The 57671-nt window shown below is 34.3% G+C and carries 46 protein-coding genes and 1 pseudogene (2 of these 47 cut by a window edge); 10 read left to right on the top strand and 37 right to left on the bottom strand.

Features of this window, described 5'->3' with window-relative positions:
• From map to COI44_RS14480, 3 genes are all read right to left on the bottom strand, one after another.
• Positions 1 to 152, bottom strand: partial view of a type I methionyl aminopeptidase gene (map, locus tag COI44_RS14490; protein ID WP_098428589.1) — the 5' end (the start) only. It extends 595 nt beyond the left edge of the window; the window shows 152 of its 747 coding nt (coding positions 1-152); the start codon lies at positions 150 to 152; its stop codon lies off the left edge, out of view.
• A gap of 177 nt (positions 153 to 329) precedes the next feature.
• On the bottom strand, positions 330 to 740 hold the full coding sequence (locus tag COI44_RS14485; protein WP_098428588.1) for an NUDIX hydrolase: 411 nt from the start codon (positions 738 to 740) through the stop codon (positions 330 to 332).
• 91 nt (positions 741 to 831) lie between these two features.
• Entirely contained in the window at positions 832 to 1845 is a 1014-nt protein-coding gene (locus COI44_RS14480; RefSeq protein ID WP_098428587.1) for a S66 family peptidase, read from the bottom strand.
• Positions 1846 to 2005: 160 nt separating this feature from the next.
• Here COI44_RS14480 and COI44_RS14475 point away from each other — a divergent pair, with 160 nt between their 5' ends.
• Complete coding sequence (locus COI44_RS14475; RefSeq protein ID WP_286163923.1) at positions 2006 to 2827, top strand: COG4705 family protein; 822 nt, start codon at positions 2006 to 2008, stop codon at positions 2825 to 2827.
• Between the two features lie 63 nt (positions 2828 to 2890).
• Here the strand turns inward: COI44_RS14475 and ytaF are convergent, their stop codons facing one another.
• From ytaF to COI44_RS14415, 12 genes and pseudogenes are all read right to left on the bottom strand, one after another.
• Complete coding sequence (gene ytaF / locus COI44_RS14470) at positions 2891 to 3532, bottom strand: sporulation membrane protein YtaF (RefSeq protein WP_098428586.1); 642 nt, start codon at positions 3530 to 3532, stop codon at positions 2891 to 2893.
• A 191-nt stretch (positions 3533 to 3723) separates the two neighbouring features.
• Positions 3724 to 4434, bottom strand: a complete 711-nt coding sequence (tatC, locus tag COI44_RS14465; RefSeq protein WP_254664620.1) for a twin-arginine translocase subunit TatC — start codon at positions 4432 to 4434, stop codon at positions 3724 to 3726.
• Positions 4435 to 4694: 260 nt separating this feature from the next.
• Entirely contained in the window at positions 4695 to 5525 is an 831-nt protein-coding gene (locus tag COI44_RS14460; RefSeq protein ID WP_098428585.1) for an ABC transporter ATP-binding protein, read from the bottom strand.
• A 93-nt stretch (positions 5526 to 5618) separates the two neighbouring features.
• Positions 5619 to 6532: pseudogene (locus COI44_RS14455) on the bottom strand (FecCD family ABC transporter permease).
• Between the two features lie 182 nt (positions 6533 to 6714).
• Entirely contained in the window at positions 6715 to 7776 is a 1062-nt protein-coding gene (locus COI44_RS14450; protein WP_286163933.1) for a FecCD family ABC transporter permease, read from the bottom strand.
• A 13-nt stretch (positions 7777 to 7789) separates the two neighbouring features.
• Complete coding sequence (locus COI44_RS14445) at positions 7790 to 8785, bottom strand: iron-siderophore ABC transporter substrate-binding protein (RefSeq protein ID WP_098428583.1); 996 nt, start codon at positions 8783 to 8785, stop codon at positions 7790 to 7792.
• Positions 8786 to 9199: 414 nt separating this feature from the next.
• Positions 9200 to 10279 carry a toxic anion resistance protein gene (locus COI44_RS14440; protein WP_098428582.1) on the bottom strand — a complete coding sequence of 360 codons (1080 nt, stop codon included), beginning with the start codon at positions 10277 to 10279 and terminating at the stop codon, positions 9200 to 9202.
• 13 nt (positions 10280 to 10292) lie between these two features.
• Positions 10293 to 11912 carry a YceG family protein gene (locus tag COI44_RS14435; protein WP_098428581.1) on the bottom strand — a complete coding sequence of 540 codons (1620 nt, stop codon included), beginning with the start codon at positions 11910 to 11912 and terminating at the stop codon, positions 10293 to 10295.
• A 23-nt stretch (positions 11913 to 11935) separates the two neighbouring features.
• Positions 11936 to 12142 (bottom strand): helix-turn-helix domain-containing protein, encoded by a 207-nt coding sequence (locus COI44_RS14430; protein WP_025671239.1) that lies wholly within the window; start codon positions 12140 to 12142, stop codon positions 11936 to 11938.
• Positions 12143 to 12318: 176 nt separating this feature from the next.
• The gene (locus COI44_RS14425) at positions 12319 to 12897 is read right to left on the bottom strand and encodes a TerD family protein (protein WP_098428580.1); all 579 of its coding nucleotides are present in this window, start codon (positions 12895 to 12897) and stop codon (positions 12319 to 12321) included.
• Between the two features lie 34 nt (positions 12898 to 12931).
• Entirely contained in the window at positions 12932 to 13525 is a 594-nt protein-coding gene (locus COI44_RS14420; RefSeq protein WP_098428579.1) for a TerD family protein, read from the bottom strand.
• Positions 13526 to 14205: 680 nt separating this feature from the next.
• The gene (locus COI44_RS14415) at positions 14206 to 21552 is read right to left on the bottom strand and encodes an Ig-like domain-containing protein (RefSeq protein ID WP_098428578.1); all 7347 of its coding nucleotides are present in this window, start codon (positions 21550 to 21552) and stop codon (positions 14206 to 14208) included.
• Between the two features lie 329 nt (positions 21553 to 21881).
• Here COI44_RS14415 and COI44_RS14410 point away from each other — a divergent pair, with 329 nt between their 5' ends.
• From COI44_RS14410 to COI44_RS14385, 6 genes are all read left to right on the top strand, one after another.
• Positions 21882 to 23102 carry a HupE/UreJ family protein gene (locus COI44_RS14410; protein ID WP_098428577.1) on the top strand — a complete coding sequence of 407 codons (1221 nt, stop codon included), beginning with the start codon at positions 21882 to 21884 and terminating at the stop codon, positions 23100 to 23102.
• An 18-nt stretch (positions 23103 to 23120) separates the two neighbouring features.
• Positions 23121 to 24152 carry a permease gene (locus COI44_RS14405; RefSeq protein ID WP_286163920.1) on the top strand — a complete coding sequence of 344 codons (1032 nt, stop codon included), beginning with the start codon at positions 23121 to 23123 and terminating at the stop codon, positions 24150 to 24152.
• A 15-nt stretch (positions 24153 to 24167) separates the two neighbouring features.
• A complete protein-coding gene (locus COI44_RS14400; RefSeq protein ID WP_179887131.1) occupies positions 24168 to 25100 on the top strand; it encodes a TIGR03943 family putative permease subunit in 933 nt (310 codons plus the stop codon).
• A 27-nt stretch (positions 25101 to 25127) separates the two neighbouring features.
• Entirely contained in the window at positions 25128 to 25979 is an 852-nt protein-coding gene (locus COI44_RS14395) for a hypothetical protein (protein WP_098428575.1), read from the top strand.
• A 213-nt stretch (positions 25980 to 26192) separates the two neighbouring features.
• A complete protein-coding gene (locus COI44_RS14390) occupies positions 26193 to 27833 on the top strand; it encodes a copper resistance CopC/CopD family protein (RefSeq protein ID WP_098428574.1) in 1641 nt (546 codons plus the stop codon).
• A gap of 29 nt (positions 27834 to 27862) precedes the next feature.
• Positions 27863 to 28495, top strand: coding sequence for a YcnI family copper-binding membrane protein (locus tag COI44_RS14385; RefSeq protein ID WP_098428573.1), 633 nt, complete (start codon positions 27863 to 27865; stop codon positions 28493 to 28495).
• Between the two features lie 584 nt (positions 28496 to 29079).
• Here COI44_RS14385 and COI44_RS14380 read toward each other — a convergent pair.
• From COI44_RS14380 to COI44_RS14285, 20 genes are all read right to left on the bottom strand, one after another.
• Positions 29080 to 29649 carry a manganese catalase family protein gene (locus COI44_RS14380; protein ID WP_088014459.1) on the bottom strand — a complete coding sequence of 190 codons (570 nt, stop codon included), beginning with the start codon at positions 29647 to 29649 and terminating at the stop codon, positions 29080 to 29082.
• A 15-nt stretch (positions 29650 to 29664) separates the two neighbouring features.
• On the bottom strand, positions 29665 to 29928 hold the full coding sequence (locus COI44_RS14375) for a spore coat protein CotJB (protein ID WP_025569246.1): 264 nt from the start codon (positions 29926 to 29928) through the stop codon (positions 29665 to 29667).
• Positions 29929 to 29930: 2 nt separating this feature from the next.
• Positions 29931 to 30137, bottom strand: a complete 207-nt coding sequence (locus tag COI44_RS14370; protein WP_098428670.1) for a spore coat associated protein CotJA — start codon at positions 30135 to 30137, stop codon at positions 29931 to 29933.
• Between the two features lie 109 nt (positions 30138 to 30246).
• A complete protein-coding gene (locus COI44_RS14365) occupies positions 30247 to 31728 on the bottom strand; it encodes a flavin monoamine oxidase family protein (RefSeq protein WP_098428572.1) in 1482 nt (493 codons plus the stop codon).
• Positions 31729 to 31963: 235 nt separating this feature from the next.
• Positions 31964 to 32941, bottom strand: a complete 978-nt coding sequence (locus tag COI44_RS14360; RefSeq protein WP_098428571.1) for a ring-cleaving dioxygenase — start codon at positions 32939 to 32941, stop codon at positions 31964 to 31966.
• A gap of 213 nt (positions 32942 to 33154) precedes the next feature.
• Positions 33155 to 34891, bottom strand: a complete 1737-nt coding sequence (cydC, locus tag COI44_RS14355; protein WP_098428570.1) for a thiol reductant ABC exporter subunit CydC — start codon at positions 34889 to 34891, stop codon at positions 33155 to 33157.
• A gap of 11 nt (positions 34892 to 34902) precedes the next feature.
• Positions 34903 to 36606: a thiol reductant ABC exporter subunit CydD gene (gene cydD / locus COI44_RS14350; RefSeq protein ID WP_098428569.1), complete on the bottom strand. Its 1704-nt coding sequence runs from the start codon at positions 36604 to 36606 to the stop codon at positions 34903 to 34905.
• On the bottom strand, positions 36606 to 37619 hold the full coding sequence (gene cydB, locus COI44_RS14345; RefSeq protein ID WP_098428568.1) for a cytochrome d ubiquinol oxidase subunit II: 1014 nt from the start codon (positions 37617 to 37619) through the stop codon (positions 36606 to 36608). Before cydB ends, cydD begins: the two co-directional genes overlap by 1 nt.
• On the bottom strand, positions 37616 to 39010 hold the full coding sequence (locus COI44_RS14340) for a cytochrome ubiquinol oxidase subunit I (protein ID WP_098428567.1): 1395 nt from the start codon (positions 39008 to 39010) through the stop codon (positions 37616 to 37618). The genes cydB and COI44_RS14340 overlap by 4 nt, the downstream gene beginning before the upstream one ends.
• A 371-nt stretch (positions 39011 to 39381) precedes the next feature.
• A complete protein-coding gene (locus tag COI44_RS14335) occupies positions 39382 to 39912 on the bottom strand; it encodes a chromate transporter (protein WP_069034898.1) in 531 nt (176 codons plus the stop codon).
• Positions 39909 to 40472 carry a chromate transporter gene (locus tag COI44_RS14330; protein WP_069034998.1) on the bottom strand — a complete coding sequence of 188 codons (564 nt, stop codon included), beginning with the start codon at positions 40470 to 40472 and terminating at the stop codon, positions 39909 to 39911. The genes COI44_RS14335 and COI44_RS14330 overlap by 4 nt, the downstream gene beginning before the upstream one ends.
• A 15-nt stretch (positions 40473 to 40487) precedes the next feature.
• The gene (ggt, locus tag COI44_RS14325; RefSeq protein WP_098428566.1) at positions 40488 to 42098 is read right to left on the bottom strand and encodes a gamma-glutamyltransferase; all 1611 of its coding nucleotides are present in this window, start codon (positions 42096 to 42098) and stop codon (positions 40488 to 40490) included.
• Positions 42099 to 42112: 14 nt separating this feature from the next.
• Positions 42113 to 43096: an ABC transporter ATP-binding protein gene (locus COI44_RS14320; protein ID WP_098428565.1), complete on the bottom strand. Its 984-nt coding sequence runs from the start codon at positions 43094 to 43096 to the stop codon at positions 42113 to 42115.
• Positions 43093 to 44070, bottom strand: coding sequence for an ABC transporter ATP-binding protein (locus tag COI44_RS14315; RefSeq protein ID WP_098428564.1), 978 nt, complete (start codon positions 44068 to 44070; stop codon positions 43093 to 43095). Before COI44_RS14315 ends, COI44_RS14320 begins: the two co-directional genes overlap by 4 nt.
• 8 nt (positions 44071 to 44078) lie before the next feature.
• Positions 44079 to 45599, bottom strand: a complete 1521-nt coding sequence (locus tag COI44_RS14310; RefSeq protein WP_098428563.1) for a glutathione ABC transporter substrate-binding protein — start codon at positions 45597 to 45599, stop codon at positions 44079 to 44081.
• A gap of 12 nt (positions 45600 to 45611) precedes the next feature.
• Complete coding sequence (locus tag COI44_RS14305; protein WP_286163919.1) at positions 45612 to 46517, bottom strand: ABC transporter permease; 906 nt, start codon at positions 46515 to 46517, stop codon at positions 45612 to 45614.
• Between the two features lie 23 nt (positions 46518 to 46540).
• Complete coding sequence (gene nikB, locus COI44_RS14300; protein WP_098428562.1) at positions 46541 to 47482, bottom strand: nickel ABC transporter permease; 942 nt, start codon at positions 47480 to 47482, stop codon at positions 46541 to 46543.
• A 198-nt stretch (positions 47483 to 47680) separates the two neighbouring features.
• Positions 47681 to 48130 (bottom strand): Lrp/AsnC family transcriptional regulator, encoded by a 450-nt coding sequence (locus COI44_RS14295; RefSeq protein ID WP_098428561.1) that lies wholly within the window; start codon positions 48128 to 48130, stop codon positions 47681 to 47683.
• A gap of 300 nt (positions 48131 to 48430) precedes the next feature.
• A complete protein-coding gene (locus COI44_RS14290) occupies positions 48431 to 50611 on the bottom strand; it encodes a YhgE/Pip domain-containing protein (RefSeq protein ID WP_098428560.1) in 2181 nt (726 codons plus the stop codon).
• 140 nt (positions 50612 to 50751) lie between these two features.
• Positions 50752 to 51342, bottom strand: a complete 591-nt coding sequence (locus COI44_RS14285) for a TetR/AcrR family transcriptional regulator (RefSeq protein ID WP_179887130.1) — start codon at positions 51340 to 51342, stop codon at positions 50752 to 50754.
• 288 nt (positions 51343 to 51630) lie between these two features.
• On the opposite strand from COI44_RS14285, the gene COI44_RS14280 reads away from it, so the two are divergent.
• Complete coding sequence (locus tag COI44_RS14280; protein WP_098428558.1) at positions 51631 to 53064, top strand: alanine/glycine:cation symporter family protein; 1434 nt, start codon at positions 51631 to 51633, stop codon at positions 53062 to 53064.
• A 360-nt stretch (positions 53065 to 53424) separates the two neighbouring features.
• Here the strand turns inward: COI44_RS14280 and COI44_RS14275 are convergent, their stop codons facing one another.
• Both COI44_RS14275 and COI44_RS14270 read right to left on the bottom strand, forming a co-directional pair.
• Positions 53425 to 54183 carry an SDR family oxidoreductase gene (locus COI44_RS14275; protein ID WP_098428557.1) on the bottom strand — a complete coding sequence of 253 codons (759 nt, stop codon included), beginning with the start codon at positions 54181 to 54183 and terminating at the stop codon, positions 53425 to 53427.
• A gap of 27 nt (positions 54184 to 54210) precedes the next feature.
• A complete protein-coding gene (locus tag COI44_RS14270) occupies positions 54211 to 55653 on the bottom strand; it encodes a DHA2 family efflux MFS transporter permease subunit (RefSeq protein ID WP_483295487.1) in 1443 nt (480 codons plus the stop codon).
• Positions 55654 to 55925: 272 nt separating this feature from the next.
• Here COI44_RS14270 and COI44_RS14265 point away from each other — a divergent pair, with 272 nt between their 5' ends.
• Positions 55926 to 56510 carry a TetR/AcrR family transcriptional regulator gene (locus tag COI44_RS14265; RefSeq protein ID WP_142329261.1) on the top strand — a complete coding sequence of 195 codons (585 nt, stop codon included), beginning with the start codon at positions 55926 to 55928 and terminating at the stop codon, positions 56508 to 56510.
• Positions 56511 to 56725: 215 nt separating this feature from the next.
• Positions 56726 to 57671: the 5' portion of a helix-turn-helix domain-containing protein gene (locus COI44_RS14260; protein WP_098428555.1), read on the top strand. The gene runs 275 nt beyond the window's last position; only the first 946 of its 1221 coding nucleotides appear in the window; its start codon is at positions 56726 to 56728; its stop codon lies off the right edge, out of view.

The following is a 57671-nucleotide window of genomic DNA, read 5'->3' as shown; positions in this document are numbered from 1 at the left end:
CCATGCTCCTCTAGAACTTTTCTTCCGATTTCATCTAATTCTTTTGTTGTCATTCCAACGACAGCTCTTGCCTTCATTTCTTCTCTCGCTAACGCTACGATACGACCGATCTTTCTTAAAGCTTCTAAATCTTGTTCATTATTGATAATCATTATACTGCTCCTGATTCTATTTAATAATTTGACTTTCTTATATTATGCCATAATATTACTATGTTATAGTCTTTTAAGCACTTATACAAGACAAAAAGGCAGGATTAAATGCGGAGGTATAGATAAGAACGATTTTAAAAGACTAAAGCACTTAGTGAACTCCCTTATCTAATTTACTTACCCTTGAAATGTATAAGGTACAGATGACTCTAATAATTTTTCGATTCCCGACTTATGATATGGCATTAATTGATTTGCCGTTTGGAGATTCATCCATTTAATTTGTAGGATTTCCTCTTCACGTGAAATGACTAGATCTCCACCGATTATCTTTGCACTAAATGTAATTAAAATTGCATGATGCCCTCTGTTAGGAAAAAAAGCTTCATTAATCGCGACAATATTGCCTACTTCCACATCTAATCCAGTTTCCTCAAATGCCTCACGTACTGCTGCTTGTTTTAGCGTTTCATTTTCTTCAACAGCACCACCAGGTAATGTCCATACTTCATTTTCATTTTGTACCATTAAAACACTTTTATTTACTTCATCATAGATAAGCGTATAGACTACATTGACCTTTTTCATTTTGCCACCTCTATTAGATCCTTAATATAATTTTTAAATTTTAATAAAAAAATAAGCGTTCTTCTATAAAAAACGCTTCGTACTATTTGCATTATATAAAACTCTGTACAATCTTACCTTTTCCACCCTTAACATCTACTTCTGCAAATGCTCCATTAATGAATGTAATTTGAGGTGGCACATGACCGCAATCAATATCATAAATAATTGGGATTGCTAATTCTTCATTTAACTCATTATAAACATCTTCTATTGTATAGTTATCTACAGTTTGATTTGCCGCACTACGTCCAAATAATATCCCAGCACAATTTTCAAACCATCCTGCAAGTTGCATTTGTACTAAGGATCTTCTTAAATCTGTTGTATTCAATTCACAATTCTCGAGATACCAAATGATTGGTTCCTCTTCAATGTATTTACTTCTAAATGAACGTACATCTCCATAGGGAGTTCCGACAAGATGTCTAATCACATCAATACATCCACCTAGCAGTCTTCCTTTGATTTTCTCATCATTATTCGAGATAGTTTTCCAACTTGTTTTTTCAGTCAAATGAAATACATATGATGATGGATTTTCATGCTGCCATTTTGCTTGGAACAATTCGGATGAAGTTTGAGTGATGGAGCTACCGGATTTAGTTGCTAACACCTTCTGCCACATAGCAGTTGTCTCGTCAGAGTATTCTCCTCTTAAATCGATTAAATTTGTTCCGTGTGCAGTAGCAATCCCTGTTGTTAACGTAAATGCAAATAAAATAATACTCGTATCAGAATATCCTAAAATCCATTTTTCTTTATAGCTTTCAAATGCTAATTGATCAAGAATCTCGATTGCAAGCTCTCCACCCCACGGCGGAAAAATTAAATCTATTTTCTCATCATTCATCATTCGATTTAATTCATTTGCACGTTTATTAGCATTTGCTGATTTTGCTTTATCCTGCGTCCAAACAACATCTCCACATTCCACTTTAAATCCATCTCTTTCCATGCGGTTAATGGATTGCTTCATCAATTCGTGGAACTGCTCTTTTAAGCCTGATGATGGTGCGGTCACCCCAATTTTTGCACCACTTTTTAAAACTGGATACTTAATCATTTTATCACCCATTTTCTTTTTATTGATTCTAATAGGATACGATTGGATATACAACAATAATTTCTGAATTTTAGAATTTTACTAAATTACATACGATTTTCATTTTCCTTTCATAAAACTTGTTTACATTATATTTAAATCCAGTAAGGAGGATTATGAAATGGAATCAATTGAACAAAAGCATATAAATAAAAAAATGAATCCACCAATAGAAAATATGTTAAAAAAAGTTCCAGAGGTAACAATATTTTTCTGGATTACTAAGTTATTAACAACTGGTATGGGTGAAGTGTTTTCCGATTATATCGTAAAAACTTTAACGCCAGTAATAGGTGTTGCAGTAGCATTAATCGTCCTAATTCTGTCTTTAATTTTACAATTTAAAGTTCGTAAATATGTACCTAGTATTTATTGGCTAGTTGTTGTTATGATTAGTGTATTTGGTACTGTTGCCGCAGATGTTGTACACGTTGGTCTTGGAGTTCCATATGTGATATCAACGGTATTTTTTGCCGTTTCGTTGGCAATTATTTTTATGATTTGGTATAAGATGGAGAAAACTCTCTCGATCCACAGTATATACACACGACGACGTGAAATCTTATATTGGTCAGTTGTTATGGGAACATTCGCTTTAGGAACTGCTGCTGGTGATATGACTGCATCAACAATGCATTTAGGCTATTTTTCATCTGGTATACTGTTCACAGTTTTATTAGCAATTCCGGTTATTGGAAGAAAGTTCTTCAAGCTAAATGAAATATTCTCATTTTGGTTTGCTTACATTATGACAAGACCAGTTGGAGCATCATTTTCTGATTGGAGCTCTGTATCTCAAAAGCACGGTGGACTTGGATTCGGTGGTGGGCCGGTCACACTAGTACTGTCGATTATCATCATTATTCTAGTTGGATATCTTTCTTTTTCAAAGAAGGATGTAAAAATTGAACAAGAGGATATCTCCCAATCTACAATCGCATAGTAACTAAAAAAGAAAAGAGCTGATGTTGAATTACTGTCATCAGCTCTTTTCTTTTATCTTTTATTAAACAAGATTGTGTATTGCAATCAACACCAATATAATTCCACTAATAATGGAACTAAATTGTCCAAGCGACCATCCACCAATTTTCACATTAGCGACTTTTTTTCCTAACAGGACGCCTAACCAGATTGCTAAAAAGCTAAAAATACTGGCCGCTATCGATATTGCAAATGGTGAAAGTCCGATTAAACCAACACCTAAACCATTCGTAAGTGCATTCATTGAAACAGCAGTCCCTAGTATGATTGCTTCAAAACTACTTATATCCCCTGAACGATCGACATCGGCTTTCTCCGGTGAACTTAAATAATTTGTAACGATATTTGTAACTGATTCATCATCCTTATTTATTATGGTCTGTTTATCTTTTCTTGGAAAAGTAAGTAGAACAATTCTAATTCCAATTACCAGTAAAAAAAATGCACCGATTACATTCGAAAGTGTTCCTGGAAACACTTTTGAAATATATTGACCTGAAACAATACCTGCTTCACTGAAAATAAACGCTATGATTGAAATAATTAAATTCGCTAATAAACCAACCTTTATACCTCGAATTCCATAAGTTATTCCTACTCCAAAATTATCAATACTAGATGAAAAGGCAAGAAATAAAACAGTGATCCAAATTGAATAATGCATAATTTATGCTCCTTACTTCATCCTTTTTTGCGACAAAAGTTATTTGCCTAGCTTTTTATAACTTATGAAGAATTTATGATTAGTCAACTTGTTCAAAGTTTAAAAATTTACTAATAAAAAGATTATCAGAGTATAGACTTTTTAATAAACCTTATAAAAATGCTTTGAAACAAAAAGAGGTAAATGAGCTTTTACTCATTTACCTCTTTTTTTCTATATACCGATTTAGATGTTAATATACTTAGTTCATATAATAATATTAATGGAATCGAGACAGAAATATGTGAAATAAAGTCAGGTGGTGAAATACAACACGCCACGATTACTAAGATAAAATATGCATATTTTCTCACTTTCTGTAAATAACTAGGCTTCACAATGCCGATTTTTGTTAAGAACATAATCACGACTGGCATATCAAAAAATGCAGCAAATGGAACAACTAGATTAAAAAGAAAAGAGAAATACTTATCAACAGTATAGTTTTGTTCAAGCATACCTTGTCCCATTATCGTTAGGAATCTAAGGATATTAGGAAAAACAAAATAATAGCCAATAACTAGTCCAAAAACAAACAGAAAAAATAACGCGGGTATATAAAATCCTATCCCTTTCTGTTCAGAAGGATGTAAACCCGGTTTAACAAATAACCAAGTTTGCCAAGTTGCAACCGGTATCGTAAAAACGGCCGCAAAAACTGCAGATATCGAAAAATAGACCCATAATATATCCCCAGGACTTAGCACGACTAGTTTATATGTTAAATCCTTTGTTAAGAATTTATAAATTGGTTCTACATAAACGAGCCCAATTATAAATAGAACAATAAAAGTAACTGCTGTAATGATAATTCTTTTACGCAGTTCCTCAAGATGATCGACTACTTCCATTTCTTTATTCATATGAATTCTCCGCTTTGTCATTTACTAGAACAATTGTATTAAATACTTTTTTATCCCACTATGATTATTTCAAACAAATACAATTAGTTCAAATTAAAATTTCTTAATAAAAAACTTGATATAAAGATAGATGAATTAATGACAGTAAATTGATTTTTAAGTATGACTAAGTAAGCTAGAAAAATTAACTCAACAAAAAATCACTAATAAAAAAATAAGNNCTTATTTTTTTATTAGTGATATTAAACTAAAATCACAAGTTAACTATCCTTACCTAATGGAACGACTAGTGGTGTACCTGCAATTGGATCATCTATTATGATGCACTTTAAACCGAAGACTTCTTCAACTAGTTTTGCAGTGATAATCTCCCGAGGATCTCCTTGTGCAATAACTTGGCCATCCTTCATCGCGATAATATTATCTGCATATCTCGCAGCATGGTTCAAATCATGTAAAACAGCAACTAATGTATTCCCTTGATGATTAAGATCTTTAAATAACTCTAATAACTCAATTTGATGAGCAATATCAAGGTAAGTCGTTGGTTCATCAAGTAGGAGCATTGGTGTTTGTTGGGCAAGTACCATCGCGACCCAAACTCTTTGTCTTTGTCCTCCGGATAGTTCGTCTACGTATCGATGTGACAAATCACTCGTATTTGTAAGCTCCATCGCAGACATTACTGCTGCTTCATCTTCATCAGTCCATTGTCTTATAAGACTCTGATATGGATATCGACCATGTGCGATCAAATTCGCTACTGTTATTCCGTCTGGAGCAGTTGATGATTGAGGTAATAGACCTAGTTTACGGGCTACTTCCTTTGACTTATAAGATGTAATAGCTTTTCCATCTAGTAAAATTTGTCCTTCAGATGGCTTTAACAAATTTGAAAGTGTTCGAAGTAAGGTTGATTTCCCACATCCATTTGGACCAACAATTACTGTAAATGATCCGTCTGGGATTTGTACTGAAAGGTTTCTGGATATTACCCGATTATCGTATTTGATTGTAATGTTTTCTGTCCAAAGCCTTGACTCTGTTTGTATGGTCTTTTGGCTTTGAATTTCTGCCGCTGTTAACTTCATAATTCATTTTCAACTTCTTTCAATCAGAATATCGTAATACTTGAAACCCCTTGCGAGAAAGGTCCTACTAAACCTTGTACATATTTAATTCGTTTAAGCTGCTGATCTTGCTTGACGAAATAATAGCCACACTAAGTATATTCCACCTAATGATAAAGTTACCACACCTACTGGAAATATTGTTCCTGGAATTACTCTTTGCGCAAGAACATCCGCTCCAAGTAAAAGAAACGCTCCCATCATTGCTGATGGTAAAATACTTTCCTCTGATTTGGTGATACGTTTAGCGATTTGCGGTGCAACAAGCGCCACAAAACTAACTGGTCCAATAACCGCAGTTGGAGCAGCCGTCAATGCAACTGCAATAAGAATGAGTAATAGTTGGGATCGTTCAATTCGAACACCATGAGATTTCGCAGCATCCATGCCGAACTCCATTTCACGCAATGGTCTGTTCATGATCCCAGCACAAATAATGAGAACAATGACTGCAATTGCTGGAGGAACTAATTGTTCCCAATCAATCCCATTTAATGATCCAACTCCCCAAGCCGCTGCAGTTAACGCAACCTCTGCATCACTTTTAATAAGGAGCATCGAATTGATACTTCCTAAGATCGCCGAGACTGCTATTCCGACAATAATTAGGCGAAAGTTCTGCGTTCCTTTTCGAAAAGCAGCAAATAGATAAGGAGAGCCGTTGTGAATCCACCAATCAAAGCCCCACCAGCTACACTAATGTTAGAAGTCGACTTAGAGACAAGAAGCACAATAAGTGCTCCAGTATAAGAGCCTGAGGTAAAACCAATGATATCAGGAGACCCTAATGGATTCCGAGTGATTGATTGAAAAATCATGCCACTTATTGCTAAACCTGCACCAAAAACAATCGCAGCCACCACCCGTGGTAACCGCCATTCGACCACAACAGTTCTCGTCATCCCTGTCGCTTGGCCAATTAAAGCAGAAAAAACTTCGTGAACACTCAATTTCAGTGTGCCTACCATTAATGCAAACATTGCAATTGCAATCGTGGCTATAAGAAGGATTGCCGTAACAATCATGCTCCTCACATCAATTCGCGCCTTTACAGGCCATTTCAGTTGTAGATAGTGCCTGCCATAATTAATGGGGCGCATAATATTCACTCCTTCTTACATCCAAACCTTTGCCACAAATCATTTTCATTTTATAATCCACTCGCTTTACGTCTACGAACAAGAATCAATAGAATCGGTGCACCAACTAGTCCCGTGATGATTCCTACTGGAACTTCTGAAGGTAACAATACAACTCTACCAATAATATCTGAAAGGATGAGTATGATCGGTGCTGCTACTATTGAGTATAAAAAAATCCAGAATTGGTCTGGACCGACAAACCATCTTACACAATGTGGCACCATTAAACCTATAAAACCAATTGGTCCAGCTATTGCAGTTGCCCCGCCAGCTAATAGTGTAATTGCAATCAAACCTATTGCACGAGTCACACCAACATTTACTCCTAAAGAGGATGCACGATCATCTCCGAAGGCAATCGCGTTTAATGCAGGAGTAATAACAAAAGCTAATAATGCACCAACGATTAAAATGGGCAGAACAAGCCAAAGGTCATCAAGACTTCTCCTAGCTAATGTCCCTACACTCCAGTTCAGCATTCGTGCAAATGCCTTACTATTGATTAATGTCAATGATGTAGTAATCCCACTCAAAGTGGCACCTAGTGCTACCCCAGCAAGTGTAATTTGAACAGGGGTGGGAGCTTTTTTACCAGCTCCTCCACTTATAACGTACACAGCTATTGTCGCAATTAATGCACCGGCAAGTGCAAACCACATATAAGCAGACATCGATGTAACAGAAAATACACCAATTCCGATCGCAACTGCGAAGGCTGCCCCAGCATTTACACCAAGAATACCAGGGTCTGCTAGTGGATTTCTAGTCAGTACCTGAATTAATGCTCCAGCTAGTCCAAATCCAGGACCAACGATTAGTGCAATAAGTGTTCGTGGTATCCTAGTATTATGAATGATTGTGTGGTCATAGCTATTGTTTGGTGAAAACAACGCATCCCATACTACTCCAAAAGGTATGGATTTAGCACCGATCATTAAACTTAAAAACACTACAGCTACCAAAAGCAATAGTGCTACGATGAAGCCCAAAAATCGTTGCAACCGCATTGAAGTAATTGTCTTTTTATTTTCCCCAACTACTTGAGTTGTTTTGTTTTTTGGTTGCTTCATCGCTGTCACTGTTTTACTCCCCGCCTTCTAATGCTTTTTTAAACTGTTGTGGTAAATTATCGATTGCCCATAATAATGCAGGAACCGTTCCTGTTGAGAATGCGTTTGATGAATTTGTATCAAGAATAATTGATCTTCCATCAGCTACAGAAGGAATCTTCTGATAAAGTTTATTATTTGTTATCTCTATTGGATCAACAAAAATAGGTAAAACAATCGTAAGATCAGCATTTAATAGATCTAACTTTTCGTCAGCAACTTTAATAAAGAAATTACCTTTAGCTAATTTTTCAATCTCTTCCTTATTTTTGAATCCAAGACGCGTTACAAAATCAACACGAGAATCGCCTTTTACGTACGCACCAAAACCTGAAGAATCATAAGCACCAACTGCAACCGTTTTACCTGCAAATTCTGGATTTGACTTAGCCGCTTTATCAAATGCCACATCTACATCCTTAAGTAGTTCTTCACCTTTATCTACTTTACCAAGGGCTTGTGCAATCATTCGCACCTGGTCTGTAGTAGTCGTTAAATAATTATCTCCACCCTTAGGAACCCCAACTGTTGGAGCGATTTCTGAAAGGCGTTTGTATCGTTCTTCATCACCTGAAGATTTTACATCAAGAATTAAATCTGGTTTAAGAGAAGCAATTTTCTCATAATCAAGTTCCATTGTTCCAAGAATAGTTGGTGATTTTTTATATGCACCTTTTAACCAAGGTCCTACACCGTCACCACCAAAAGCAAGCCAGTCACTTGCACCGATTGGTTCAACACCAAGACTTAGTGCAGTCTCTGCATCTCCCCAGCCTAGTGCAACAACACGTTTCGGATGCCCTTTAATCTCGACTTTGCCGAATTTAGTATCAACTGTGACTGCAGATTCATTTGAAGAATTTTTATCAGACTTTTTACTTGAATCTGATGAACAGCCAACTAGACCAATCAATAAAAATAAAGACATGACAATCCCAAGCAATTTGGGCATTTTGATATTGGTAATCATTTCGTTCTCTCCTTAATTAACGTTGAAGTTGATAATCATTTTCAATCATTAATTATACTAAAGCGACTTTTATTGTCAATATATTTCCATCATAGTTACAGAACTTTCAGAATTATTCACTTATCAAATTTAATCATTTAATTAAGTGACACTATTCTTGTCTTCCATTTATTTACAACGCTATGTACTTTAGCATTAACTTTTCATTTCATCTCATTATATTATAATAACATTTTTTTAAAATAAAAGAATTAAAAATGCTAAAAAGGCTCCCCGATTATCTAATAAGAAGCATCATTTATTTTAGTATTAATTAAATAGTTAAGAACCGTTTAGTAAAAACGCAATAAAGACAAAAGTCAGTAGCTTGTCGGCCACTGACTTTTAAAAAACTATTGAATAACTCTTAATATCTTACTTTCCTTGCTTAAGTTTAATGAAGTTTTCTTGCAGTTGCTCTAAACGCAATTTACCTTGTTCACGTTGAATTTTATTTTCTTCTTCAATCGCTTTCGTTTCTTGCATCCCCTTCATAATGATATTCCAAGTTTCTTCCATCGTCTCGATCTTAATGCTAGGGGATCCTGATAATCTAGCAATATCCACACTTTGCTGTGAAATTGTATTAGCATTACGTAATAATAATTCGTTTGTTCTCTTATCTAATTCATTCATTGATTGAGCGACTAAATTTTGTCTCTTAGCTGCTATTGCATTAATTAATGCAGTTTTAAAAATTGGAATTGTTGTTACAAAGGCTGAGTTAATTTTACCAATCAGTTTAGTATTACCACGTTGTAATAAACGAATTTGCGGAGCTGATTGATAAGCAACTTGTTTTGCCATTTCTAAATCGTAAGTACGTTGTTCAAGTAACTCGATCGCATTTTTTAAGGAATCTAACTCCATCATAGCAAGTTGATTTCCTGATCCAGCTCGTTCAGTTAAAGCAGGAAGCTGTGTTTTTAACTCTTCTGCTTTCATTTCTGCAGCTACAATATATTTTTCTAACTCCATATAATATGCTACGTTTTGCTCGTAAAGTTGTTCTAATGTGTTTGTAGATGTTTTCATTTCGTGTTCATACTTTGTAATTTCTACATAGACTTTATCAATTTCTGTACCCATTGATTGATATTTATCAAATAATTTATCAATTAACTTTTGACCACGATTAAAAATTTTTGAAAGAAACCCTTTTTCTTCTGCAAAATCCTTCGCATCAAAGCGGTCCATAATTTTCCCTAATTGTTTTAATAGAACGCTAGACTCTTCCATACTTGAAGCCTTAATTGTATTTAATATTTTACCTGAGAAGGTTGAAATTTCAGTTGCTGGTTCTTTCCCGTACTCCAATAAAGCGATTTGGTTTTTATGGTCTATTGAACTTGCTAAACGGTGTACTTCAGGTTCATTTCTTAATTGCAATTTCATATCATTTGCATTCAAAATTTCATCTTGCTTTTCTAAACTAGAAAGTGCATTTATAGACATTTTATGTTCCCCTTTATTTAACTATTTTTCTAAATAGATTTTTAATTAGTGACTGTCCTGATGCTCGCAACACTTGAAATTCAGTATCAAAAGTAACTTCATCTAGCCAATGGGAATCGAATAATTTGTCATCTACGAATAATTCGATATCATTCTGACCCGTTGGATTAAGTAAAACTAGATCCACTCCAAACTCATTTAATAATAGAAGTAGTGCTGCGTCGTTTCTATTTAGTTCACCATCTCTTTCTGTATTATAAATAATTAATTTTGGAACTTGTTGTGTGTAATCAAACTGTTGTAGTAATCTTAATATTTCATTTGGTATATTCATAGATTGGCTAAATAAAAATAGTTGTGTCTGAGCCTTTGTTTCATTTGGTAGTGACTTAATATTTGCTCGGTCTACATATCTAGATATAGCAGAAGCTAGACCAAACTGTAATCCGCTTGGAAGTTCTTTATATCTCCACCAGTTACTAGCCAATATCTTATAGGGATCAAGTAGCCCGTCATGCCCTAATGCATTTTGATAATGATATTGTTGGTTTCCTTTAACCAATTGGGTAAATGGAAATTTATCTATTTTAAGTGTTAAATTACTTTCAGTTAATTGGCCAATCTTTTCCCAATATTCACGATGGTTTTTCGTCACACCTAAAATCTTCATAAAGAAAACCGGTATTCCAACACTATTGTCTTTTACTTGAAAATTAGGACGTAACATTGCTCTTTCTTTATGTAAAATGAATAGTTCATCAAAGGTTGTTTTTAACGTAATTGATCTTGGGGCATAATTTCTAAATTGCCATGGTTTAAATAATAGTGAATCCTCAGTATGCAATAATTTCTCAATTTCCTTTGTTGCTCTATGGGCAACTGTACTCTTCCTAACTGGCTTTTCTAGTGGAAATGGTACTAAAGATGTCGTTGAAGGTAGTATTTTAATTCCGTCGCTCTTGGTACCTAATAAATGAGATAATGAATCTTTTCCTTCAGGATGAAATATAGCAACATCAAAACCTAAAAGGATTAGCAAGTAAAGGAAATAACATTCACTTAATGTTGTGTCACCATACCATAAGATAAGTGGAGAACTATTAGGAAAACTCTCAATCCATTTATTTACATGGTTATGTAACCATTTCACGAGATCAACTATGATCCTTCTAAAATTACTATCAAGGAATCCATTTTTATGTGAATCTTTAAAGATAGATAATACGGATTTAATTTGCTCGCGAATATGTCTATGTATGTTCTGATTTTCGTGCTTCGGAATTAATCGCTCACCTTCAAGGAATGCAATTAGTCTGTTCACTGACAATCCATTTTCAGCAGTGTTTATTGTTACTATTCTTTGAACTGCTTGTAACATTTCATTCGAAATTGTCTTGTTTAAATCTTCGCTTAATAGAATGACATTTAAAGACTCGTCATGTACTAGTTCATATAAGTTTTCAAAATACTCATCTTCGTCAATGTTTGTTCCTAAAATTCTCCATGCAATTTGATTAAACTGTATGGTTTCTCCTTCTACTTGATAAGACTGTCTTAATTTAGAAGGTTGTTTTAAGATACTCAACCACTCATGTTGATTAATATCCATGGTTTTTGGGTTGATCGCAGACATATAGAGACTCCTTTCCGATGTTATTATTTCATTTTTGGTTGTCCGAAAACTGCTAACATACCTTCACGAGTTACTACCCAAGAGGAACCAAATTTACGTATCGTACCGTCTGGAAAATCATTTATTCGTTTCCGTAATGTTGAGTCATTGATCCCCCATTCTTGACACGCTTGACGCGAACTAAGTAAACTTGGATCATTTAAATTTATCGTATTACTTTGTTTATTCAAAATCCCACCCCGAACTTCCAAATAATGCAACATTACATTAGGAAAACATTTTAAACTTAAATTACAATCTAGGACATCTTTAGAAACCATTTTCTAAAGATGTGCTAAACGATAATAAAGGGGAAATAAAACACTTTCCCCTCTTGACTATCAAAATACTTTTTTTCTAGGTAAACTTAAGCGTCTAAGCCGTAATCTCTAACTAGTGAAATTAAACCGCCTTGGTAACCGCTACCAATTGCATTGAATTTCCATTCGCCGTTGTGACGATATAATTCACCAACTACTACTGAAGTTTCAATTGAGAAATCTTCACCTAGATCATAACGAATTAATTCTTCACCATTCGTTTCATTTAAAATACGAACATAAGAGTTGCTTACTTGTCCAAAATTTTGGTTACGTGCATCAGCTTCATGAATCGTAATAGCAAATGCGATCTTTTCTACTGAAGCAGGAACGTTTGCTAGATTAACTGTAACTTGCTCATCGTCACCATCACCAGCGCCAGTTCTGTTATCGCCATGGTGTTCAACTGAACCATTCCCACCTACTGTATTGTTGTAAAATACGAAGTCTTTTTCAGTAGCACATTTACTAGCTCCATTTAATAAAAATACTGATGAGTCTAAGTCAAAGTCATTACCGCCACTGTACTTATTAGTGTCCCAACCTAATCCAACAACAATGTTCGTTAAACCAGGATTTGTTTTCGTTAAATCTACCTTTTGCCCTTTTAATAAATTTACTGTCATTTTAAATGCACTCCTTTTCCATCATGTTAATTATTTATTGAAAACGTTGAACAATTTTATCTAATGCTATATCTTTTGTTCCCTCTCCAACTGCAGAGAACTTCCATTCCCCATTATGGCGATAAATCTCACCAGGGTATAACGCAGTTAATCCTGAATAATTATCAGTAATATTGTAGTTTACTAACTCAGCGTTTGCTGACTTGTCTACTACTCGAATAAATGCGTTTTTAATCATACCGAAATCTTGCTTACGTTGTACACAAGCATAGATATTTACAACAAATACAAGTTTATGTACATAAGATGGAACCTTATTTAAATTAACAAATACTTGCTCATCGTCACCGTTGCCATCACCTGTTAGATTATCTCCAGAATGAATTACGCTACCGCATAAGCTTTTTTTGTTTCCAAAATAGATTACATCACTTGCACTTCTTAACTTGTCATTTTCATCTAACATTAAAACAGAAGCGTCACAGTCAATGTTTTCTTGTTTACCAAATCCGAAGAAACCACCACTTTTTTTCACCGGATCCCAACCTAAACCTACAATTAAAGAGGAAAGTCCCGCTCTTCCTTTTGTAAGGTCGACTTTTTGACCTTTTTGTAAAGAAATTGCCATATGCTATTAACACTCCTTATCATGTATTAATCACGCTTGCGTGATTTATAGTTTCATATTATCATATAAACTTTGGAAATACTATCAACAACTTGGTGATTTGTGGAATATGTTGCATTTCTTGTCATAAAACATTTGGTGAGCTTGACCTGGGTAACCCCGTAGATTGTCTATCTCTTAAAAGAATGCAAGTTCAATTGAGGAAGAGTGGACTGCAATTAAGGAGTCTATTTGTGCTAATAAACTGTGGACTGCAAATAAATTCTGAAAACCGCAATTAAAAATTGGCAAAACTGCAATTAAATTTTGAAAATAGCAATTAAAATGAAATATTACCCATACCAGTTAAGGTATCAGGAGCTAAAAATGATAAAATGGTAGCTAATTTTAAATGGAAAACCTGCTAATATGTTCCAACTCTTACTAAATCGAAAAAAAGTCTGTTAGTTTCCAATAAAAAGGGCAATCATTTTAACTACAATTGATATTCTCAGCTGGATACCTCCCACTAACCGAGGCATACATATTATTTTTTGAATTAAAAAGGGGGCCGCCCTCATGTCAGTTATCCTGACTTATGAGACAGCCCCAATCTATTCCAGTACATTTTACCGATGAATATTATCTTTTTTATCGAAATTTAACTTTCCCTATTAAAAGTTAGATATAAAATCCTCTTTTTAAACTTTATTGAATTTGACAACAGTTATAGTAGTCGTAGGACTCACATTTCCACTCTTATCCGTGGATGTTATTGTTAAAATCGTTCCAGCTTTTAAGTTAGAATTAATTGTAATCGTAAATTTACCACTACTACTAGCAGTAGTAGTTACTTCCCCAAATTTAGTAGAATCATTCTTAACAACTACTACAGATCCTGGTTCAGCTGTTCCTGTAATAACATCAGTTTTATTCGTTACCGTATTAACAGTTGGTGCTGCTGGAGGTGTTTTGTCTATTACTGTTACTTCAACTTTTGCACTACTATTTCCTGCTGAATCAGTAGAAACAATTGTTAATACTGTTCCAGCTAATTGTTTTGCAATTAATACGTCAAAACTTCCATTACTATTTGTCTTTGCTGAACCAATAGCTTTATTTCCTACAGAAACGATAATTGTCGATCCTGCTTCGGCCGTCCCAGTTACATGTGTGTCAGAATCACCCACTACATTAACAACTGGTTTGATAGGAGCTGTTTTATCTACTACAATTACTTCAGTTATTGAACTATTATTACCTGCTTTGTCTGTTGAAAAAACTGATAATATTGTTCCTGCACTTTGTTTTGAAGATAATAAAATAGTGAAGTCGCCATCTTGATTTGTTACTGCTTGACCTAGAATGACAATCCCTTTTGAAACTGTGATTGTTGTTCCCGGCTCTGCTTTTCCTGTTACATAAGTACTATTGTCTTGTACTTCATTTACGACAGGAGCATTCGGTGCTGTTTTATCTACTACAATTACTTCAGCTATTGAACTATTATTACCTGCATTGTCTGTTGAAACAACAGATAATTTTGTTCCTGCACTTTGTTTTGTATCTAATAATACGCTGAAGTTACCATCTTGATTTGTCACTGCTTGACCTAGAATTACGATGCCCTTTGAAACTGTGATTGTTGATCCCGGCTCTGCTTTTCCTGTTACATACGTACTATTATCTTGTACTTCATTTACAACAGGTGCGTTTGGAGCAGTCTTATCACTTACAATTACTTCTACTCCATCACTTTCATTATTTGCTGAGCCAAGTGCTGTTACTACAATTTTCGTACCAGCTGCTTGTTTTGTAATTTTCATTTCAAAGTTTCCAGTTTGATCCACTATTGCATTAGCAATTTCATTACCATTTACTTTTGCAATTACTTTTGCACCTGCTTCAGATGTACCGGTAATTTTCTCATCTTGATCAGAAATAGCATTCACTACAGGAGCTTTTGGAGCAGCAGAATGAGTTCCAACTAATTCTTTCGTATCCCTTACTCGTATACGATTTCCTTCTGAGAATTTACCTGCTAGACCTGTTGCTTCTAATGTATCCCCAATATTCAGATTTGGTACCGGCCCGCTTTGGTTCACTACGTATCCATCTGTAAATACTAATGTAGGTCCTGAACCGTCATCAATGATATAAGAGTTATCGTCATACTTAGAAACAACTTTACCAGTTACTTTAATTAATTGACCTTGATTCTCTTCATTATTTGAATCCTTTGTACTAACAACCTTCGCTTCGATTGGCGTTCCTTTACCTAGCTTTACAACACTCTCTGTAAAACTACCAAACTCTAATTCGAAGTTATTTTCAAATACTTTTATATGACCATATATGCGTACCTTATCGCCAACTTGTAGACTTCCTGCTGGTACATCATTAAAGGCCATAATTCCACCAGTATCATCTTGAATGTAAGCAGCATCAAAGAATGAAGTAGCTGTTACAGTTCCTTCAACAACAGCGTTCGTTCCTTCTGCAAGCTTACGAGCATCACCAATCGACTTTACTTCTGGATCAAGATGAGACAACCAGTTTACAACGTTTACTGCAAACGGGTCATTACCTTTTGGATTATATGTCTGGTCCATTTGTTTATCATTAAAGATATTCATACCTGAAACGAATACTCTACCATTTCCAACTTGTTCAGAAGCAATGATCGGAATACTAGAGCCACCAGTGACTTGCTCTAATGCTGGACCATTTTTTCCATTCGAAGTTTGAACATTGTATTTTACAGTATCCGATTTAATAGTAGTTGTATCTTGGAATGTAGATTCATTTCCTTGAACTAGAACTTTTACAGTATCACTGTCTGTTAATGGAACTTTATTCCCTGAACCATCATTTTTAGCAAGACTAGATCCACTATAAAACTCAATCGGTTGAATGAAATCCGTTAAAGTTGTTTTTTGATTCGGCGTTGGGTGTAATCTAACCGCATAATTAGCAGTCAGTGGTGTTCCCCAGAAGTTACCGTCATGTGTTTCATCAAAAATTCCATCATTGTTCACTAAAATACTTGAACCCACACCTGATAAAATACTATTTATATTTTGATTTGTAGCACCAAAGTTACTCTTTTCTGTCAGTAATAAAGATCCACCATTTTTCACGAAATTATTAATCTCTGAAATTTCACTAGCAGAATATGCTGTAGCCGGGTGTGTAACGACTAATACACTAACATTCTTTAATACTTGTTGCGTAAGCAGTGAAGAGTTTTCTGCTACAGTATAACCTTGTTGCTTCATTAAGGTTGTAAATAGTTTAAAATTATCTTTATATGTGCCAGTGTCTTGTTTTGAATTCTCATTGTTGTGAGAACCATCAATCATAACCACTTTGTTTAATGGAGCTTTAATTGTAAATGATTGCTCGTATTTATTATTGCCGAGATCATGTCCATCAGCGGCTGATAAAACAACAATGATATTATGTGTACCTGGAACTGGGTTCGTCCATGTAACGCTAGCACTTGCTGATGAGTTAGATGGAAGCGAATCGATTGAAGCATCCGCAATAAAATGGTTTGCATCAATGCTGTCATAATAGAAATGAGCAGTTACTTGTTTAACATCTAAAGTTCCTTGGTTACTTATTCCCGCTGTTAAATTAGCTGAAAGTCCACCAATAATCGCCCCATCTTTCGTTGTAACATCACTTACTTTTACCGCTAAGTCTTTCTGTTGTGACCAAATTGGTGCTGAGTAAATTTGGTCTCCATCTTTTTGCGTAACTTTTACAACGAACCATTGTTGCCCGCCTACAACTGTAAAGCTAGGCTTCCAATTAAATGAAGTTGAATCATCTGTTGGAACATACTTGTCTATCACTGTTCCATGATTTGTAATTAATTCTACCTTTGCGATTGCATCGTTAGAAGCAGTTTTTATATAGCTATAATCTGGATCACTAGCTTGCTCTAAAACAGGATCTTTACCTGTTATATTAAAATCTAATGTATCGGTATCCACTGTAGACCCCATATAAAAGCCACTTGCCGATACATCTAATGAAAAGTTAGGATCCTCTGCCATATATACACGTTTGTTTTTCATTGCATCAAGTAGAGCATCTTGACTTAAATCTTTTGCTACGATTACAGTACGCTTCTTCGTCTGACCCCATGTTGCATCATGGTTATCTTCACCATATGTTGGTGCAACATGCCAGCCGATATCAAGAGCACTATAGTATTTATCTTCTGCGTTTGCATATGAATACTTTCCTGATCCATTCCCTACCTCAAGCATTGTGAATAGCTTGTCTAAATTTTTGTTATAAGGGATAAAGTTATCAAATGCATTTGCAGACATTTTTGGATGGTTGAATTGCGCTACGATATTGTCATATGTTAATACCCAACCATAATACTTTTGTAAATTTTGATAAGCACCACCATCTACAACGCGATCAATGAAATTTTCAGTTCCGAATACATTTGAGTGACCCCATGTAGTTGATGTCATTTCAAACGCAGGGAAAACTACGAATTGACCATCTTTCGTATATTGTTTTGCTAAATCCTTTGTTAACTGCCAATCAGTCCCACCTGTTCTCTCTTTAAAACCTTTATGATCAACAGTATCTTTATTAACAAGATCTGCATCGATATCGTGAGAGTGATCCGAGAAGGCAAAGAAATCATAATGATACTTTTCAGCAGCTTTTAATGCTTCTTCAGGACTACCTGCAGCATCATGTGAAATATTCGTATGGTTATGTGTTGTTCCACGGTAATGATTTCCACCAGTAAATCTTTCTGTAACTGTGAATTTCCATGTAAAGGTAGAAGGATTATTTAATTTATCCTTTGCAGAAACCGTTATTGTATGGTCACCTTCAGTTAATTCATTTGCAGTTGTAAGATTTACTTTAATTTCCGTGTCATTAATTGTTGCGATTGAAGTTTTATCTTGACCATCGATTGAAATAGCTGCTGATGAAAGATTGATTCCACTTGGATCATCCATTTTTACAACGATTTCAGGATGTCTTGAATCAGTTTTATCCCCATTTGCAGGTAACTCGTTAAAAAATCTAGGACCATCTTGATCATCTACTACTTCCACCGCTAAAGGCTTTGAAGAACTACCTACAGCTTGTTTGCCTTCTACATTTTCCGCTTCGATATAATAGTAGAATTTTACTTTTGGAACATCTGCTTCTAAAATTTTCCCATTGTAATTAATATGGTCTGCAGTGTCCATAATCACTGAACGATAAGTAGTGTCATTTTCTCCTTTATAATAAAGCGTAACTGAATCTGCATTCTTTGCAACGGCATTAAAGGCAGCATCCATTCCCGTATAAGCTTTTGTAATTGGAGTATGATTTAAAACTAATTGACCTTTTACATCACTTGCGTTTCTTGGTAAAAGTAGATAGCCACTTGTAAAAGGTGCAGCTTTTTTATATTGGTTGACAATACCTGTAAAGGTGTATGTCTGACCTTGTTCAATATTACCTAAAGAACCTTGAATACGGACGATTGCTAACTTTTCACCAGATTCGTCACTTACTGTAATATCATAATTTGGGCCTTCTGTAGGTACATTTGTTACTTTTCCAGTAAATGAAACTAGTTTACCTTCAGTTGCCTCATTTAGCTCACCGATCGTAATATTTGTAGCTGCCGGTAAATGATCGTTTCCAACAAATCGAATCGCCGTTGGAATAAACTGAGTCATCCCCGCTGTAAATACTACTCGTCCATCAATGCTATATTTATTTCCTGCTTGAATCGTAGTAGCAGGATTCATATGATTGATAACATTAATTGCACCTGCCTGATCTTGAATAAAGAAATTTGTACTTACATCGCCATTAGGCTGATTATCTGTTGTTGCTACTCCTTCAATTGTAGTGGAGTAACCATTGTTGATTGGAAATCCTATTTCATCATTTTTTCTTAATTCACTAATTGAAGTAACTGATTTATCCTTACCAGCAACATCTACTCTCGCGTAGTAACTTTCCTTTGGAGTAGGTTGAGTGGAATCAGTTTCTGTTAAGTAGATAGATGTCTGATCACTAGAATCCGTAAAACTTAATGTAAAAGAACCATCTGCTTCTGCAGTTACTTGTTGCCTGTTAGTTAATTTACCTTCACTCTCAAAATAGGCTTTCACAGTAGATGAAGCAGGTACTGATCCAGCTTGCCCCGTAACGGTAGATGTACCATTAGACTTTGTATAAGTTATCTTAGATCCATCTGGAGAAGGCATAAATTTTGAGTTATGTACGACCATTTCATCAGAATAGTTCGCACTTGTTGGTTTATTCAGAACGAAATCTTTTGAAGGATCTTTTGTAAACCAGCCATTTCCAAGTCCATATGCTGAACGTGGGTCTGTGCCGATATTTGTTTTACGTTGAATTGTACCTCCACCAATTGTAGAGTCTGAAATTGGACTTCCCCAATATAGAGGGTTTTTATAAACTGCTGTACCATTCGTATACGCTAGTAAATCAATTGCGTCTGGGTCATCTACTCCTGTAACAGCTGTCGTTTTCTTTGCAAGTACTAATGCGCCACCAGTTGAACCACTTGGGTTTAAAGTAGTCGTACTATCTGGAATTACTGGAAGTGCTTGTCCTGTCGTACCTGTACTACCTGCTACTAAGAAGTAACTATGCGCTTTAATAATGCCTGATAAAGCTTGCCCTGCTCCAAAGCTCATTGTTGATGCTGAAGTATAAGCAATAGACCAGCCAGTTAAATTAATATCTTTATCTGTATTATTGTAAAGTTCGAAATACTTTGTTTTGTAGAATGCTCCCCCATTACCACCATTTACATAGATTTGGCTAAATACTACGTCACTTGGTGAAACTACTTTTGGGTTTTCAGTTGGACCAGTATAGTTTACAGCAGTTCGATCACTAGGAGTCTTTTCTGCTTCTTGAGCAACTAAATTAACCACTGATTTTGAACCAGGATTTGCAAATGTTACATTAAATGAACCATCTGCTGCAGCTGTTGTAGTTGCTACTATTGAATTGTCATCAAAATAGATATTTACGATTGCATTACCAGTAACTGCTCCTGCAGTACCTGATACATTTGTATATGAATTATAAGTAATTTTTGTAGCTATTGGAGCGGCCGTTTTCTGAACGACAGAACCTGAGAAATTCACTGAAACTTTATCACTTTCAGCTTTTCCATTTTCTTGTGCAGTAACATATACAACCGATTGTGAATTGGTAACTGTAGCGGTAAATGCACCATCCGCTGAAGCAGTAGTTGTACCAGCTAGTTTATTATTATCATTATAAATCTTTACACTGGAATTACTTGCGACTGCCCCAGCATTTCCAGTTACTGTTGAATTTGTAGAATAATTGATTTTTGTTGCGTCAGGTGTAGCTGTTTTTTCTAAAGCTGGTGATCCGTTTGTCTCACCATTAATAACAATATCAGCAATACGACTTGTACCAGTTGTCGTACTAAAATTAGTACCGTCATTTTTTGCAGCTAATGGTGAATTGACAATCCATCTTAAATAAACTAAATTCTTGTCATTTACCTCAGTTGGCAACGCTACATTATTTAATTGTCCCCCACTTGACCATGTAGCACTTCCCGTTGAAACAGAACCATTAGGAACATCAACCCATGAATTTTCATCCAAACTATATTGAAGTTTAAAATCTTTTGGCCCCGTTGAAGAACTATATTGTTTAGATGAAAGAGTTATATTTTCATAGTTTTTTGTTGATAATGAAACTTCCCAATATGAATTATTATTTGACCATGTATTTGCGTTAATAACTGTATTTCCAGAAGGACCGGCATTATAACCAGTAACCTTAGAACCAGTTGTCGTTATATTACTATTCATATTGTCAGGTATTCCAGCAGATGGTGTTGTTACTTGCCCATTACTAAAATCCCATTTTGCTAAAGTAGTTGAAGTGACTGCTTTAGCCATTTGTGGACTAATTGTTGATAATAGCAATAGTATCGTTGCAAAAAGACCAAAATACCTTTTGTACTTATGCATTATTTTGTGCATGAAAATTTCCCCACTTTAATTTTTTATTTCTAATTAACCAAAACCTTCTTTCAAAAACACAAGACTATTTTACTATTAGGTTATCCCTAAATAACCAAAACCTTTTCTCAAAAACATAGGACTATTTCACCATCGGGAAATAATTACAGAATACGCTCCTCTCCTCACTTAAATTTAGTTAACGCCAGTTAACTATATAATGTATATCATAGAAAATTCTACAATACTAGTCTGAATTTACGAACTCTTTACAATTCAAAAACAATTCTGTAACATTTACTTTGTACGATAATTATGTCTTTCTTACTTTTATTTCCCGGAGGAAACAAATGAATAATAGTATTTTTTACTTACAAAAAAATAGATTCAGTCGTGCTTTTCCCCTAGTTTTCTGCTTTCTCATTTTTTTTAGTACATCATTTCGAACTGCAGAAGCTCATTCATTAAGTGCTAGTTACACTACACTAAATCTCTTAAAATTAAAAACTACAATGAACTTTGCTTTGGATGAAGTTTCTGTCATGGAATTAACAGGCGGGGATGTAAATAAGAACGGAATGTTAGATCCAGATGAATTTAAGGCAATAAAGAAGAAAATAGAATCCACGATCCAGAGTAATCTTATTCTGAAAATGAATGGAGAAAAACAAAATTGGACAAAGGTAAATAAATTGGAGCTTAACCGCAAAGGTGATGCTACCCAGCTCATCCTTGAGGTTGATTACCCTGCAATCCAACCTTCTCAATCTATTAGTCTTGCTGATCATTTGTACGAAAAAGATACAAATACAAGTACAACCTATGTTGATTTGTTGAAAGTGAACTACGGAAATGAAAGTAGTACTGCTGCTCTTTCAGATCAAGGCCGTATGTGGTCTATGATTCTTAGTGACAGTGCTTATGAGGGATTAAGCAATGATCCGAATACAATTCAACCTGTAAAACAACAGCAACAGGCTGTAATAAAAAAAGAATCCCATTCGGACTCTACTACAAATACATCATCTAAAGGATGGGTAACGTTTTTAAAGCTTGGTATGAACCATATTCTCACAGGTTATGATCATTTGCTATTTTTACTTTCACTACTGATTGCAAGACAAAGTTTTAAGCAGTTTGCTAAAGTAATTACTGCTTTTACAGTCGCACATAGTTTGACTTTGACACTAACTGTTTTAGGCATCATTTCAGTTCCTTCTTATATCGTCGAACCTGCAATTGCGATTAGTATATGTTATGTAGCGATTGAAAATATCTTCCGTAAAAACATTGGTCATCGATGGGTATTAACTTTTATTTTTGGATTAATTCATGGAATGGGCTTTGCAGATTTATTAACAGCAATGCATCTTTCGAAAAGTGAATTAGCAGCCGATTTAGTTAGCTTTAACCTTGGAATTGAAGTGGTTCAGCTTTCGATTGTACTTTTATTACTACCACTATTAACACAATTACATCGCTCGAAGTATTCGAGGAATGCAATTATTTCAACCTCTACGATTGCCTTTATATTAGGTGGAATTTGGTTATATGAACGTATCATATCTTAAACAGAAAGAGTGAAACCTTTGCGAAGTATTGCTACCGAGAAAAGATCGCCAGTCAATTCAAATCGACATTTTCTAATTATTATTTGTTTACTATTTGTATTTTTATTATATATTTCATCTACAACAGGACTAAGTTCAGTTTTTTCAATTACTAAACTACAAGTCTTTAAGATGATCTTTATTAGTATTATTATCGAAGCTTTGCCTTTTATTTTAATCGGTGTATTCGTTTCAGCGATCCTTCAGGTTTTCGTTACAGATCAAATGGTCAGTCGGTTTATCCCGAAAAATCCTTTATTAGGTATAATCGCAGCAAGTGTTTTAGGCATCATCTTTCCGATTTGTGAGTGTGGAATGGTACCTGCTATTCGTAAATTGATAAAAAAAGGAATGCCATTATATGTCGCTGTCACTTTTATATTAGTCGGACCGATTTTAAATCCAATTGTCTTTTTATCAACAATAACAGCTTTTCGTAATCAACCAACTGTTGCATATTATCGGATGGGACTTGCTTTTGTAGTTGCACTAATCGTGGGACTGATTGTTTTTCAATTTGTTAAATCAAACCAATTACGAGAACAAGCCGTACCAACAAATGAAGATCATCATCATCACGATCATAAACACAATACCGCATCTCAAAATAAGTTCATTGAGATCGTCGGTCATGCAGTAAATGAATTTTTTGATATGGGGAAGTACTTAGTTTTCGGTTCGATCATTGTTGCTCTAATTCAAATTATCGTATCACAAAATAGTTTAATTGAATTAGGAAAAAGTGGTTCAACATCAAATGTCTTAATGATGGGATTAGGATTTATATTATCTCTTTGTTCAACATCAGACGCCTTTGTCGCTCAATCACTTCAAACGATTTTTACAAAAAGCTCATTAATAGGATTCATGGTTTTCGGGCCAATGATCAATATTAAAGGGGTCTTGATGATGCTTGCTGTTTTCCGATCTCGATTTGTTTTATTACTTAGTACGTTAGTTTTCATTTTTGTTTTCATTGGAACGCTTGTTTTACAGTCTATTAATTTATAAAGGCAGTGATCTATTTTGAAAAATAAAATCAACTCCACTTCGATTCATCATTTTATAAAAGCTGCTATTCTCTTAGGACTTGCTATTTATATCTTTCAATTGACACTTACAGACGAAATCCTGCAATTTATCGTTCCAGAGCTTGTCATTTATGTAAAAATTGCAGCTGCTATTTTGTTAAGTGTCTCACTCGTTCAAATCTATATAGCCGTTCTTTCATTAAAAAGACATGTCATTATTTGTGATTGTGGTCATGATCATAGTCACGACCAAGTTTTTAGTCATGAGCATCATCATCTTTTAAAAAAATCAGTCGTAAAAGATGTTTTTATTTACAGTCTATTTTTATTCCCTCTATTGCTCGGATATATTTTGCCAAACCATGCGAGTTCTAGTTCTCTTGCTAATAACAAAAAAATGAATTTTAAAGGACTAGCTGTTCAAGCTTCTACAAATGGACAGGCTGTTGAAGTGGAAGGTCATGAGGACCCTGCTTTAAAAAAAATGTTCAAAACAAATGTGTATGATCAAGATTACGCTAAACTTGGGATGCTACTGTACAAACAGAGCACAATCGAGATGAAGGACAAGTGGTTTATTGAAAAGCTACAATCAATGAATACGTTTGTCGACAATTTCCAAAATAAACAAATTAAAATTAAGGGATTTATCTATAGGGACCCAAAGTTATCAGGTAATCAATTTATTATTGCACGAATGGGTATGACTCATTGTATTGCCGATATTTCACCATTTGGTATTATTGCAGAATCAATCAATTCACAGCAATTTACTAATGATTCTTGGGTAACAATTACAGGAACCATCGGAAAAACAAGCTTTAATGGGCAAACGGTCATTAAAATAAACGTTCAACAATCAGAGCCAGCTAAATCTCCAAGTGTTCAATACGTGTATCCAGATTGGAACTTTGGATCGAAGCTGTAGCTTTAAAACTAACCTAGAGGTGTTTATATGGTATTGAAGTATGGAAGTCTTTTCTTAGTACTCCTTCTTACGTGTTATAGCTTTAATCATTTTTATCGAAATAAAGAGAGATTTCCTAGTACTTTAAAATCAACGATCTCTTTATTGGTCGGTGTATCCTCAGCTACAATTAGTTTCTTAATCATGTTAACTACAAATTATAATGTACGATTGGCTTTCGTTTTGAACCTTTTGTTAGTCATTTTAATTTTTGTTCTATCGAAGAAACTAATTGATAAAGGCATTACAGAAACGTTAGCATCTCTACTCGGAGCGTTTATCGGGTTTGTCATCGGATATATGACATTCATTTCAAGTAAAACGATTGTTATTGTGGATATTCTGTTTATTATTTTTATTTATCTATTGTTATTTCTCGTTGATCGAAAGCTAGTTTCAAATTCAAAACAAAAAAGTAAGAATAAGAGAAATCATGCCAAATCATCAAACAGTACTGTCGTATTAACATCAATCCTAATTATATTTGCCATCATATTTACCGTTAATATGAATAAAGTAAAAGTTGGTGTAATTGGGCAACCACAAAAGCAAGCTGCAAAACAAGATGATCAAAATGACCTTCAATACGCAACAATTCACGTAACACCATCAGGTTTTAGTCCGAAAAATACACTATTCAAACCTGCGACAATGACTAAAATTATTGTTGATGTTGACCCAGATGTCGGGGGCAATGCAAGATTGGCCTCTGCAGACTTAGGTATTAACATTCCATTGAAAACTGGAAAAAATATTCTCTTATTAAATAATCCATTAAAAGGAGAATATAACATCTCTTTGGAGCCATCTAAATCCGTTGGTAAGTTGCTTGTTAAATAAATAATGTATGAAGAAAAATCCACAAGTAATTGGTCTTACTTGTGGATTATTTTTTGTATAAAGAGTAATACACCATTGAATAATCATACGATCTAATCCCTAATCTTAATAAAATTTTAAAGTTTATCACATTTCTATCACAATTTTACTTTAGAATTTAGAAGTTGTTTTATTTTCTAATTTACTCCAATAGATATGAGGTGACATAAAAAAATGAAAATCCGAATTATGGGGTTTTCTTTCTTAATAATATTGATTGCTGCCGCTTTTTCTCCGTCCTTAGCTTCAGCACATGCCTATATCATCAAATCTACACCTAAAGAGAATGAAGTTTTTATAAAATCTCCTCAACGTATTCAAATACAATTTGATGAATCAGTACAGTCTGCATTTCATTCTTTACAAGTTTTAGATGAGGTAGGTAATCGAGTTGATTTGCGAAATGGCAATCTAAATAAGCAAAATCATTCAATTTTAGAAGGAAGCTTAAAACCTAATTTACCAGATGGAAATTATCATATTGTTTGGAAGGTAATTTCTAGTGATGGCCATTCAGTAAATGGTGTAATTCCATTCAGAGTAGGCAAAGTTGATACTACATCAAATATCTTGAATAAACCGAACCAATCCCTACCCAATACAGACTTAATGGGAACCTACTCGATTGAATACATGAGTTTACTTTTATTTGTAGGACTTTTATTTTTCAGTTTATTTATTTACAAAAAAGACCAGAAAAATAGAACTAATGTCTTTAAAAATACTAAAGTTTTACTGTTAATCTTCTATTTTGGAATATTATTTAGTGTGCTTTTCAGCCTTTTAGTTGAAACAAAAAACTATACAAATGGTTCATGGCAAAGTATTTTTCACAAAGATTTGCTTTTGGAAACAATGAACAGTACAAAATTCGGAAGTGTATGGGTAATCCAAATTCTCCTACTTATTGTTCTAGCTAATTCACTGTTTATGGCTTGGAGAAGTGAACAAAAAAGTTCTTTCTACTGGTGGTTAAGTGCCTTATTAATCGGCATTTTCTTACTAATCTCAAAAGCTTTTATTGGGCATGCATCTATGCAAAATGAATTTTTACCAGTTTTCTTTGATTTTATTCATTTGCTCTCTGTTTCGATATGGCTAGGAGGATTAATTGGCATAAACTATATACTTCCTAAAACGCATAAGAAACATGACACGAATGAAGTTTATTGGAAAACGATCCAACGATATTCTAGTTGGGCAACATTATCAGTCGTTTTACTTATGGCAACTGGTATTTACGCAAGCTTAAAGTATATACCCAACTTTTACTCTTTATTACATACAACCTATGGCAAGGTTTTATGCGGAAAAGTGATCTTATTTCTAGTGATGCTACTTTTAGGATTGATTCATTTTATCAAAGGAAAACAGAGAAAAAATAAATTAGGAAAGTCTGTTTGGTTTGAAATAAGTATAGGAGTAATCGTTCTAATCCTATCATCCTTATTAACAAACCTACCAACTGCAATGGAATCACCTGGTCCTTTTAGTAACACAAAGTTAAATAAAGGTTATTCAGTTACATTACACTCTACTCCGAACATAGTCGGTAAAAACAAATTTAAAATTAATATACGAGATAAAAATAATAAACCTGTGTCCTCTATTCAACAAGTTACGCTTACCTTTAAAAACACTGACATGAATATGGGGAATAACACTACTCAAGTTAAGAAAACTTCGGCGGGTGTTTATGAAACACAAGGTTTTTATACCGATATGGCAGGACATTGGAATGTAAAAGTCCACATTTTAACGAATTCTTTCGATTCTGTTGATGTAGATTTTAAATATATTGTAGGTAGTAAATGATTGAAGACATATAAAGGAGACCAACTAAAATGAAAAAATTCTTTTCAAAAACGACTAAAATTATCGCTTCAGCTTTCGCTATGACCATGTTCTTCACTGGGATTGCGAGTGCGCATGTTGTAGTTAATCCTAAAATTTCAACTCCTGGTGCTTGGGAAACATACACAATGAAAGTACCGTCTGAAAAAGAAATAGCTACAACAAAAGTTACACTTAAAATTCCTTCAAAATTTGAATTTGTTTCATATCAACCAGTCGCAGAATGGAAGTTTAGCGAAACAAAGGATGCAAACGGTGTTGTTACATCCGTTACTTGGAGTGCAGAAAATGAAGGTATTCTAGCTGGACAATTTCAACAATTCGTATTTATGGCCAAAAACCCTGACGCTGAAGTAAATGGAGCTTGGGATGCATATCAATATTATAAAGATGGCAGTATTGTTGAATGGACAGGTGACGAAAAATCAGAAGCACCACACTCAATTACGAATATCGTAAAAGACACAACTGTAAAAGGTGAAACTGTTAAAACTACAAAAGATGAAACGGTTAAGGCAGATACTGAAAAATCAAATTCTAGTAATACTCCTTTTGTTATGTCAATTGGGGCGGCTGTCCTTTCGGTGATTGCTTTACTGATCTCAATTCTTAAGAAGAAATAAGATAAAATGAGGGAGTCCTAGAGACCCCTTATTTTTTAATGGGGAAGATGTAGTTTGTTGAGGCTCAGCTGCAATTAAGTCTGTTAGGGCTGCAAATAAATGAAGATATACTGGAAATAAACAGTGAACTGCAAATAAAATCTGAAAATCGCAATTAAAATTGACAAAAGTGCAATTAAATTTAGAGAATCGCAATTAAATTTAGCAGAACTGCAATTAAACTCAAGAGAATCGCAAATAAACTTAATAATTACCCATGCTAGTAGAGGTATTATGACCTTGAATACACTACAATAGAAGCTCATTTCAAATGGCGAACTAGCAAATATGCCCTATAGAATAAAAACTTAAAAAAAATTTGCTAATTATCTATAAAAAAAAGCAATTTTATCAACATAAATTAAGAGACACTGTTTAAATAACTCATTCTTCGGCAACATTTCCAATTAAAAAGTGGGCTCCCATGTATTATTTAAATTGACTAATGAAACCGCCCATTTATCAATCAATCCCAAAACAAGAAAAAAAAATAAAACCTGTTCCCGATAAAATACAAGGAACAGGTTCAAGATAATTTCAATCAATTAAAAAATCTTCCGCTGTTGACGATCATCTTTCAGAATTTCTACAGCTTCTCTAAATCTCTGTGAATGAACAATTTCACGTTCTCTTAAAAATCTTAAACTATCATTTAAATCCGGGTCATCAGAAAGATCGATTATCCATTGATAAGTAGCTCTAGCTTTTTCTTCAGCTGCAATATCTTCATATAAATCCGCAATTGGATCCCCTTTTGCTTGTATATAAGCCGTAGTGAACGGCACACCATCTGAATTATGGTAAAATAGTGCACTATCATGTGATGCATAATGTGTATCTAATCCGGCAGCTTTCATTTGGTCTGGAGTTGCATCTTTTGTTAACTTATAGATCATCGTAGCAATCATTTCCAAATGTGCAAATTCCTCAGTTCCGATATCTGTTAAAAGTCCAATAACTTTATCTGGAATAGAATATCGTTGATTTAAGTATCTTAAGGCAGCAGCTAACTCACCGTCTGCTCCACCGTATTGTTCAACTAAAAATTTGGCAAGCATAGGGTTACAAGTACTCACTTTAACTGGATATTGTAGTTTTTTTTGATAAATCCACATGAATATTCCCTCCTTCTAAACCTGCCATGGCCATGGGCCTTTATGCCAGTTCCAGTTTTGATCTGAATAACTGCCACCAAATTGATATAGTGGTCCATATTTTGATTCGAAATTAGCTTCGATTTGTTTTTTATATTGGACGTATTGATTAAACTGGTTAATTGCATTTTGATCACCTGGATGAGTATCTAAATATAAGGTTAGTTCTACAAGGACGAAATCAACAGCTTGCAGTTCCTCTAAATCCTGATAATACTCTGGAGGAAGTTGCTCAGTCATTTTTAATCCCTCCTAGCTTTATATGGATTTTCGTAAAAGTCATAAAACACTTTCCATAAAGTGCCTTTTTTCAATGCCTCCTTGTATGAAAATTGCTCTAGTCCTGGTGGCTGAAATCCTAAATATAAGTGTGGAGGTGTAGAGTAATATTTTGTACCAATTGGTGGGCAAGGGTCATTTGGGCCATGAAAAACATTCCATGATTTCACAGGGGTAAATTGAAGTCCTTGATTATTTTCGTTCAAACTGATCACTCCCTCAAATAAAAAGACATCCACTATTTTTACTATATTCAATGGAAATATAAAAAATGAATTTTTATCGTTCAACGAAGGTTCGGCTATTTACTTCAAATGCTGACCGAATGCCAGATTCGATTGCACCCTCAATCCATGCAGGCGCAGAAGATGTATGTTCACCAGCAAAATGTACTCGCCCCTCAGGAGTGGAAATATAAGGCGTCAGCTCTCTATTTTGTTCTGGTTTGAACATAGAAAATGCTCCTCCAGAGTATGGATATAGAGCCCAACTATGAGTGTAACCTGTAATAAATTCTGTATAAACTTGATTGCCATGGATCGTTGCCAAATTGCTTAAAGCATTCATTATCCGATCATCTTCAGACATACTATCCCAAATCAATGCATCATCTTCCCAAGTATAACTAGCTAAAACAATACCCGATCCATTTTTACCATTATGATTACTTGGATAATATGCAAATCTGATTGGTAAATCTGTGGTTAATTTCCCACCTAATGTCCCATCTTTCTCCCAAAATCTACTTTTAAATTGAAGTCCAATTTTAGTAGAGGGAACATAGTGTAATTCGCGTATTGCCTTCCATTTATCATAAGAAAATGAATTTCTTGGAACGACTTCAATGAAGTTTAATAATGAAAAGGGGATAGTAATAATGGCATAGTCAGCAGTAGTTTGATAAGGCAGATGGCTTGTATAATGATCTGAGTGAATCGTTACTTGATTATTTTCCTGCACGATTTTATTCATTTTTTGTCCAAAGAATAGATTATCCTTCAATTGTGTTAAAAACTTTTTAGGTAGTTGATCATTTCCACCCGTAATCTCATAAAACTTAATATCCTTTGAAAATAACACAATGAACTCTCTTAAAATAGCAGTAAAGGCAAGCTCAGGAAATCCTTCCATCCCTTGAAGTACTTTTACTTTTTCTAAAGCACCAGGCGATAAAGGCGTTCCGATTGGGTTATATCTTAAAAAAGATTCCATCGAATGATGATCATAATTTTCAATAATGGTTTTCCAATTCTCATCAGGGTTTTGATGAATAAAATCCATTACTGATTTTAGCGATCTTTCAATAAACTGATCAACATTTATCCCTTTTTCATTAACCGCTACTCGATAACCTAAAATATCTGGATTCTGTTCATATTGCTTCTGAGTTGTTTTTATCCCGTTAACGTAGATAATATCCTCTGACTTTCCATTTACAAATTCATTTACTTTTAAGTTAAATTTATTTATATATTCAAGTACAAGTTTGTGATCAGAAGCAATACGCATTGCACCCAATTCCAAGTATTGATCATTAATAAAAGGCGCTCTTTTCGTAAAAATCCGTCCACCTACTCGACCATTTGCTTCTAAAATCGTCACTTCATGCCCTGCTTCCTTTAATAAAAAACCTGCTACTAATCCTGAAATTCCCGCTCCTACTATAACAATCTTTTTCGGATTATTTGTCCTCTCTAGTCCATTTTGTATTAAAGTAACCATTTCATCCTTCGATAAACGCCTACCTGATGTACTATGCATGTTCCCTCTCCTAAAAAATTATTTTAGTTCATAAGATTTTTATTCAGTGAAAAATTTCATTAGAATAACAAAGCGTTTTATGCATTAATTTTTTAGGTAATTTTTAACAGTTGGATAAATTTTGAATATTTGTCGCACCAATTTTTGATACATATTCTGTATCCAAACTTCCAGTAGGAGTAGAAATAACAAAACAACACCCACATAAATTGTGAGTGTTGTTTTATATAAAGTCCTATTCTTTAATAAATTCCTTCGTACTTCTTACAGTATCAATCTGACGAACCATTCCTTCAATTTCATCACGTTTTGGTTCTAAGAATGGAGGTAAAGATAACTTTTCACCAAGTGTTTCATAAGGTTCGTCTCCCATAAATCCAGGACCATCTGTTGCAAATTCGAATAAGATTTGTGGAGCAACTCTTGCGTATAATGACTCGAAGAAGTGACGATCTACATAGCCAGAGTTTGGTAAACGGAATGAGTCAAGACGTTTTATCCACTCTTTTAATACGGACGTATCTTCTACACGGAAAGCTACATGGTGAACAGTACCGAAGCCTTGGATGCTTTGAGGTAATATTTCATTATGCTCAGCAATAATTTGAGCACCGTTACCTCCTTCACCAACTTCGAATAAGTGGAATGAACCTTCTTTATCAATTTCTTTGAATAAAAATACTTTTTCAATTACTTCTTTAAAGAATGCGAAATTAGCTATTCGGACAAAAATTGGTCCTAGACCTGTAATTGCATACTCTAATGGGATTGGTCCTTTTTGCCATGGTGTGCCTGAAGCAATTCCTTTATTATGCTCATCTGAAATTAATTGATATTGCTGGTCATCGAAATCAACAAAAGATAATGTTTTCTTACCAAACTGTGTTTTTATTCCTGAGTGCTTTACTTCTAATCTGTCAAAACGCTTCACCCAATAATCTAATGCCGAATCAGTTGGTACTCGGAAGGATGTTTTTGAAATTTCATTTGTACCATGTACACCTTTTGGAATTCCAGGGAAATCGAAAAATGTCATGTCCGTTCCAGCACTTCCCTTATCATCTGCAAAGAATAAATGGTACGTTTGAATATCATCTTGATTGACTGTTTTCTTTACTAAACGCATCCCTAAAACATAAGTGAAAAATTCATAGTTTTTTTCTGCACTACTAGTTATTGCTGTTACATGATGAATTCCTTTTAAGCCATTCATACTAATTCCTCCATATAAATTATTTTTATATATTAACTTTTTTATTTTGTGAATCTATTGCTGAAGAATACTGAAAAAATTCATTAAAATTTATTCTGAATTCAAGATATCTCGAATTCGAGATAAATATATCATGTAAATCATTTTCCGTCAAACTGTATTTAGTATCTAAAAAAGACACTGGCATATTAGCCAGTGTCTCCTAATTAACAACTATTCAATTACTCTAAATGGTCGATCTAATTCAAAAAGGTTGCGATATCGGTCCTCGTTTTTGAAAAGTTCTTCATGTGAGCCTTTCATAGCGATTTTACCTTTATCTAAGAAAAGAATATGATCAGCCATTTCTGCACCGATTAAATGGTGTGTGATCCATAATACAGTCTTTCCTTCTAATACTTTAAAGATCGTTTTGAGTAGTTTTCTTTCCGTTATTGAATCTAATCCGACAGTTGGTTCATCTAAAATAACAATTGGTGTGTTTTGAAGAAGTATTCTGGCCAAAGCAATTCTTTGACGTTCTCCACCAGAGAATCTTACCCCGGTTTCTTGCATAGGTGTATTATAGCCTTCTGGAAGTGATGCTATATAATCATGCAGTTCTACCATTTTCGTAACCTCGATTACTTCTTCATCACTTGCTGCTGGATTTCCTAAACGAATATTATTTATAACTGTAGTATCAAATAAATATGGCTTTTGATTAAGTACAGACACAACTTTTGAAATTTGGTCTCCTAGAGCTATACTTTCGATCTCATTTATTTTAACACTTCCTTCAATAGGGTTCTCTACTCCTTCAATTAGCTTCAGAATAGTTGATTTTCCTGAACCACTCGGACCTAATAAAGCAGTTTTTTTGTTTTCCTCAATTGTAAAAGAAACATTATTTAAAATAGTTTCGTTTTTCGAGTAATGAAAAGATACATTTTCGAATTCGATTTTTCGATAATCTTCAATATCTCCTTCAATCGTTAGTGATTCCTGATAACGATTCACTTCTTTAATCCCTTCTAAACGATTAATTGAATCACTATATACAGGGACACTTCCAAGAGAACTCGATAGTGGAATAAAAGCTTCTGTTAAAGGAAATAAAACTAAAACAAATGCGGCGATAAAAGTTCTTGGAATTTCTCCAGCTAAACTTTCATTCCCCGCCCAATATAGCATCATTAAAACTAAAACCGCTACAATACATTGAGCAATTAGATCGCGCCATCTTCTAAATCTTTTTTCCTTGTTTTGAATATTTCTTACCGATTCATCCATTTCTCTATAATTTTTAATAAAGATATTTTGTTTACCACTAAATAGCCAATCGCTAATTCCCATAACTGCATCAGTTAAATTTTCATATAAATGACTCTTTTCCTTTTTTATTTCGTAAGTTCGCGCTTTTTCAACTAATAATGAAAAATACGGTAGGACACCTACTAAAACAAAGGAAATGACTGCAGTTAATATTGCAAATGGAACAGAGAAGAATCCAAGTGCTACCACCGATATAAAATAGATAAACAATGAAGCAATTCCAGGGAAAATAGTTTTTAAATAAATATCCTGTAAATATTCAATGTCATTAGCTAAAAGACCTAAAATATCACCTGTTTTAAACTTCGAATTGATCGTAAGTGCATACGATTCTAGATTACTAAAAAGTCTTGTTCTCATTCTAGATAAGATTTTTAAAATAGTATTGTGTCCGACTAATCTTTCAACATACTTAGAAGCCGACCTTAAAATACCAAAAGTACGTACAGCAACAATTGGTACATATATCATTAATATATTTTCAGGTCTTGTTGCTGCTTTAGAGATTAAATAGCCAGAGGTGTACATAAGAGAAGCCGCTGCAAATATAGTCAGTGAACTTAAGAAAATCACAACTATAAATAAACGACGATTTTCTTTTATATATGGTAAAATCCATCCATTTTTATTTAACATATTTTTACCTTCTAACTATGAATTAATCGATAATAATGACCTTTTTTCTTTAATAGTTCTTCATGGGTACCTACTTCAATGATGCTACCTTCATTCATCACAATAATATGATCCATTTCTTTCATCCAATGTAAGCGATGTGTAGCCAAAAATACTAATTTACCAGAAAATAATTGAAGCATTGTTTGTTTTAATTCAAACTCAGTTTCAATATCAAGATGACTAGTAGGTTCGTCTAACAAAAGAATCGGACGATTTTCTAGATATGCTCTAGCAAGCGCAACTCGTTGGCTTTGCCCGCCACTTAAAGCTCTTCCACCTTCGCCAATTTTTTCTTCTAATCCTTTTGGTAATTCTTTTATTAAAGAAGTTAACCCAGCTTGAACAGCTGCATTTTCAATTTCTTCTGTAGTGGCATTAGGTTTATAGAAGCTTATATTATCGTTTAATGATTTTGAGAAAATATAAGGGCTTTGTGGAATGTAGATTAACTGTTTATGCCAATCTTGTATTTGCAGATGTGATACCTCTTCACCAGAAATTTGAATAGTCCCATTTTCTGGCTCTAAAAATCCACCTATTAAATCAATAAGTGTTGACTTACCAGAACCACTTTCTCCAACAATCCCAATTTTTTGAAACCCTTTAATACTCATATTAATATTTGATAAAATCGTTTGACCATCTTTTTCGGGTCTTACTGAAATATCCTTTAAATTAATTTCGCTAGCATGATTCCAATCTGATATAGGTGCATTTTCTTGAATCTTAAATTCTTGCTCATCTAAAATATCTTGCATTGCTTTTCCAGCTTCTTGACCATTTAAAGTTGCATGATAATCAGCTCCAATTTCACGAACTGGTAAGAAATATTCAGGAGCTAAAATTAAAATTGTTAGTGCTGGGCCTAATAAAATTACTCCGTCAATCAAACGAAGTCCTAAAAAGACAGCAACTGTAGCGATTGACAGCATTGTGAATAAATCTAGTGCAAATGAAGATAAAAAAGCTACTTTTAATGTGCCCATCGTTGCTTCTCTGTATCTTTCACTTACACTTTCTATCTTTTTAATATGTTTTCTACTTAATCCTAGAAATTTTAGTGTTTCTAGACCACGTAATGAATCAGTAAAATGGTTCGATAAAATACGGTAAACCTTCCATTGATTATTTGATTTCTTTTTAGCTGCCAAACCGAGTAAAATCATGAAAATAATAATGATTGGAAATGTTACGATTAGTATAAGTGCAGAAACTTTATCAACAAAGAAAATATAGATCACGATTACTGGTGAGACAATTGCTAAGTTAATCATTTTCAATGGAACGATTTCTAGGTAATTTCTTAGTTGAGTAGTTCCTTCCATAATAAGCGTTACAATATTACCTGTTCCTGATTTCCTTGCAAATCTAGGTCCAAGTTTAAAAAGCTTTTCTAAAACTTTCATTTTCATTTCAGATGAAGCAATGTCTGCAAAATGCTCTGAACATTTCTGCTTAATAGTAGAAATAATATAACGACAGATAAATGTAAGGATGAAGAAAATAGTAGCGTATAATATATCGCTACTATTTTTCCCATTGAACAATTTGACAATAGCTTGTGAAAGCATATATGCCTGAATAATAATTGCCGTTACTTGTATAATTGTTAAAAAAGATAGGATTATTAATAAACGATTAATCCCTTTATATTTAATAAGATCTTTTCCCATTAATAAGTCAAATCCTTCTCATCCACTCTTTTTCTAAACACATAATAACTCCAAATTTGGTAACCTAGTACGAATGGTAATAATGTACATGCAACAATTGTCATTATCTTTAATGAATAAGGACCAGATGAAGCATTATAAACAGTTAAGTCATACGTATTTTTGATTGAACTAATCATGACTCTTGGGAACAGAGAAGTAAACAGTGTCCCGACTGTTAGTACAATACCAAGACCCGACATAGCAAATGACCAACCATCGCGTTTTTTTAAGATGAATATTGTAGCAAGAATATAAGATACTACGATTAATAAAATAAGTGGAACTGTTATATATGCTTTTACTTTAAACATATCCGTTTCAAAATATGCCATACCAGTAAAGGCAACTAAGAATAAGAACACTGGCATGATTACCATACGTGCTAGAGAACGTGCACGGTTTCTTAATTCTCCAACCGTTTTTAATGTTAAAAACATTAATCCGTGTAAGAGGCACAGTAATGTTACCGTTACTCCGCCAACTACTGTGAATAAATTTACGTAATCTGTAAAACCAGCAGAAATATTCATATTTTGATCGATTGGCATTCCTCTAAGGATACTTGAGAATAATACACCGAATAGAAATGGTGGTAATAAACTACCGAAGAAAATTACCCAATCCCAAGTCTGTGCCCATTTAGAACTTTCAACTTTGCCTCTAAATTCAAAAGCAACACCACGTCCGATTAATGCTATTAATACAAATACAAACGGAATATAGTATCCACTAAACATCGTTGCATACCAATTTGGGAAAGCTGCAAAGATTGCTCCACCTGCCGTTAATAACCATACTTCATTTGCGTCCCAAAACGGTCCAATTGTGTTTATTAAAATTCTTCTTTCGGTATCATTCTTAGCTAGTAGCTTTGTAGATATACCTACACCAAAGTCGAAGCCTTCTAAGAAGAAGAACCCGATAAATAAAACTGCTACGAGTAAAAACCATAATTCATTTAACGCAATCATACAATTGTCGCCTCCCTTTCAAACGGATCGACCGTAGGAACTTTTTCAGTTTCAACATGATGTGTTCCTTTTTTAATTTCTTTTACAAACAAGTAAACTAAAACAGCTGCTAAAATTGCATACATTGTTGTAAATGTTGTGATTGAAAAAATCAGTGATCCTTTTGAAACATTTGGTGATACAGAAGCAGCAGTAGTCATTAAACCGAATACAGTCCATGGTTGGCGACCTATTTCCGTCATAACCCATCCAGCTGTATTTGCAATAAACGGTAAAGAAATTAGTAAAATTGATGCCTTTAAGAATAGATTTTTTGATTCTAATTTTTTACGATAGCTAAAATATAAACCTAGCATCGACATTAAGATCATGACCATTCCTGCTCCTGCCATAATTCTAAAGCTCCAGAAAGTTGTATTAACTGGTGGAATATAATTTCCAGGACCATATAATTTCTCGTACTGCTTTTGTAATGTATTCATACCAGGTACTTTACCTTCAAACTTCTCATAAGCTAGATAACTTAATAAATATGGTACTTCTACCTCGTATTTGTTTTCTTTCTTTTTCGAATCAATCAGACCAAAGACCATCCAGCTTGCAGGGTCACCGCTGTCTTTCCATAGCCCTTCACTTGCAGCCATTTTCATTGGCTGAGTTTTCATTAAATGCTTCGCTTGAGAATGTCCGCTAAATGCAACACCAATTCCTGCAATTAGCGCGAACACCATTGCAAGATTAAACGCTTTTTTAAATAATTCTGTTTCCTGTTTTTTTAAGATTTTATATGCACTTACACCAGCAACAAATAACGCTCCAGTTGCTAATGCTCCAGCAATTGTGTGAGGAAACTCAACTTTAAGTTGTGGATTTGTAATGATTGCTAAGAAGTCGGTCATTTCTGCACGACCATTTTTAATGGCAAAGCCTACTGGTTCCTGCATGAAAGAATTGGCTGCTAAAATCCAAAACGCAGACATTAACGTTCCGAAAGCAACTAACCATATACACATTAAATGTATTTTTTTATTAAGTTTTTCCCAACCAAATATCCAAATTCCTAAAAATGTAGACTCCATAAAAAATGCTAAAAGTGCTTCAATTGCAAGTGGTGCTCCAAAAACATCCCCAACAAAACGGGAATATTCAGACCAGTTCATACCGAATTGAAACTCTTGAATAATACCTGTCACAACACCAACTGCGAAATTAATTAAAAATAAGTGCCCAAAGAATTTTGTTAACTTTTTATATTCTTCTTTATTTCGAAAAACATACAATGTTTCCATGATTGCTACCATAAATACTAAACCTATTGAAAGTGGTACAAATAAAAAATGGAAAATTGTAGTGGAACCAAATTGTATTCTTGCAAGCTCTAATACACTCACAGTTCATCCCCCTTAGGATAAAATCATTTCAAAAAAATTTCCATTAAGCTCGAGCAAAACTTTGAACATTTTTTCACAAACAATTCATTAAGTAAATTTTAGAGAACCACTCAATGGTACTCTTGTTACTTATAGTTTACTTTTCTAAAGGGGTTTTGACTTAATCTTATTTGTCTAAATCGTGTCTATAAATTGTCTATTTTGTGACATAATTCACATTAAAAGTTGAAATACTTTTTTATGTGTAAAATAATTGCCTTTTTTTTATTCTTTAGCTTTGAGCTGATTAAATAAAAAAACATTATTGAAAGCAACCCCTTAATGGTATTGCTTCAATAATGTTCCGATAAAACAAAAAAGTTGTTCATTGTTTAAGATAAAAATACTGCACCATAAACAAGTGCACCTCCGATTACATATGCGGGGTGAATTTTCCAACGTTCTAAAAATAATAAAGAAAGCACGCTAATAATAATTGTTTGCGTTACACCTACCCCATTATAAGAATCGTTAAAAAAGTCAAAGGCCATAATGCCAAGTAAAACGGCGATTAAAGGTCTAACTAATGAAGTCATCTTTTTGACTTTTGGTGAGTTTTTATGCTTCATTAATATGCTTAATAAAGCAATCATCAAGATTAGAGAAGGTGCGATTGATGCGAATAGTCCTACAAAAGAACCAAATACGCCTCCCTCAACATATCCGATATATCCAGCCATCTTTGTAGCAATCGGACCTGGAAGCGCATTGCCTAGCGCAAGTACGTTACTAAATTCAACTGAGGTTAACCATCCGTACTTATCAACAACTTCATTCTCAATAAGAGGGATCGAAGCTGGTCCTCCTCCGTATCCGAAAATGCCTGGTAAGAAAAATGCTAAAAATATTTTCCAATAAATCATGATGCCTTCACCTTCTTCTTCTTTTCATTTTTACTTTTTGAGAAAAAGGCATATCCAACTAAACATCCAATTAAGATAGCAGGATGTACATTTAAAAAATATAAAAGGATAAAACTAGCAACTACAATCAAACTAGTAATTTTCCAGCCAAGAGACTCTTTCGATTTCTCAATAAATTCCCAAGTTAAGGTTGCTAACATAACTCCCACAACTGGAACAACTGCATTCGACATGCCTTGTACCCAGGCAACACCTTTAAAGTGATTGAGTGTTGATAACAATAGCATTAGTAGGAAAACAGTCGGTAGAGTTGTTGCGATAATGGCATTTAACATACCTACCACGCCACCTGTTCTCCAACCTACATATCCTGCAAGCTTTGTCGCGATTGGACCTGGAAGAGCGTTGGCAATTGCTAGTACATCTGAAAAGTCATCCTTATTTAGCCATTTATACTTGTCAACAACCTCAGTGTGGATTAGTGGTATAGAAGAAGGACCTCCTCCGTAACCTAGCATTCCTACTCTAAAAAAAGCTAAAAAAAGTTTCCATTGATTTATCATTGAATCATTCCTTTACCAAACCGCAATTGCACCATCTGTTCTAGATTCTGTTCCTCCCATTAGCACCCCGGTCTCAGGATTGCGCCAAATAATTTGACCCCTTCCGAAGCTGCTACAATCTGTAGCCACTTGAATTTGATGGCCTTTTCTTGCTAGTGCTTGGGCAAGATGATTTGGGAAATGAGGTTCTACGACCACTTTTTTTCCTTCCATCCACTGCCATCTAGGTGCATCTAATGCACTTTGAGGATTTAGGTGGAAATCAACAGTATTCATGACAACTTGTGCATGACCTTGTGGCTGCATATAACCTCCCATTACGCCAAATGGCCCTACTGCTTCGCCATCTTTTGTTAAAAACCCTGGAATTATTGTGTGATATGTTCTTTTACCTGGCTTAAGTGCATTAGAATGCTCCGGATTTAAAGTAAAATCATGACCCCTATTTTGAAGAGCAATTCCTGTATCAGGAATTACAATCCCTGAACCAAATCCCATATAGTTACTTTGAATAAAGGAAACCATATTCCCTTCGCCATCAGCAGTCGCTAAATAAACGGTTCCACCTTTTGGAGGTGTATAGTTTTCTGGCTCTATCGCTTTTTCACAAATTAATTCTCGACGCGATCCGGCATATTCTTCTGATAGTAGCTCCTCTACATTAATATCCATATGCTCAGAATCTGTAATAAACGCTTTTCCATCAGTAAAAGCTAGTTTCATAGCTTCTATTTGCTTATGATATGTATCGACATCATCTTTTGCAGAAAAATTAAAACCTTTAGCAATGTTTAATGCCATTAACGCAACCAAACCTTGCCCATTGGGCGGAATTTCCCAAACATCGTATCCACGATAATTTGTCGAGATTGGGTTAACCCATTCTACTTTATATTCACTTAGGTCCTCTGAACTAAGGTATCCGTTATGTTCTTTCATAAAGGAAACAATTTTTTCTGCCAAGTTGCCACGATAAAAACTCTCAGCATTCGTTGCACCGATTTCACGTAATGTTTCTGCATGGGCTTTTGATGACCATAATTCGCCAATATCTGGTGCACGATCATTTGGAGCGAATGTTTTGAACCACTCATCAAATTCTGGTGAAGTAAATTGTTTTTTAAACTTTTCGTATGCTATATTCCAAAACTTCCCTAAAATTGGCGAGAGTGGGAAGCCTTCTTCTGCAAGCGTAATAGCCGGTTGTAAAACCTCTTCTAATGGTAATTTACCAAAACGTTTTGACAAAGCAGCCCATGCAGCAGGTACTCCAGGTACTGTAACTGGAATAACCCCATGGGTTGGCATCTTCTCGAGTCCTTGTTCCTTTAGCTTTTCAATCGAAATTGATTTTGGGGCAGGACCACTACCGTTTAAACCATGTAATTCCCCATTTATCCAAACTAGTGCAAAGGCGTCTCCACCAATACCGTTTGAAGTTGGTTCAACTACTGTTAAAGCAGCAGCTGTAGCAATTGCAGCGTCGATTGCGTTACCGCCTTTTTTTAATATATCTAACCCCGCTTGCGCCGCTAAAGGTTGTGAAGTAGCTACCATTCCATTTTTTCCAAATGTCGTATGGCGTTGTGCTGAATATGGATTATTTAAATGATCAAACTGCATCTGTATCTTCTCCTTTAAGCATCTACATGGTGACATGCAACAAAATGATTTTCTTCAATTTCCTTCCACTCTGGTTTTACTTGCCCGCAAATCTCTGTTGCTAGTGGACAACGAGTACGGAATGTACAACCTGAAGGTGGGTTAGCTGGATTTGGAATTTCACCTGTCAAACGGATTTTCTCAGGTCTTTTCCCTACCTTTGGACGTGGTATCGCAGATAGTAACGCTTTTGTATAAGGATGTAGTGGGTTATTATATAGCTTGTCAGCAGGAGCAAGTTCCACTGTATTTCCTAAATACATTACTAAAACTCGATCACAAAAATATCGTACAACTCCTAAATCATGCGAGATAAATAAATAAGTTAAGTTATATTTTTCTTGTAATGATTTTAAAAGTTTTAATACTTGTGCTTGTACAGACACATCAAGTGCAGAAACTGCCTCGTCACAAATAATTAACGATGGGTTAAGGGCAATTGCTCGTGCAATACCGATTCGTTGACGTTGTCCACCACTAAATTCATGAGGATATCGATCATGATGATCTTCATTTAAGCCTACCTCACGAAGCAAACCGACTACTTTCTCTTTTCGTTCTTGTTTTGATAGATTCGTATGGATAACAAATACTTCTTCCAATGCATCTCCAATTCGTTGTCTTGGATTTAATGAAGCATATGGATCCTGGAAAATCATTTGCATTTGTTTCTTAAAATCATTTCGACTCTTATTCGATAAATGTTGGATTTCTGTATCTTTAAAAAATACTTTTCCGTCAGTAATATCTTCAAGACCTAAAATCGTTTTACCCAATGTAGATTTACCGCAACCTGATTCACCTACAACGCCTAAGCTTTCACCTTCTAATACTGTTAGACTCACTTCTTCAACTGCTTTGACGTGACCTTGAACTTTTTTTAGTAAGCCTCCACGAATCGGATAATATTTTTTAACACTTCGTAGCTCTAATAAATATTTACTTTTTGTTAGAGTCATATCGCATCCTCCTCACTCAGCCAACATTTAACTGTGTGTCCATCCTTTATTGTAATTTCTTTAGGGACTTCAACTTTGCAACGTGCTAATGCATGTTCACAACGTGGATGAAAACGGCAGCCAGTTATTTGTTCGTTTAAGCTCGGTGTAGAGCCTGGAATTGCTTCTAATTCAAAATCGGGATCATCTACATTTGGTACAGAGCTTAATAATCCCCTAGTATATGGATGACTTGGATGATTAAAAATCTCTTCAACTGGACCTTCTTCTATTTTTTCTCCTGCATACATGACCATCACTTTATCAGCAATCTCAGCTACGACTCCCATATCATGTGTAACCATGATGACACCCATTCCGAGTTGTTCTTGTAACTCATGGATTAAATCTAATATTTGAGATTGAATCGTAACATCGAGTGCAGTCGTTGGCTCATCTGCAATTAAGAGTCCAGGTGTGCAAGCTAATGAAATAGCAATCATAACCCTTTGCCTCATTCCGCCACTTAACTCATGGGGATATTGAGTCATTCTTTTTTCAGGATATGGTATTCCTACTTGCTTTAAGAGTTCAATTCCTTTTTGATTTGCTTCTTGTTTAGAAAGCTTTTGGTGGATCATAAGTGGTTCACGTAGCTGATAACCAATTGTGATTACAGGGTTTAACGCAGTCATCGGCTCTTGAAAAATCATCGATATTTTATTGCCTCTTATTTTTCTGAATTCATCAGTTGTTAACTTAGTTAAATCAGTTCCTTCTAATTGAATTGAACCGCTTTTTATCGATCCATTACTTGGCAATAATCCCATAATAGACAATGAAGTAATACTTTTTCCGCAACCTGATTCGCCAACTATACATAAAGTTTCACTTTTATTAACTGAAAAGGATACGTTTCGAACAGCTGGGATTTCTCCATCAGCTGTTCGAAACGTTGTTACTAAATTATTTACAGATAGAAGCTCTGTTGACATACTATTACCTACTCTCTGTGTACGTTGTATAATGACCATTGGCCAGTAGGATCAATTTCAATGCCTTTCACCGATTGATCAACTGCAGATGTTACTACACCTTGATTCATAACGATTACAGGAGCATCTTTTACTAATAATTCATTTGCTTCTTTTAATTTTTCTTTTCGAGCATTTTGGTCAATTGTTTGACGAGATTCATTAACTAACTGATCAAATTGCTTATTACTATATGAAATTCGGTTTGATGATCCAATATTGTCAGAGTGGAAGTTTGGATACAATAATTCACTACCATCAGCTGTACTATTTGCCCATCCTAAGAAGGTTACATCGTATTGACCTTTAGTTGCTGCATCTAGGAAAGTTCCCCATTCCATCGTTTCAAGCTTAACTTTCAGACCAATTTCCGTCATTTGAGATTGAGCAATTTCAGCCATTTTCATATACATATCTCGATTTGGTACTAGTATCTTTACTTCTTTTCCTTCAAATCCATTATCTTTAATCAGTTTTTTAGCTTTTTCTAAATCATAAGAATAGCCAACTTTTTCTTCAGATTGATCATATCCGAAAACTTTTGGTCCAATTACACTATTACCTTCGACGCCTAATCCGTTTAACTGATTAATATATGCTTTACGATCTAATCCATAAGCAACAGCTTGACGGAATGCTAAGTTATTCATTGGAGCTTTTTTCATGTTAAACCCTAAATAATAAACAGGTGTTCCTTCTGCTTTTGTCACTTTTACATTTTTAATTGATTCTAAACGCTTAATTTGTTCAGCTGGTAGAGCATCAATAAACTGTACTTTTCCTGTTTGTAACATTGAAATAGCTGTAGAAACTTCAGGTACTACTTTAAAAGTAACTTTTTTCAATTTTGGTGCACCATTCCAATAATCTTTGTTTGCCTCTAGAACGATTTGGTCACCAGGTGTCCAGCTAACAAACTTAAATGGCCCAGTTCCTACAGGTGTTTTCATTAAATCACTATTTTTATCTGCTTCAGGGCTTACGATTGAAGCAGCAGTATGAGCAAGTGCAGCTAAAAGTGGTCCATATGGATATTTCGTTTTAATTTCTACTTTGTAATCATCAATTACATTAACTGATTGAATTGGTTCTAATAATGAAGCACGTGGAGCAGCAGTTTTTGGATCACGGAATTTATCAAATGTGTATTTTACTGCTTCTGCGTTAAAATCTGTTCCATCTTGAAATTTAATTCCTTTTTTTAATGTAATTTCCCAAGTTTTATCATCTGGATTCGTATAAGATTCTGCTAATAAAGGTTCGATTTTCATTGTTTTAGGATTTCTTTTAAATAAAGTTTCATAGACTTGCATGATGACATTAGCTGATACAGAATCATTTGTTAAGATTGGTGATAAACCTACTACATCAGAAGTTGAAGCATATGTAAGCTCTTGCGAAACATTGGCGCTATTTGATCCAGTTGTTTTACTAGAGCATCCAGCAAGAAGTAGAATTGCACTAATTACGATAACCATCCATTTTTTCATTTACCCATCTCCTCAATCATTAATATTCATATTTGGATCTAAAGCATCTCTTAATCCATCACCTACGACATTAAAAGAGAAAACGATCAGCATAATTGCGATCCCTGGTACGATTGTCATATGTGGGGAAGAAAACATATAATCTTGCCCTTGAGAGATCATTGATCCCCATTCGGCTGTTGGAGGTTGTGCACCAAGACCTAAATAACTTAATGATGCCGTTGATAAAATAGCAGTAGCCATTCTCATTGTGGCAAAAACTATGATTGGTGCCATACAGTTTGGTAAAATATGCTTCACCATAATTCGTAAATTACTTGCACCTAAAGTCCTCATTGCTTGTATGTATTCTTGCTTCTTAATAGATAAAACCGAACCACGAACAATTCTTGCACATGAAGGAATGGACCAAATACTAATCGCAACTGCTACATTCACTAAACTTGTCCCAAGAATTGCGATAATTAGCATAGCTAGTAAAATTCCAGGAAAAGCAAATAGTAAATCTACTATTCTCATAAGCAAGCCATCTAATTTTGAAGAATAGCCAGCTAGCATGCCTATTGTAATACCGCCAATTAAGCCAAGAATCACTGCACTGAATCCAACAACGAGTGATACTCTAGATCCGAATACAATTCGGCTCCACATATCTCGACCATAATTATCTGTACCTAACCAATGACCGCTAGAGAATATTGGCAGTTCTGTTGATGCTAAATTTTGTTTAATCGGATCATGAATCGTAATAAGTGGTGCAAATACTGCCATTAAAATTTGTAAAATAATAATGATTAATCCAAAAACAGCCAATCTATTTTTGATTAAACGTTTAAATGTTTGGACAATAAATTTTTCTTTCTTTTTTGATATAGCTTGCTTTGCACTTATGTTATTAATGATGACTTCTGTAGACAAAATTTTTCCTCCCTTCTAGCCAATTAATCGTAGCTAATTCTTGGATCGATAAATACGTATAAAATATCAACAAGTAAATTCACGACTACAAACATAAATGCTACAAGTAATACTGCCCCTTGAACCATAGGAAAATCTCTAGCTGCAATTGCATCGATCATTAATCTGCCGACACCGTTAATCGCAAATACTTGTTCTGTAATGATTGTTCCTCCAAGAAGAAATCCGAAGTTTAAACCAATAACAGTTATGACTGGAATCATCGAGTTTTTTAAAGCATGAATCCAAACAATCGATTTTTCTTTTACACCTTTCGCTCTTGCAGTTCGTATGTAATCAGCTCGAATTACCTCTAACATAGATGATCGGCTCATTCTTGCAATCATTGCTGCTGAGGCTGTTCCCAATGCAATGGCAGGTAAAATGATTTGCTTAAATCCTTCTACAGTCCAAATTGGTGAATCGAGTCCCCCAACGGGAAGAATTTGTAGATTAACTCCGAAAATAAGAATAAGGATGGCACCTAGCCAAAAATTAGGTACTGAAATACCTGCAAGGGCTATTATTGTACTTGATACATCCATCCACGAGTTTTGCTTAAGTGCGGAGACAATTCCTGTTATTACCCCGATTATTACTGCAACTACCATACTCGCGATTGCTAAACTTAAAGTATTAGGAAAACGGATTGAAATTGCCTCTGCAACCGACTGTTTCGTTTGAAAGGAATATCCTAAATCCCCATGTAATACGCTTGATAAATAATGCCAATATTGGACAAAAAACGAGTCGTTCAGTCCCAAACTTTCTCGAATGGCATTTAAATCAGCTTTTGTTGCTGTAGGTCCGCCAATGATTGCAGCTGGGTCACCAGGTGCTAAATGCATAGAAGCAAAGACTAAAAAGGAGATACCTAGCAATAATAAAAACAATTGAAACAACCTTCTTAATATGAGTGACGCCATCTTTCCACCTACTCCATTTGTAAGTATATTAACTAAAATCACATACGTTTGTTAACCTCAATCACCGTATAACCTAACAATGTTAATTTTAATTATTTTCGATTATACCCCCGATAGACAGAATATTCTATATTTTTATGAATTTTTACAAAAAATAGTAAAAAAAGACGAGGGATTACCAATCCCTCGCCATGACAACTATAATTTTAAGCCATTTCTACTCTTAAATCTTCGTAATAAAATATGACTTTCTACCCTTGTTATTCCTTCTAAAGCATATAATTCATTATTTATAAATTGTTCTAAGCTGACAAAATCATCGACTAATACATGCATATGTAAAGTGCTTGGACCCGTCATTTGATAACAACTCGCTACAACAGGATTATCTGCAAGTGCTTCGGCTACGACTACTAAATAAGCTGGTTCACAATCTACTTCAAAGAATGCAGATACACCTTTGCCTACTTTTTCTGAATTAATGACTACTGAAAACCTCTCAATAACCCCGTTTTTAATTAATTGATTCACACGTTCACGGATCGAAACCCTTGATAAATTAAGTTCTTTTCCAATATCGGCGTATGACATCCGACCATTTTTAGTGAGCATCTCTAGAATTCTTTTATCGATGTCAGTTAGTTTCATTTATTCACCACTTTTCTATTAAATGAAAACGCTTCCTTGTTTTTTATATTTTATAGTACAATAGCAAGTATTAAGTGTTCATGATGTACAATTATCAAATTAACCACGTTAAAATTTTAACGATAAGTCCCTTACAATGTAAAGGGATTCTATACTATTTCCTTCATTATTCCCATATTCCATTACTAATTTTACAATAAAAGATTGACCTAAAGATACTGGATTTTTATTTCATTATTAGTAAAAAAGGATTGAAATCTTTTTTTATTAGACTTCAATCCTTTTTATTATTTTATCGTTTTAAGCCTCAATTTCACTTAATTGTTTTTTCTTTGATAATTTAACACGAACTGCAAAAGTTACATTTGTTAGGATAATGAATAACGCTGCAAATCCACATAAATAGTAGACTTGATCCCATACAAAGCCTTTGCTAACAGAACTAGAGATTAATTCTCTGAATCCTTTTATAGCATAAGTCATCGGTAAATATGGATGAATCGTTTGGAAAAATGTTGGTGTTAATGAAATTGGGAAAGTACCTGAAGTTCCACCAATTTGTAATAACATCATAACAAACACTAAATATTGCCCTATATTTCCTAATGTAACAGTTAAGAATTGTATTAATGAATAGAAGGTCAAGCTAGTGATAATTGTAAACACTACGAATAACCACACGTTTTTCACATCAAGACCCATACCATAAATTAAAACCATATCTGCTACGATTGATTGCATGATCCCCACGAAAATAAGAACGCTATATTTACTAAAGAACCAAGCTAAACCAGTAGTCGGAGCAATAGAGTTCTTTCTCATTGGATATACTGAAGTGAACATTAATCCACCAGCAAATAGTCCTATAGATAATATATACGGTGTTAAACCTACACCATATTCTTTTACATTATTTATTTTATGAGAAACTAGCTTTGTTGGTTCTGCAAAGAATTTATCAGTTGCTTCACTTGTTTTAACTTTGTTTACTTCATCTCCACCATCTTTTAGGGATTTATGAAGTTCAGTTGTTCCTTTTGTTAAATCAGTTGCTCCTTTTAATAAGTCTCCAGACCCACTATATAACTTATTCGTTCCATCAGATAGTTGTTTAGAACCATCATTTAACTGATTGATCCCTTGGACTAATTGATCCCCACCTGTATTTAATTTACCTAGGCCAATTGAAAGTAACGAACTTCCTTCACTTAATGCCTTTGTACCATTGTATAAATCATTACTTCCTTGAGCTAATTGATTTGCTCCATTAGACGCTTCTTTCAATTTACTATTAAATAAACTTAAATTTGTATTTAATTCTTTTTGTCCAGCAAGTAGATTATTTGAACCTTCATATAATTGACCTTGTGCTGCAGCAATTTGATCAACACCATTTTTAATTTGATTACTTCCTTTTGATAGTTGATCTAAACTGTTTGAGATTGCTTTTAATTTCTGTAAATCTTCTTTACTTAATGAACCATCTTGCAATCCATTAACGATTGATTTAAGAGCATCATTAGTAGCACCAAGATTCTGATTAAATCCTGCTTCATTTTTTTGCAGTTGGGTTGCGCCAGCATAAGATTGTTTTAGTCCAGCATTTAATTGGTTACTTCCTGTTTCTAGCTTAGAAGACCCAGTTTCAATTTTACTACCGCCTTCAGCAAGTTGCGAAAGTCCATTATTTAAATCACCAGAACCAGCTTTTAACGTACCCGTACCTTCTAGAAGAGTATTTAAACCAGAATTTAATTTATTAGCACCATCATTTGATTGTTTAATACCATCTGATAATTGTGTCGCTCCACTTTTCAGTTTTGTACTACCATTTTCAAATGTGATCATGCTGTCATTTAATTTTTTTAAATTTTTATTTAATACATCTGTTCCATCTGTAATTTTTGCAGCACCATCATTGATTTTACCTGCACCATCAGATGCTTTTGTCATGCCTTTTCCAATATCCTTGAAATTATCAAAAACTGTTTTAGCATATTGTTCTGTAATTTCTTTTGAGATAGTAGCATTTACTTCTTTCATTGCATTTGTACCAATTTGTGCGCCTACATAGTTTTTACCCGCATTTGTGTAATAATTTAATTTCATTTTCTGCGGTTTTTCGTCTAATAACGTAGCTGCATTTTTGGAGAAGTTAGAAGGTAATTCGATGACTAAATAATATTTTTCATCGTTTAATCCTTCCATTGCCTGTTTTTTATTTGTAACTTTCCATTTGAATGATTTATTATCTTTCAAACCTTCTACAAAATCTTTCCCAACATTAAGCTTTTTATCATTAAACTCAGTACCCTTGTCATTGTTAACAATTGCGACAGATAGTTTCTCTGTTTTATTATAAGGATTCCAATAAGCTGATAAGAAAATTAATGAGTAAAGCATTGGTACAAGACCAATCGCAATGATTGTTGCAATTGTCATTGGTTTCTTTAAAATATTTTTCCATTCTTGTTTAAACACATTCTCACTCCCCTTGTTAGACCAATTGACCAAATGTGTATTTCGGTCAATTTATTGCATTTAAATAGTTTAATACTCCCTTTAATAAAAAAATAAAAGGTAATACTAAACCATTCTCTAAGTTAAACTCATTTTCATGTTTATTCAGGACTTTTATTTCCTATTAATCCAAATAAAATTAATTGCACCATTTTATTTATAGCGTCATCTGTAATATGCATTGGATCTTTATCTAGAACACTCTTTTGTAGATTAAGAATCGAGATAATCGTCGTAATCATACTTAAACTTAGTATAGGAATTTCTAAATGGAAATTTGTTTCTTTTGCCAGCATTCTTGATTCTATTTCTTCTTCGATTGGTGTTTTCCGATAGATCTGTTGAAAGAAAATTTCTGATAACTCAGGGTGTCGTAAAGTTTCACTGATCAAGATCTCAATTTGATTTCGATTCTTTTCTACCCATTTAATCCTTTTCTCAACATATAATCTAAGCAATTCTTCAATTGAAAATTTACTAAAATCCTCTTCCATCCAAACGTCCTGAATATCTGGTTTTACACAGGTAATCAATACATCAAGCTTACTTTTAAAATACTTATAAATCGTCGCTTCGGAAATTTTACTTTCCTTTGCAATTTGATTAATTGTCGTACCATCATAACCATTCTTCGCAAATAGTTGTATAGACTTTTCTAGGATTTGATGTTTTGTTCTTTCTCCCTTATTCACTATTTACCTCCTTAAAAACCATTTTTAAAAAGGAAACAAAATCTTAATTTTAGCATGCTACAAAAAAAGTAAGTGTTTATTTACTTTTCTAGTATATGAATCAAATTGAATTTCGTCAACAAAAAGTAAGTGAACACTTACTTTTTTAATCTTTTTTTAATATTAACTTTTTTTAATCAACAATAATTAAAAAAGTGTTGCCTTTGTCAGCAGAATAATTTATTATTACATTTTGAAGTCAAAATTATCGGATAATTTTGCGAATATTCTTACAAAGGAGAGGGATTCATGACAGAATTGGTTACAGTACTCAACGACTATTTATGGGCTAAATTAATTGTTATTTTATTAGTTGCAATTGGCCTATTTTTAACGGTTTATTTAGGATTTATTCAGTTTAAATTCTTCCCTGAAATGATTCGATTATTAGTTGATGGACGAAACAGAGACAAAGACAAAGACAAAAAGACTGTTTCTTCATTACAAGCATTTATGATCGGAATGGCTGCTCGTATTGGTACCGGGAATATTGCCGGTGTTGCAACAGCAGTGGCATTAGGTGGACCAGGTGCAGTTTTTTGGATGTGGTTAATGGCATTAATTGGTTCAGCTTCAGCATTTGTAGAAAGTACTTTGGCTCAGCTTTATAAAGTGAAAGATGGTTCTTCATGGCGTGGTGGACCTGCTTATTATATGGAAAAAGCCTTAGGTAATCGAAAGCTTGGTGTTATTTTTAGTATTTTAATTACTTTATCTTTTGGTCTTATTTTTAACGCAGTACAAGCAAACACGATTGCTGCGTCTATTAATAATGAATTTGGCGTAAATACAAAAACAACTGCGATTGTACTTGCTATTATTACGGCATTAATTATTTTTGGTGGCGTACATTCCGTTGCAAAATTCTCAACTGTTTTAGTGCCGATCAAGGCTGGTGTATACATTATTCTAGCTTTATGGGTAATGTTTTCAAATTTCGATATTTTACCAGATGTATTTGGTGCAATTTTCTCTGAAGGAATTTTTTCGTTTAAACAAATGTTTGGCGGTGTCATGGGTGCTGCAGTTCTTCATGGAATTCGTCGTGGATTATTCTCAAACGAAGCTGGTATGGGTTCAGCTCCAAACGCAGCTGCAACAGCTGACGTTACTCACCCTATAAAACAAGGTTTAATTCAAGCATTAGGTGTAATTGTCGATACATTTATCATCTGTTCATCTACAGCTATGATCGTATTAGTTTCAGGCGTTTATAAAACATCTGAACTATCAGGTATTCCTTTAACACAGGAATCTTTACGTGTAAGTCTAGGTGAATTTGCTGCAACATTCGTTTCAATTTCAGTATTCTTATTTGCATTAAGTACAATTATGGGTAACTATTACTATGGTGAATCAAATATTAGCTTCATGAAGCATTCGAAAAAATCTATTTACGTATACCGTTTTGCTGTAATTGGAATGGTATTATTCGGAGCATTATATAGTGCTGATTTAATTTGGTCTTTAGCAGATATTTTCATGGGATTAATGGTATTAGTTAATCTTTACGCAATTACGCGTTTAGCTAAAGTTGTAAAAGCTTTATTAAAAGATTATGTTTCTCAAAAGAAACAAGGATTGGATCCAGTTTTCTCTGCTGATAAAATCGATAACTTACCAGGTCGTGATCAGTTAGAGGCTTGGGTTGATGAGAAGGACGTTAAGAATCACGTTGGATAATATATTCTGAGTAACCGCCCTTCATTTTTTAAGATGAGGGGTTATTTTTTATAACTCGATTTTGCGAAAATGAGAAGAGCCAAACAAATTACAAAAAGTATTTGTTTCAATTAAAAAATCCAAAACTAATAAAATATTAATATATTTTCAATGTATCATTTCAAACTTGGCAATCACCCCAAATAATCTGAAAACTTTATGTATATTCCATATTTTTCATAATTCTGTCACATTGAAGAGGTATGCCCCGCATTGCTAACTCTCTCCCTGATCAAATTCTAAAAAATATTTCAAAAAAATAAAAAAACCGTCCGAAAAATTTCAGACGGTCTTCCTTCTTTCAATATAAAATTCCCTACCTTAATAAGCAGTCCAACCTGCATCACCAGTAATTACAGTACCATTTACAAAGCTTGATTCATCTGAGGCAAGGAATAATGCTATTTCTGCAATTTCTTCTGGTTTACCTACTCGTGGATTAACTCCTAATCCTGCTTGAATTCGTCCCATACCAAAGTGATTGATATTTGTCATAGAAGAACCGATATTTGTTTCAACTCCACCTGGAGCGATTGCATTGCATCGGATTCCATTTGTTGCGTACATGAATCCAGTATTCTTCGTGAATCCAACAACTGCATGCTTAGAGGCTGTGTAAGCTGCTCCTGCTCTAGCCCCTTGAAGTCCACCTGCAGAAGCTACATTAATAATAACTCCCTGCTCTTTTTCTAAAAAGATTGGTAAGACTTTTCTTGTTGAGCGCATGACACTTGTTGTATTGACAGCAAAAACTCTTTCCCACTTATCATCTTCAATATAACCAGCAGGCTCAAAGTTATCCATAATTCCTGCATTATTAACTAGAATATCTACTGTACCAAAAGTATTTACGGCAGAATCGATTAAGTTTTGAATATCATTTTCGAGAGCAACATTAGCCATAACAGCAATTGCATCTCCACCGTTTGATTTTATTTCTTCAACGGTAACATTTGCAGCATCTACATTAATATCAGATACTACCACTTTTGCGCCTTCTTTTGCATAAAGGACAGCAATTGCTTTCCCCATTCCTGATCCAGCTCCAGTTACTACAGCTACTTTGTCTTGAAGTCTCACCTATATTCCTCCAATTAATTATGATTTTTACGCTTTAACTGTTACCTCTTTTAACTTAACTGTTGCCTCTTCAGAAGCCGCTTGTTTGACTTTCTTAATAAAGAAAGAAAGTAGTAATCCAATGATTCCTATTCCAACAATCACTAGATAAGCGTCGTTAATTCCATTAATAGAAGCTTCTTTTATTAACTGGGCCTGTGTTAATCCTTTAGTAGCCGCTGTAGGAATTAATTCCTGTATATGTGTTTTTGTACGATCTGTCATAACTGTAACTAGAAGTGATGTACCAACTGCTCCAGCAACTTGTCGAATTGTATTCGTAATTGCCGTACCGTGTGCATTTAATTGCTTTGGAAGTTGATTTAATCCAGCTGTCTGTATTGGCATCATCATTAATGCCATACCGATTCGACGACCAGTGGACATTAGTACCAGATTTGTGTAACTCGTCGAGTCCGTCAAGTTTGTGAAGCCAAGTGTTGTTGCAATTGTAATAATCATGCCGAAAATAGCTAGCCATTTTGCACCAATGCGATCGAATAACCTACCTGTAACTGGCATAAGGAAGCCCATTACCAGTGCTCCTGGAAGTAATAGAAGACCTGACTCAACAGGTGTATAACCACGGATATTTTGTAAGTAAAGTGGAAGTAGCATCATATCTGCATACATGACCATCGTTACTGCGATATTAATAACTGTCGTTAATGAGAACATACTAAACTTGAATGCACGCAGGTCAAGTAAAGGATTTTGTGAAACCATTTGTCTCCATGCGAAAAGTACAAGGGCCAATACCCCGACAACAATCGTACTAATTACTTCTGAATTCGACCAACCTAAACTTCCAGCTCGGCTGAAACCATAAAGCATTGCACCAAAACCGACTGTAGACAATGTAACGCTAAGAAGATCAAATTTTGTTTTAATACGATCAGATACATTTCGTAGATAAATGAAGCCAAGTACGATTACAAGAATAGCAAATGGAATCATTCCGTAGAACATCGTTTCCCATTTATAATTTTCCATAATGTAACCTGCAAGTGTAGGACCAATTGCTGGGGCAAAGATAATCGCTAGCCCAACCATCCCCATCGCTCCTCCGCGCTTTTCTGGCGGAAAAAGTGTCAAAATAACGTTCGTTAATAGTGGCATAATAATTCCTGCCCCTGCAGCCTGAATCAAGCGGCCTGTTAACAGAACAGGAAAATCCGTCGCAATAGCCGATACAATTGTTCCTGCTAAAAAGATAATCATTGAAGCTTGAAATAGTTCACGTGTGGTGAAACGTAGCATTAAATAAGCTGTAATCGGAATTAATACACCGTTTACTAGCATGTAGCCTGTTGTTAACCACTGTGCTGTTGCTGCCTTGATATGAAAATCAACCATTAGCTCAGGTATAGCAACACTCATAAGCGTTTGATTTAATGTTGCCAGAAAGGCACCTAAAATCAAAATAAACATAATAGGCCCTTTTTTTATCGAATTTGTGTCAATTCCAGAAGTTTTACTCAATCCCCCATCATTCCTTTCTCTCTTTATCATGGACATAATTTACAAAGTGTTTAATAATTAACATGATATAAATTACATTATAAATAGATAGTTAGTTCTTACAACCGACAATATTTAAAGAAATGTATTGTAGTTATCACTCTTTTTAGTTTTGTAGTGAAAACTAAATATATTAAACACATTTAATAAAATTGTAAATTTCATGGAAAAGGTGAGTTGATTTGAAGGGTAAAACAAAAAAAGTGGATCCTAGGATCATTCGTACACGTCAATTAATTAAAGATGCCTTTATCGATTTACTTCAGGAGATGGATATAAACAAAATCACGGTTAATCAAATTTCGGAGCGTGCAACAGTTAATCGAGTTACATTTTATCTACATTATCGTGACATACAAGATATGATGGAGTATATGGCTTTGGAAATGGGTGAAAAGCTTGGACAAATTATGAGGGATTCAACAGCTTATAAATCTATAGAAGAAACTGACTCGGTGAAGCTTTTAAACTTGCTTGAACATATAGCTGAGAATGCAAAGTTTTATAAAGTAGTTCTTGCTTCTACTAAAACCCCCATCTTTACTGAGCAATTATTAAAAATCATTACTGAAACAATAACGAAACGAAGAGAAGTTGACTCTTTACACATTAAGACAGATATTCAAAAGGATATAATTATCTGGTACGGGTCATCAGCACTGATTGGTACAATTGTATCTTGGTTAAGAAATGATATGCCCTATACCCCTCAGTATCTTGCTAAGCAGTTATCCCTACTTTTTAGAATTGGTAATAAGGTCGAATAATAAAACAAAGGAGAAAGGAACGGAAAGATATTTCCCTGCCTTCTCCTTTTCTTTGATTTTCCCTCCTTTTTCCTTTTTTACCTTTCCTTAACATATCTTTAAGTATTACTTCACATGCTACACGTGTTTTCTAAATATACTATTTTTGTTGTTAAATGTAGAATTTTAGTATTAGGTTCTATTTCTAAAATCTTGGATGGGAGGAGGACTTAGTTATGTATGAAGGAAAAATTATCAAATTTTATAGAGAAAAATACAAACTAACACAAGAGCAATTAGGAAAAAACATCTGCTCCGTTACCCATATCAGTAAAATAGAATGTGCACAAACAAAGTACGCCCCTGAAATTATTAATTTATTATCAAACAGACTTGGAATTGATATGGAATCAGAAGTAGCCAACTTTATGAATATTAAACAAAGATTACTTCACTGGCATGACGTAATAGTTATGCAGTTATTTGAAGAGATGGATCAGATTTACTATGAATTTGAAATGGAAGAACTAATCCAGATCTCTGAATATAATGATATGTATCAGTTGCTAAGAGCAAAATATTTTCTTGCGCATAGTAAGTGCAATGAAGCTTTTAAAATCATTAAAAAGCTTCAAAAAAAAGAAGACAAATTAGCACCATATGAAAGAAATTTATTAAAGCATATTTTAGGAATTTATTCTTTAGCAAAACAAGAATACGGTAAAGTAATCGAAATTTTAAAGTCGATTGATAATACAGTTTATAAAAATCCTGAATATTTTTACCATCTAGCATGTGCTTACCATACTTTAAATGCTCCTGTGTTGGCCTATTATTATGCTGAAAAATCTCATCAATTTTTTAAGCAAATTAATAACTATCTTAGAGTGATAGATGCTGAAATGTTAATGATTATACAAGTTCAAGGTGACACTTTAGAGGAAGAAATTATTAATCGTTTCAAAAATTTAATTAGAAGCTGTGAGTTATGTAATGCGCCTGATCGCAAGGCAAAAGCTTTGCATAATTTAGCCTATGAATTTTACAGAGGGAAAAATTATAAGGAAGCAAGTAAGTATTATAAACAATCAATGATGCTAAAGGATTCAGAATGTTCATCGTATTTACTTTCATTGGAAGGCTATATTCGTAGTTCTTTTGATGGAGATTTTTCTAACCTAG

Origin of the sequence: Bacillus sp. AFS088145, assembly GCF_002564465.1 — a bacterium.
Classification (GTDB): domain Bacteria; phylum Bacillota; class Bacilli; order Bacillales; family Bacillaceae_G; genus Gottfriedia.
This window is presented reverse-complemented; position numbering and strand designations above follow the sequence as displayed.

Coding starts and splice junctions, on each gene's coding strand:
- COI44_RS14485 (WP_098428588.1), bottom strand. CDS start 740: ATGAAAAAGGTCAATGTAGTCTATACGCTTATCTATGATGAAGTAAAT.
- COI44_RS14480 (WP_098428587.1), bottom strand. CDS start 1,845: ATGATTAAGTATCCAGTTTTAAAAAGTGGTGCAAAAATTGGGGTGACC.
- COI44_RS14475 (WP_286163923.1), top strand. CDS start 2,006: ATGGAATCAATTGAACAAAAGCATATAAATAAAAAAATGAATCCACCA.
- ytaF (WP_098428586.1), bottom strand. CDS start 3,532: ATGCATTATTCAATTTGGATCACTGTTTTATTTCTTGCCTTTTCATCT.
- tatC (WP_254664620.1), bottom strand. CDS start 4,434: ATGAATAAAGAAATGGAAGTAGTCGATCATCTTGAGGAACTGCGTAAA.
- COI44_RS14460 (WP_098428585.1), bottom strand. CDS start 5,525: ATGAAGTTAACAGCGGCAGAAATTCAAAGCCAAAAGACCATACAAACA.
- COI44_RS14450 (WP_286163933.1), bottom strand. CDS start 7,776: ATGAAGCAACCAAAAAACAAAACAACTCAAGTAGTTGGGGAAAATAAA.
- COI44_RS14445 (WP_098428583.1), bottom strand. CDS start 8,785: ATGATTACCAATATCAAAATGCCCAAATTGCTTGGGATTGTCATGTCT.
- COI44_RS14440 (WP_098428582.1), bottom strand. CDS start 10,279: ATGTCTATAAATGCACTTTCTAGTTTAGAAAAGCAAGATGAAATTTTG.
- COI44_RS14435 (WP_098428581.1), bottom strand. CDS start 11,912: ATGTCTGCGATCAACCCAAAAACCATGGATATTAATCAACATGAGTGG.
- COI44_RS14425 (WP_098428580.1), bottom strand. CDS start 12,897: ATGACAGTAAATTTATTAAAAGGGCAAAAGGTAGATTTAACGAAAACA.
- COI44_RS14420 (WP_098428579.1), bottom strand. CDS start 13,525: ATGGCAATTTCTTTACAAAAAGGTCAAAAAGTCGACCTTACAAAAGGA.
- COI44_RS14415 (WP_098428578.1), bottom strand. CDS start 21,552: ATGCACAAAATAATGCATAAGTACAAAAGGTATTTTGGTCTTTTTGCA.
- COI44_RS14410 (WP_098428577.1), top strand. CDS start 21,882: ATGAATAATAGTATTTTTTACTTACAAAAAAATAGATTCAGTCGTGCT.
- COI44_RS14395 (WP_098428575.1), top strand. CDS start 25,128: ATGGTATTGAAGTATGGAAGTCTTTTCTTAGTACTCCTTCTTACGTGT.
- COI44_RS14390 (WP_098428574.1), top strand. CDS start 26,193: ATGAAAATCCGAATTATGGGGTTTTCTTTCTTAATAATATTGATTGCT.
- COI44_RS14385 (WP_098428573.1), top strand. CDS start 27,863: ATGAAAAAATTCTTTTCAAAAACGACTAAAATTATCGCTTCAGCTTTC.
- COI44_RS14380 (WP_088014459.1), bottom strand. CDS start 29,649: ATGTGGATTTATCAAAAAAAACTACAATATCCAGTTAAAGTGAGTACT.
- COI44_RS14375 (WP_025569246.1), bottom strand. CDS start 29,928: ATGACTGAGCAACTTCCTCCAGAGTATTATCAGGATTTAGAGGAACTG.
- COI44_RS14365 (WP_098428572.1), bottom strand. CDS start 31,728: ATGCATAGTACATCAGGTAGGCGTTTATCGAAGGATGAAATGGTTACT.
- COI44_RS14360 (WP_098428571.1), bottom strand. CDS start 32,941: ATGAATGGCTTAAAAGGAATTCATCATGTAACAGCAATAACTAGTAGT.
- cydC (WP_098428570.1), bottom strand. CDS start 34,891: ATGTTAAATAAAAATGGATGGATTTTACCATATATAAAAGAAAATCGT.
- cydD (WP_098428569.1), bottom strand. CDS start 36,606: ATGGGAAAAGATCTTATTAAATATAAAGGGATTAATCGTTTATTAATA.
- cydB (WP_098428568.1), bottom strand. CDS start 37,619: ATGATTGCGTTAAATGAATTATGGTTTTTACTCGTAGCAGTTTTATTT.
- COI44_RS14335 (WP_069034898.1), bottom strand. CDS start 39,912: ATGATTTATTGGAAAATATTTTTAGCATTTTTCTTACCAGGCATTTTC.
- ggt (WP_098428566.1), bottom strand. CDS start 42,098: ATGCAGTTTGATCATTTAAATAATCCATATTCAGCACAACGCCATACG.
- COI44_RS14320 (WP_098428565.1), bottom strand. CDS start 43,096: ATGACTCTAACAAAAAGTAAATATTTATTAGAGCTACGAAGTGTTAAA.
- COI44_RS14315 (WP_098428564.1), bottom strand. CDS start 44,070: ATGTCAACAGAGCTTCTATCTGTAAATAATTTAGTAACAACGTTTCGA.
- COI44_RS14310 (WP_098428563.1), bottom strand. CDS start 45,599: ATGAAAAAATGGATGGTTATCGTAATTAGTGCAATTCTACTTCTTGCT.
- nikB (WP_098428562.1), bottom strand. CDS start 47,482: ATGGCGTCACTCATATTAAGAAGGTTGTTTCAATTGTTTTTATTATTG.
- COI44_RS14295 (WP_098428561.1), bottom strand. CDS start 48,130: ATGAAACTAACTGACATCGATAAAAGAATTCTAGAGATGCTCACTAAA.
- COI44_RS14280 (WP_098428558.1), top strand. CDS start 51,631: ATGACAGAATTGGTTACAGTACTCAACGACTATTTATGGGCTAAATTA.
- COI44_RS14270 (WP_483295487.1), bottom strand. CDS start 55,653: ATGTTTATTTTGATTTTAGGTGCCTTTCTGGCAACATTAAATCAAACG.